At 71.8% G+C, this 57,671-nt stretch carries 42 protein-coding genes (1 of these 42 running past the window's edge); 24 read left to right on the top strand and 18 right to left on the bottom strand.

The annotated features are described in order from the left end of the window. Positions 1 to 233: the 5' portion of a methylated-DNA--[protein]-cysteine S-methyltransferase gene (locus AC3ET4_RS08195; RefSeq protein WP_431947500.1), read on the bottom strand. Its footprint begins 268 nt before the window's first position; only the first 233 of its 501 coding nucleotides appear in the window; the start codon lies at positions 231 to 233; its stop codon lies off the left edge, out of view. 9 nt (positions 234 to 242) lie between these two features. Beyond that, positions 243 to 1,733, bottom strand: a complete 1,491-nt coding sequence (locus AC3ET4_RS08190) for an AlkA N-terminal domain-containing protein (protein ID WP_431947498.1) — start codon at positions 1,731 to 1,733, stop codon at positions 243 to 245. A gap of 271 nt (positions 1,734 to 2,004) precedes the next feature. On the opposite strand from AC3ET4_RS08190, the gene AC3ET4_RS08185 reads away from it, so the two are divergent. From AC3ET4_RS08185 to AC3ET4_RS08130, 12 genes are all read left to right on the top strand, one after another. After that, a complete protein-coding gene (locus AC3ET4_RS08185) occupies positions 2,005 to 2,901 on the top strand; it encodes an aminoglycoside phosphotransferase family protein (RefSeq protein WP_431947496.1) in 897 nt (298 codons plus the stop codon). Positions 2,902 to 3,607: 706 nt separating this feature from the next. Continuing rightward, positions 3,608 to 6,325 (top strand): aconitate hydratase AcnA, encoded by a 2,718-nt coding sequence (gene acnA, locus AC3ET4_RS08180; RefSeq protein ID WP_431947494.1) that lies wholly within the window; start codon positions 3,608 to 3,610, stop codon positions 6,323 to 6,325. Positions 6,326 to 6,590: 265 nt separating this feature from the next. Further along, complete coding sequence (ngcE, locus tag AC3ET4_RS08175; RefSeq protein ID WP_431947583.1) at positions 6,591 to 7,988, top strand: N-acetylglucosamine/diacetylchitobiose ABC transporter substrate-binding protein; 1,398 nt, start codon at positions 6,591 to 6,593, stop codon at positions 7,986 to 7,988. A gap of 101 nt (positions 7,989 to 8,089) precedes the next feature. Further along, on the top strand, positions 8,090 to 9,022 hold the full coding sequence (locus AC3ET4_RS08170) for a carbohydrate ABC transporter permease (protein WP_431947492.1): 933 nt from the start codon (positions 8,090 to 8,092) through the stop codon (positions 9,020 to 9,022). A 16-nt stretch (positions 9,023 to 9,038) separates the two neighbouring features. After that, positions 9,039 to 9,974 carry a carbohydrate ABC transporter permease gene (locus tag AC3ET4_RS08165; protein WP_431947490.1) on the top strand — a complete coding sequence of 312 codons (936 nt, stop codon included), beginning with the start codon at positions 9,039 to 9,041 and terminating at the stop codon, positions 9,972 to 9,974. A 226-nt stretch (positions 9,975 to 10,200) separates the two neighbouring features. Beyond that, on the top strand, positions 10,201 to 11,397 hold the full coding sequence (locus AC3ET4_RS08160) for an ROK family transcriptional regulator (protein WP_431947488.1): 1,197 nt from the start codon (positions 10,201 to 10,203) through the stop codon (positions 11,395 to 11,397). 146 nt (positions 11,398 to 11,543) lie between these two features. After that, positions 11,544 to 12,650, top strand: coding sequence for a sugar ABC transporter substrate-binding protein (locus AC3ET4_RS08155; RefSeq protein ID WP_431947486.1), 1,107 nt, complete (start codon positions 11,544 to 11,546; stop codon positions 12,648 to 12,650). Between the two features lie 185 nt (positions 12,651 to 12,835). Further along, positions 12,836 to 13,624, top strand: a complete 789-nt coding sequence (locus tag AC3ET4_RS08150; protein WP_431947484.1) for an ATP-binding cassette domain-containing protein — start codon at positions 12,836 to 12,838, stop codon at positions 13,622 to 13,624. Continuing rightward, positions 13,621 to 14,919 (top strand): sugar ABC transporter permease, encoded by a 1,299-nt coding sequence (locus AC3ET4_RS08145; protein WP_431947482.1) that lies wholly within the window; start codon positions 13,621 to 13,623, stop codon positions 14,917 to 14,919. The genes AC3ET4_RS08150 and AC3ET4_RS08145 overlap by 4 nt, the downstream gene beginning before the upstream one ends. 261 nt (positions 14,920 to 15,180) lie before the next feature. Continuing rightward, complete coding sequence (dxs, locus tag AC3ET4_RS08140; RefSeq protein ID WP_431947480.1) at positions 15,181 to 17,109, top strand: 1-deoxy-D-xylulose-5-phosphate synthase; 1,929 nt, start codon at positions 15,181 to 15,183, stop codon at positions 17,107 to 17,109. 148 nt (positions 17,110 to 17,257) lie between these two features. After that, positions 17,258 to 18,769 (top strand): amino acid permease, encoded by a 1,512-nt coding sequence (locus AC3ET4_RS08135; RefSeq protein WP_431947478.1) that lies wholly within the window; start codon positions 17,258 to 17,260, stop codon positions 18,767 to 18,769. Between the two features lie 37 nt (positions 18,770 to 18,806). After that, positions 18,807 to 20,351 (top strand): glycosyltransferase family 39 protein, encoded by a 1,545-nt coding sequence (locus tag AC3ET4_RS08130; RefSeq protein ID WP_431947477.1) that lies wholly within the window; start codon positions 18,807 to 18,809, stop codon positions 20,349 to 20,351. Positions 20,352 to 20,439: 88 nt separating this feature from the next. Here the strand turns inward: AC3ET4_RS08130 and AC3ET4_RS08125 are convergent, their stop codons facing one another. Further along, a complete protein-coding gene (locus tag AC3ET4_RS08125) occupies positions 20,440 to 21,756 on the bottom strand; it encodes an MFS transporter (protein ID WP_431947475.1) in 1,317 nt (438 codons plus the stop codon). A 454-nt stretch (positions 21,757 to 22,210) separates the two neighbouring features. Then, complete coding sequence (locus AC3ET4_RS08120) at positions 22,211 to 22,618, bottom strand: NTP pyrophosphohydrolase (RefSeq protein WP_431947473.1); 408 nt, start codon at positions 22,616 to 22,618, stop codon at positions 22,211 to 22,213. A 140-nt stretch (positions 22,619 to 22,758) separates the two neighbouring features. Here AC3ET4_RS08120 and AC3ET4_RS08115 point away from each other — a divergent pair, with 140 nt between their 5' ends. From AC3ET4_RS08115 to AC3ET4_RS08105, 3 genes are all read left to right on the top strand, one after another. Further along, positions 22,759 to 23,496 (top strand): DsbA family protein, encoded by a 738-nt coding sequence (locus tag AC3ET4_RS08115; protein WP_431947471.1) that lies wholly within the window; start codon positions 22,759 to 22,761, stop codon positions 23,494 to 23,496. 89 nt (positions 23,497 to 23,585) lie between these two features. Then, positions 23,586 to 24,857, top strand: a complete 1,272-nt coding sequence (locus AC3ET4_RS08110; protein ID WP_431947469.1) for a peptidoglycan-binding protein — start codon at positions 23,586 to 23,588, stop codon at positions 24,855 to 24,857. Next, positions 24,854 to 25,810: an SPFH domain-containing protein gene (locus tag AC3ET4_RS08105; RefSeq protein ID WP_431947467.1), complete on the top strand. Its 957-nt coding sequence runs from the start codon at positions 24,854 to 24,856 to the stop codon at positions 25,808 to 25,810. Before AC3ET4_RS08110 ends, AC3ET4_RS08105 begins: the two co-directional genes overlap by 4 nt. A 3-nt stretch (positions 25,811 to 25,813) precedes the next feature. On the opposite strand, the gene AC3ET4_RS08100 is transcribed toward AC3ET4_RS08105, so the two are convergent. Beyond that, positions 25,814 to 26,896, bottom strand: a complete 1,083-nt coding sequence (locus tag AC3ET4_RS08100) for an LCP family protein (protein ID WP_431947465.1) — start codon at positions 26,894 to 26,896, stop codon at positions 25,814 to 25,816. A gap of 173 nt (positions 26,897 to 27,069) precedes the next feature. Between AC3ET4_RS08100 and AC3ET4_RS08095 the strand changes: the two genes are divergently transcribed. From AC3ET4_RS08095 to AC3ET4_RS08085, 3 genes are all read left to right on the top strand, one after another. Then, complete coding sequence (locus AC3ET4_RS08095) at positions 27,070 to 28,203, top strand: PLL family lectin (protein WP_431947463.1); 1,134 nt, start codon at positions 27,070 to 27,072, stop codon at positions 28,201 to 28,203. A 293-nt stretch (positions 28,204 to 28,496) separates the two neighbouring features. After that, the gene (locus AC3ET4_RS08090; protein ID WP_431947461.1) at positions 28,497 to 32,201 is read left to right on the top strand and encodes a bifunctional glycosyltransferase/CDP-glycerol:glycerophosphate glycerophosphotransferase; all 3,705 of its coding nucleotides are present in this window, start codon (positions 28,497 to 28,499) and stop codon (positions 32,199 to 32,201) included. A 119-nt stretch (positions 32,202 to 32,320) separates the two neighbouring features. Next, on the top strand, positions 32,321 to 33,520 hold the full coding sequence (locus AC3ET4_RS08085) for a hypothetical protein (RefSeq protein WP_431947459.1): 1,200 nt from the start codon (positions 32,321 to 32,323) through the stop codon (positions 33,518 to 33,520). 81 nt (positions 33,521 to 33,601) lie between these two features. Here AC3ET4_RS08085 and AC3ET4_RS08080 read toward each other — a convergent pair whose 3' ends face one another. Further along, positions 33,602 to 35,731, bottom strand: a complete 2,130-nt coding sequence (locus tag AC3ET4_RS08080) for a 3-hydroxyacyl-CoA dehydrogenase NAD-binding domain-containing protein (protein WP_431947457.1) — start codon at positions 35,729 to 35,731, stop codon at positions 33,602 to 33,604. Continuing rightward, the gene (locus tag AC3ET4_RS08075; RefSeq protein ID WP_431947455.1) at positions 35,728 to 36,948 is read right to left on the bottom strand and encodes a thiolase family protein; all 1,221 of its coding nucleotides are present in this window, start codon (positions 36,946 to 36,948) and stop codon (positions 35,728 to 35,730) included. The genes AC3ET4_RS08080 and AC3ET4_RS08075 overlap by 4 nt, the downstream gene beginning before the upstream one ends. Before the next feature lie 537 nt (positions 36,949 to 37,485). Between AC3ET4_RS08075 and AC3ET4_RS08070 the strand changes: the two genes are divergently transcribed. Continuing rightward, complete coding sequence (locus AC3ET4_RS08070; protein WP_431947453.1) at positions 37,486 to 38,790, top strand: DUF4241 domain-containing protein; 1,305 nt, start codon at positions 37,486 to 37,488, stop codon at positions 38,788 to 38,790. Between the two features lie 636 nt (positions 38,791 to 39,426). Here AC3ET4_RS08070 and AC3ET4_RS08065 read toward each other — a convergent pair. From AC3ET4_RS08065 to AC3ET4_RS08055, 3 genes are all read right to left on the bottom strand, one after another. Continuing rightward, the gene (locus AC3ET4_RS08065) at positions 39,427 to 40,668 is read right to left on the bottom strand and encodes an HRDC domain-containing protein (RefSeq protein WP_431947451.1); all 1,242 of its coding nucleotides are present in this window, start codon (positions 40,666 to 40,668) and stop codon (positions 39,427 to 39,429) included. Positions 40,669 to 40,747: 79 nt separating this feature from the next. Next, positions 40,748 to 41,410, bottom strand: coding sequence for a response regulator transcription factor (locus tag AC3ET4_RS08060; protein WP_018563211.1), 663 nt, complete (start codon positions 41,408 to 41,410; stop codon positions 40,748 to 40,750). A gap of 246 nt (positions 41,411 to 41,656) precedes the next feature. After that, positions 41,657 to 42,304: a DUF3000 domain-containing protein gene (locus AC3ET4_RS08055; protein WP_431947448.1), complete on the bottom strand. Its 648-nt coding sequence runs from the start codon at positions 42,302 to 42,304 to the stop codon at positions 41,657 to 41,659. A gap of 89 nt (positions 42,305 to 42,393) precedes the next feature. On the opposite strand from AC3ET4_RS08055, the gene hemE reads away from it, so the two are divergent. After that, positions 42,394 to 43,437 carry a uroporphyrinogen decarboxylase gene (gene hemE / locus AC3ET4_RS08050; RefSeq protein WP_431947446.1) on the top strand — a complete coding sequence of 348 codons (1,044 nt, stop codon included), beginning with the start codon at positions 42,394 to 42,396 and terminating at the stop codon, positions 43,435 to 43,437. 46 nt (positions 43,438 to 43,483) lie between these two features. On the opposite strand, the gene AC3ET4_RS08045 is transcribed toward hemE, so the two are convergent. Continuing rightward, the gene (locus tag AC3ET4_RS08045; RefSeq protein WP_431947444.1) at positions 43,484 to 44,524 is read right to left on the bottom strand and encodes a DUF4349 domain-containing protein; all 1,041 of its coding nucleotides are present in this window, start codon (positions 44,522 to 44,524) and stop codon (positions 43,484 to 43,486) included. Between the two features lie 438 nt (positions 44,525 to 44,962). Between AC3ET4_RS08045 and hemG the strand changes: the two genes are divergently transcribed. Next, a complete protein-coding gene (gene hemG / locus AC3ET4_RS08040) occupies positions 44,963 to 46,408 on the top strand; it encodes a protoporphyrinogen oxidase (protein WP_431947442.1) in 1,446 nt (481 codons plus the stop codon). 4 nt (positions 46,409 to 46,412) lie between these two features. Next, positions 46,413 to 47,144, top strand: a complete 732-nt coding sequence (gene hemQ / locus AC3ET4_RS08035; RefSeq protein ID WP_431947440.1) for a hydrogen peroxide-dependent heme synthase — start codon at positions 46,413 to 46,415, stop codon at positions 47,142 to 47,144. A 258-nt stretch (positions 47,145 to 47,402) separates the two neighbouring features. Here the strand turns inward: hemQ and AC3ET4_RS08030 are convergent, their stop codons facing one another. Continuing rightward, on the bottom strand, positions 47,403 to 48,788 hold the full coding sequence (locus tag AC3ET4_RS08030; protein WP_431947438.1) for an MbnB/TglH/ChrH family RiPP precursor modification enzyme: 1,386 nt from the start codon (positions 48,786 to 48,788) through the stop codon (positions 47,403 to 47,405). Between the two features lie 173 nt (positions 48,789 to 48,961). Further along, on the bottom strand, positions 48,962 to 49,642 hold the full coding sequence (locus AC3ET4_RS08025; protein ID WP_431947436.1) for an aminoacyl-tRNA hydrolase: 681 nt from the start codon (positions 49,640 to 49,642) through the stop codon (positions 48,962 to 48,964). 68 nt (positions 49,643 to 49,710) lie between these two features. Between AC3ET4_RS08025 and AC3ET4_RS08020 the strand changes: the two genes are divergently transcribed. Further along, positions 49,711 to 50,385: an AIM24 family protein gene (locus AC3ET4_RS08020; RefSeq protein WP_431947434.1), complete on the top strand. Its 675-nt coding sequence runs from the start codon at positions 49,711 to 49,713 to the stop codon at positions 50,383 to 50,385. 498 nt (positions 50,386 to 50,883) lie between these two features. On the opposite strand, the gene AC3ET4_RS08015 is transcribed toward AC3ET4_RS08020, so the two are convergent. From AC3ET4_RS08015 to AC3ET4_RS07995, 5 genes are all read right to left on the bottom strand, one after another. Continuing rightward, on the bottom strand, positions 50,884 to 52,965 hold the full coding sequence (locus AC3ET4_RS08015; protein WP_431947432.1) for a spermidine synthase: 2,082 nt from the start codon (positions 52,963 to 52,965) through the stop codon (positions 50,884 to 50,886). Positions 52,966 to 53,062: 97 nt separating this feature from the next. Next, positions 53,063 to 53,470, bottom strand: a complete 408-nt coding sequence (gene msrB, locus AC3ET4_RS08010; protein ID WP_431947430.1) for a peptide-methionine (R)-S-oxide reductase MsrB — start codon at positions 53,468 to 53,470, stop codon at positions 53,063 to 53,065. Between the two features lie 14 nt (positions 53,471 to 53,484). Continuing rightward, positions 53,485 to 54,876 (bottom strand): UDP-N-acetylmuramate--L-alanine ligase, encoded by a 1,392-nt coding sequence (gene murC, locus AC3ET4_RS08005; protein WP_431947428.1) that lies wholly within the window; start codon positions 54,874 to 54,876, stop codon positions 53,485 to 53,487. Positions 54,877 to 54,956: 80 nt separating this feature from the next. Next, complete coding sequence (locus AC3ET4_RS08000) at positions 54,957 to 55,430, bottom strand: indole-3-glycerol phosphate synthase (protein WP_431947426.1); 474 nt, start codon at positions 55,428 to 55,430, stop codon at positions 54,957 to 54,959. Positions 55,431 to 55,604: 174 nt separating this feature from the next. Continuing rightward, positions 55,605 to 56,363 carry a pyrimidine reductase family protein gene (locus AC3ET4_RS07995; protein WP_431947424.1) on the bottom strand — a complete coding sequence of 253 codons (759 nt, stop codon included), beginning with the start codon at positions 56,361 to 56,363 and terminating at the stop codon, positions 55,605 to 55,607. Between the two features lie 85 nt (positions 56,364 to 56,448). Between AC3ET4_RS07995 and zapE the strand changes: the two genes are divergently transcribed. Continuing rightward, positions 56,449 to 57,540: a cell division protein ZapE gene (zapE, locus tag AC3ET4_RS07990; RefSeq protein WP_431947422.1), complete on the top strand. Its 1,092-nt coding sequence runs from the start codon at positions 56,449 to 56,451 to the stop codon at positions 57,538 to 57,540. Positions 57,541 to 57,671: the final 131 nt, after the last annotated feature.

Genomic DNA, 57,671 nt, shown 5'->3' with positions numbered 1-57,671 from the left:
CGCAGGTCCAGCGGTAGGTCGAAGGCGGTCAACTCGCCCGCGAAGTAGCCCTCCAGCTGTTCGGCGGCCCCGACGAACGGGGACTCGTCGGAGGCGCGGCGCATGCCGAAGGACTCCTCCGGGGGCCGGTGGCGCTGCGCGGTCATGTAGAGACCGGTCAGGACGCCGTCGGTCGCGACCAGGGTCAGCGGTCCGACGGGGCTGTCGATCAGGGTGTGTGTGCGAAGGGACATGATCGTTCCTCAGGCTCGTTCGTCGGGCAGGACGTTGATCGGGTGGTCGCCGGTGGCCCACAGGTGCTGCACGGCGTAGGCGCGCCACGGTCGCCAGGCGGCGGCCCGCCGGACGAGGGCGGCGGGGGTGGCCGGGAGGCCCAGTTTTTCCGCCGCCAGCCGTACGCCCAGATCGGTGACGGGGAAGGCGTCCGGGTCGCCGAGCGCCCGCATCGCGACCGCCTCGACCGACCACGGGCCGAAGCCCGGCAGCTCCGTGAGCTGCCGCCGTGCCTTCTCCCAGTCGCTGCCGACGTCCAGGTCCAGGCCCTCCTCGGTGAGCGCGGCGACCAGGGTCCGCAGGGTGTCACGCCGGGTGCGCGGCATGGCCAGCGACTGCGGGTCCAGGCCGGTCAGCGCCCATGGGGAGGGGAACAGGCGGGTCAGGCCGCCCCCGGGATCGGTGACGGGCTCGCCGTGCGCCGCCGCCAGCCGGCCGGCCAGGGTGCGCGCCGCGGCGGTCGACACCTGCTGCCCGAGCACGGCGCGCACCGCGAACTCCGCCCCGTCCACCGTGCGCGGCACCCGGCGCCCGGGAGCCTCGTCCACGTAAGGGGCGAGCAGGGGGTCCTCCCGCAGCAGCGCGTCGACGGCGACAGGGTCGGCGTCCAGGTCCAGCAGCCACCGGCAGCGGCTGATGGCGTGCGACAAATCCCGCCAGTCGGTGAGGGAGAGCCGGCAGGCGATGTGGTCGGGCTCGGGCCGCAGGGCCACGATCCCATGGCCGTGCGGCAGCCGCAGGGTGCGGCGGTAGGTGCCCTGCCGCCACTCCTCCACGCCCGGCACGGCGGTCGCGGCCAAATGCCCGAAGAGATTGCCGGGGCACAGCGGCGCCCGGAAGGGCAGCCGCAGTGCCAGGGAGCCCGACACGTCGGGAGCGGGTACGGAATGCCGCGCCCGGGCCGCCCGCGTGCGCAGCTCGCTCGGGGTGAGCGCGAAGACCTCGCGCACGGTGTCGTTGAAGGTGCGGATGCTGCTGAAGCCCGCGGCGAAGGCGACGTCGGCCATGGGCAGCGCCGAGGTCTCGATCAGGAGCCGGGCCGTCTGCGCCCGCTGCGCCCGGGCGAGGGCCAGCGGCCCGGCGCCGAGCTCGGCCCGCAGCTGCCTCTCGACCTGCCGGGAGCTGTAGCCCAGACGTGCCGCGAGCCCCGGCACACCGTCCCGGTCGACGACCCCGTCGGCGATCAGGCGCATGGCGCGAGCCACCAGGTCCGCCCGCTCGTTCCACTCCGGGGAACCGGGTGCGGCGTCGGGGCGGCAGCGCTTGCAGGCGCGGAAGCCGGCCTGCTGGGCAGCGGCCGCGCTCGGGTAGAAGCTCATGTTCTCTGGTTTCGGCGGCATCGCGGGGCAGCCGGGCCGGCAGTAGATGCGGGTGGTCAGCACCGCGGTGAAGAACCACCCGTCGAAACGGGCGTCCTTCGACTGCACGGCGCGCACACAGCGCTCGAAGTCCTCATGCACATTCCCCAGCATCCGTGGCCCGGGAGGGCCGGGGCTAGCGAGAATCCGACATGCATGTGGGCGGGGGCCGCCCGGGACGCAGGTCCCGGCGGCGTGATCTCCGGGGCCCCGTGCCGGAGTCACGCCGCCCGGGCATCGGGCGGTGCCTGCCCGAAAACCCGGTTGATCAGGGCTCTGGAGCATGCGAACGTGGCGGTCGTCTCCGTTGATCCGGCCCGCCGGCGGCGCCTCGTACGGCTGTCGGCAGGGATCCGGGGAAGGGCCTGCGAGCATGACCATGCACGACGACCAAGTGGACGTGACCACCGACATCGTCGCGACCCTGATCCGGGAACAGTTCCCCGAGTGGAGCGGCAGGCCGATCCGGCGCCGGCCGTCGACCGGGACGGTCAACGCCGTCTTCCGCGTCGGGGACGACCTCTCCGCGCGTTTCCCGCTGCGTCGGACCGATCCCGCGGAGGCGCTGGCCGTCCTGGAACGCGAAGCCCGGGCGAGCGCGGAGCTGGCACAGGTGTCCCGGTTCCCCGTTCCCGAACCCGTCGCCCTGGGGAAACCCGGAGCGGGTTTCCCCATGCCGTGGTCGGTCCAGACATGGCTGCCGGGAACAGTCGCCTTCGACGCCGACCCGAGCGGGTCGCACGCTTTCGCCGAGGACCTCGCGGCCTTCATCGCAGGGCTGCGGGACGTCGAGACGCGGGGGCGGCGTTTCAGCGGGGACAACCGTGGCGGCGTCCTCGCCGACCACGACGACTGGATGGCGACGTGCTTCGAGGAGAGCGAAGGGCTGCTCGACGTGCCCCGGCTGCGCCACCTGTGGAGCCGTTTCCGGGAGCTGCCGCGCACGGCTCCCGATGTGATGAGCCACGGCGACCTGATTCCCGGCAACGTACTGGTCGCGGGCGCCCGGCTCGGCGGCGTACTCGACACCGGCGGCTTCGGCCCGGCCGACCCGGCGCTGGATCTGGTCGGCGCCTGGCACCTGCTGCGACCGGGCCCACGGGAGGTGCTCCGGCGGGCACTGGCCTGCGACGATCTGGAGTGGGAGCGCGGCAGGGCATGGGCCTTCGAACAGGCGATGGGCCTCGTCTGGTACTACGCCGAGAGCAATCCGACGATGAGCGCGATGGGCCGCCGGACACTCGAGCGCATCCTGGAGCCGACGCGGTGACGCCGCCCCGGTCGTAGAAGGATGTGCCGCGCCGGCAGCGCCCTGACCACCGACCGCACCGGGGCTGCTGAGGACCGCCGGCGGCCGCCGGTTGGGCGTGCCCATGAGCTCGTCCATGAAGTGATCGGCAGGCTGCCCGACATCCGGACCGTCCGTGACCGCTTCCGCGCCATGGCGATCCCGGCCGCGATTTTGCGCCGAGAGCGGGACCCCCGCCGCTGATCTCGGCGGTGCCCGCCCCGGCCCTCGGCACTCCCGGGGTGCCGGCAGCCGCCGGTGGACGGTGGCCGGGCCGGGGCTCCCGGCCCGGCCACCCCGGCTCCCGCCCGCGGCCCGCCCCGTCCGGCGTCGTGCCGGTCAGCGGGCCGGTCACCGCACAGTGGCCCCCATCGGGCACGCGACGCTCCGCGGCGACGCCTACCGCTGGGGAAGCACTCCAGGCCGAGGCGCTGAGCACGGGGTGGCCGCGCGCGCACCGGTTCCCCCTCCGTCTCCCGGGAGAGCCGGCCCGGAACGATCCGGCGGCCCAGCGCATGACCGGGCAGCGGTGATGTACTAGAGTTATCTCGACATCGAGATATCTGCCCAGGCGCACCGCTGCCGCTACAGGTGAGGCTGACCTTACTTAGTCTTACCTGAGCGGATCGGCCAGGGGTCGAAGCGGCAGCATTGCGGTGGTACGCGCAAAGTTACGAAGGAGACTGTCGTGTCGGCGAACAGCTTCGACGCCCGCAGCACCCTGCAGGTGGGCGACGAGTCGTACGAGATCTTCCGGCTGGACAAGGTGGAGGGCTCCGCGCGCCTCCCCTACAGCCTGAAGGTGCTGCTGGAGAACCTGCTCCGCACCGAGGACGGCGCGAACATCACCGCCGACCACATCCGCGCGCTCGGCGGCTGGGACTCCCAGGCGCAGCCGAGCCAGGAGATCCAGTTCACGCCGGCCCGTGTGATCATGCAGGACTTCACCGGTGTGCCGTGCGTGGTCGACCTCGCCACCATGCGCGAGGCCGTCAAGGAGCTGGGCGGCGACCCGTCCCGCATCAACCCGCTGGCCCCGGCCGAGCTGGTCATCGACCACTCCGTGATCGCCGACAAGTTCGGCACCCCGGACTCCTTCGCGCAGAACGTGGAGCTGGAGTACGGCCGCAACAAGGAGCGCTACCAGTTCCTGCGCTGGGGCCAGACCGCGTTCGACGAGTTCAAGGTCGTCCCGCCGGGCACCGGCATCGTCCACCAGGTGAACATCGAGCACCTGGCCCGCACGGTGATGGTCCGAGGCGGCCAGGCGTACCCCGACACCCTGGTCGGCACCGACTCGCACACCACGATGGTCAACGGCCTCGGCGTCCTCGGCTGGGGCGTCGGCGGCATCGAGGCCGAGGCCGCCATGCTCGGCCAGCCGGTCTCCATGCTGATCCCGCGCGTCGTCGGCTTCAAGCTGACGGGCGAGCTGCCCACCGGCACCACCGCCACCGACCTCGTGCTGACCATCACCGAGATGCTGCGCAAGCACGGTGTCGTCGGCAAGTTCGTCGAGTTCTACGGCGAGGGCGTCGCCGCCACCTCGCTGGCCAACCGCGCCACCATCGGCAACATGTCGCCGGAGTTCGGCTCCACCGCGGCGATCTTCCCGATCGATGCGGAGACCATCAACTACCTGAAGCTGACCGGCCGTTCGGAGCAGCAGCTCGCGCTCGTCGAGGCGTACGCCAAGGAGCAGGGCCTGTGGCTGGACCCGGCCGCCGAGCCGGACTTCTCCGAGAAGCTGGAGCTCGACCTCTCCACGGTCGTCCCGTCCATCGCCGGCCCGAAGCGCCCGCAGGACCGCATCGTCCTGGCCAACGCCGCAGAGCAGTTCAAGAGCGACGTGCGCAACTACGTCGAGGACGCCGCCGACGAGGCGGGCAAGGAGTCCTTCCCGGCCTCCGACGCCCCGGCCACCGCCAACGGGGTCCCGACCCGCCCGACCGTGGTCACCGCCCCCGACGGCTCGACCTATGAGATCGACCACGGCGCCGTCACCGTCGCCGCGATCACCTCCTGCACCAACACCTCCAACCCGTACGTCATGGTCGCCGCCGCCCTGGTGGCCAAGAAGGCGGTCGAGAAGGGCCTGACCCGCAAGCCCTGGGTGAAGACCACCCTGGCCCCGGGCTCCAAGGTCGTCATGGACTACTACGACCGCGCCGGCCTCACCCCGTACCTCGACAAGATGGGCTTCAACCTCGTCGGGTACGGCTGCACGACCTGCATCGGCAACTCCGGCCCGCTCCCGGACGAGGTCTCCAAGGCCGTCAACGAGCACGACCTGGCCGTGACCTCGGTGCTGTCGGGCAACCGCAACTTCGAGGGCCGGATCAACCCGGACGTCAAGATGAACTACCTGGCGTCCCCGCCGCTGGTCGTCGCGTACGCCATCGCCGGCTCCATGAAGGTGGACATCACCAAGGACGCCATCGGCGCCGACACCGACGGCAACCCGGTCTTCCTGCGGGACATCTGGCCCTCCGAGCAGGAGGTCAACGAGGTCGTCGCCTCCGCGATCGGCCAGGACATGTTCAGCACCTCCTACCAGGACGTCTTCGCCGGCGACGCCCAGTGGCAGTCGCTGCCGATCCCGACCGGCAACACCTTCGAGTGGGACCCGCAGTCCACCTACGTCCGCAAGCCCCCGTACTTCGAGGGCATGACCATGGAGCCGGACCCGGTCACCGACATCACCGGCGCCCGTGTGCTGGCGAAGCTGGGCGACTCGGTCACCACCGACCACATCTCCCCGGCCGGCGCCATCAAGGCCGACACCCCGGCCGGCACGTACCTCACCGAGCACGGTGTGGAGCGCCGCGACTTCAACTCCTACGGTTCCCGCCGCGGCAACCACGAGGTCATGATCCGCGGCACGTTCGCCAACATCCGCCTGCGCAACCAGATCGCGCCGGGCACCGAGGGCGGCTACACCCGCGACTTCACGCAGGAGGGCGGCCCGGTCTCCTTCATCTACGACGCGTCGCAGAACTACCAGGCCGCCGGCACCCCGCTGGTCGTCCTGGCGGGCAAGGAGTACGGCTCCGGCTCCTCGCGCGACTGGGCCGCGAAGGGCACCGCGCTGCTGGGCGTCAAGGCCGTCATCGCCGAGTCGTACGAGCGCATCCACCGCTCCAACCTGATCGGCATGGGCGTGCTGCCGCTGCAGTTCCCCGAGGGCTCCTCGGCGGACTCGCTGGGCCTGACCGGTGAGGAGACCTTCTCGTTCTCCGGCATCACCGCGCTCAACGACGGCACCACCCCGCGCACCGTCAAGGTGACGACCGACACCGGCGTCGAGTTCGACGCCGTGGTCCGCATCGACACCCCCGGTGAGGCGGACTACTACCGCAACGGCGGCATCATGCAGTACGTCCTGCGCTCCCTGATCCGCAAGTAAGGATCACGTCCGCCGGGTATCGGCGACGGGCCCGCACCCCTTCGGGGGTGCGGGCCCGTCGGCGTTACCGGCAGGTCTCAACTAGGGAAAGCCGGCCGCCAATAGCGCACATGACCTTGCCCAGTTGACGAAGAGTGGACTATACCTGTCGGCGTCCAGGAGGCCCGCTGAACGCGGGCTTGCGCGGGGGGAACGGCGGGTGCGTTGCCCGTGCACAGATTCAACTCCGCACCGCATGGGTCCTGGGGAAGGTGAGGACTTGAGCATGAGATCCGACGTCAACCGGCGTGATCTGATCAAGCGGGCGGCAGCGGTGGGCCTGTTGGCCGCTCCCTCCGCGGGTCTGCTGAGTGCCTGTGCGTCCAGTGGCGGCAACAACGACAAGGGCGGTGCCGCTAAGGGCGAGAAGTCCAAGGACAACCCGTTCGGCGTGGCCAACGACGCCCCCCTGGACGTCGTGATCTTCAAGGGCGGCTACGGCGACGCGTACGCCATCGAGTTCGAGAAGATCTACAAGAAGAGGTTCTCCGGAGCCAAGATCAGCCACCTCGGCACCCAGGAGATCACCGGAAAGCTCCAGCCCCGCTTCAACGCCGGCAACCCCCCGGACGTCGTCGACGACTCCGGCGCCCAGCAGATCAAGCTGGACGTGCTCTACAAGAGCGGCCAGCTCACCGACCTCACCCCCCTTCTCGACGCGCCCTACATCGACGACCCGAGCAAGAAGATCAGGGACGTCCTGCAGCCCGGCACGATCGAGATCGGCAGCTTCGACGACGGCAAGATGTACCAGCTGTCCTACATCTACACCGTCTGGGGTCTGTGGTACTCCGGCAAGCTCTTCAAGGAGAAGGGCTGGACCGCGCCGAAGACGTGGGCCGACTTCATGTCCCTCTCCGAGGAGATCAAGAAGGCGGGCATCGCGCCCTTCTGCCACCAGGGCAAGTACCCGTACTACATCAACATCGTGGTCATGGACCTGATCGCCAAGCACGGCGGACTCGAGCTGGTGAAGCGGATCGACAGCCTCGACCCGACCGTGTGGGACGAGGACGCCGCCAAGGTGGCCGTCGAGTCCGTCTACCAGATCGCCGACAAGGGCTACCTGCTCCCCGGCACCAACGGCATGACCCACATCGAGTCGCAGACCGCCTGGAACGAGGGCAAGGCCGCCTTCATCCCCTGCGGTTCGTGGCTGGAGAACGAGCAGCTCAAGGCCACTCCGTCCGACTTCGAGATGACCTTTCTGCCGATTCCCTCGCTCGAGGGCGACAAGCTGCCCTTCGAGGCGATCCGGGCCGGTGCCGGTGAGCCCTTCATCGTCCCCAAGAAGGCCAAGAACCAGGCCGGCGGCCTGGAGTTCTTGCGGATCATGCTCACCAAGGAAGCCTCGAGCACGTTCGCTCAGACGGCCAACTCGCTGACCGTGCTCAAGGACGGCGTCGGATCCGACGTCCAGCTGCGCCCGGGCACCAAGTCCACGGTCACCGCGCTCAGTGCTGCCGGAAGCAACGTCTTCAACTACAGCTACATCAACACGCAGAGCGCCTTCGACACCGACGTGCAGAACGCCAGCGCCGAGCTGATGGCCAAGCGCATCAAGCCCGCCGACTGGCTGAAGCGGGTCAAGGCGGCCGCCGAGAAGGCCAAGAAGGGCTCTTAGTCCCCGCCGGCCCTCGCGCACCGGGGCCCGGTGCCCCCGGACACGGATCCGGGGGCGTGCGGGCCCCGGTGCGACGGCCCCCCGATGGCAGGAGCAGCGCCATGCGTCACCGCAAGTACCCGTTCATCGCGGGATTCCTCTTCTTCCCGGTCGTGCTCTACGTCGTCTTCGTGATCTGGCCGTATCTCCAGACCTTCGGGTATTCCCTGACGGACTGGTCCGGGCAGTCCCAGGAGATGCACTTCGTCGGTCTGGAGAACTACACGAAGCTCTTCGGGGACCACGTCTTCCTGCAGGCGCTGCGGCACAATGTGCTGCTGCTGGTGTTCCTGCCGGTGATCACGATCCTGCTGGCGCTCTTCTTCGCCTTCATGCTCAATGTGGGGGGCCGCGGCGGCACCACGGGCGTCCGGGGCGTGGCCGGATCCGCCTTCTACAAGATCGTTTTCTTCTTCCCCCAGGTGCTTTCCGTCGCCATTCTCGTGGTGCTCTTCCAGGCGGTCTACCGCAGTGACGGAAGCGGCCTGCTGAACGGCATCCTCATCGCACTGCACCTCGAGGACCCGAGCGCCCCGATCGAATGGCTCAACAGCCCCGACCTCGTCATGTGGTGCCTGCTGGGCGTGCAGATCTGGGCCGGTGTGGGCTTCTATCTGGTGCTCTTCTCGGCGGCCATGCAGTCCATTCCCAAGGACATCTACGAGGCCGCCCTGCTCGACGGCGCCGGCCGCCTGCAGACCTTCTTCAAGGTGACGCTCCCCCTGCTGTGGGACAGCGTGCAGACGGCCTGGGTGTACCTCGCCATCGCCGCGATGGACTTCTTCGTCCTGGCCTCGGTCCTCACACCGGGATCGAATTTCGGCGGCGGCCCCGACCACCACGGCGAGGTCATGGCGACCTACCTGATGCGCAACTTCCTCACCTTCGGCAAGAGCGGCTACGCCTGCGCCATGGGCGTCGTCATCCTCTTCCTCACCCTGATCCTTTCCGCCGTCGCGCTGCGGTTCTCCCGCCGCGACCGCATCGAGTTCTGAGCGGGGAGCGCATCCCATGGCCACTCCCATCAAGCAGCCCACCGCGGCACCGGTCCCCACCGGACGGCCCGCGCGCGCCGGCGGCAGGAAAGCGGACCGGGAACGTTTCGCCGACAGCGGCGCGACGCTCAACGTGTTCTCGCACGGCTTCCTGGTCCTGTGGGGCGTGTTGATCATCCTGCCGCTGGCATGGATCGTCCTCGGCTCCTTCAAGAACAACTCGGAGATCGGCGCGAGCGCCTGGTCCTGGCCATCGCAGTGGTCCTTCGACGCCTTCTCCCGGGCCTGGGAGAAGGGCATCGGCGAGTTCTTCGTGAACACGATGATCGTGCTGGTGTTCTCGGTACCGCTGACCATGCTGCTGGGGTCGATGGCCGCCTACGTTCTGGCGCGCTACGAGTTCCCCGGCAACCGGGCCGTCTTCTACCTGTTCGTCGGCGGGGCGATGTTCCCGGTGTACCTCGCCCTCGTGCCGCTGTTCTTCATGGTCAGCAACCTGGGCATGCTCAACACCTACCAGGGCCTGATCCTGGTCTACGTCGCCTACTCGCTGCCCTTCACCGTCTTCTTCATGCACTCCTTCTTCCGGACCCTGCCCACGGCGGTGCACGAGGCGGCCATGATCGACGGCTGCTCCCACTCCCGGGCGTTCTTCCAGGTGATGCTGCCGATGGCCAAGCCGGGCCTGATCAGCGTGGGCATCTTCAACGTGCTGGGCCAGTGGAACCAGTACATCCTGCCGATGACCCTGATGCAGCAGCAGTCGAGCAGCGACCCGGACCGGTCGATGCTGGCCCAGGGACTGGTCAACCTGGCGCAGCAGCAGGGGTACTCGGGTGACTACCCGGCGCTCTTCGCGGGCATGACGATCGCGATGCTGCCGGTGCTCGTCGTGTACCTCTCCTTCCAGCGGCAGGTGCAGGCCGGTCTGACGGCCGGCACCTTGAAGTGACCGCGGTGTCACTCCACGCGACTGCCGCCGGACGGCCGGTTCGCGCAACGGAAGCGGTCCCGCCGAATGCGGGGCCGCTTCCGGATGTTTCGGGGCATTGCGTCAGCGGTCTGGTTCTTCCCCTTGACTCTAAGCGCGCCTGAAGGCTTGCTTAGAGTTCACATGTTGTAGACGACGGGGTCTCATCGACGTGGCTCCCGTCCGGTTCGGCAGGAGTGGAATGGTCGTGGAGACTCCGGGATCCCAGTCGTCGCTGCACCGGGCCAATCTCGAGCGGGTGGTGCGGGCGGTACGCCTCGCGGGTTCGCTGACGCAGGCCGAGATCGCCCGGACGACGGGCCTTTCCGCCGCGACGGTCTCCAACATCGTCCGCGAGCTGCGCGACAACGGGACCGTCGAGGTCACTCCGACCTCCTCCGGAGGGCGCCGGGCCCGCGCGGTGTCGCTCTCCGGCGACGCGGGCGTCGTCGTGGGCGTCGACTTCGGGCACTCCCACCTGCGGGTCGCGGTCGGCAACCTGGCGCACCAGGTGCTCGCCGAGCAGTCCGAGCCGATCGACGTGGACGCCTCGGCCTCCGAGGGCTTCGACCGCGCCGAACAGCTGGTCGCGCGGCTGATCGAGTCCCGCGGCATCAGCCCCGAGAAGGTGATCGGCGTCGGCCTCGGCGTCCCGGGCCCGATCGACGTGGAGACCGGCGCGCTGGGGTCGACGACGATCCTGCCGGGCTGGGGCGGCATCAACCCGCGCCAGGAACTCGCCGAGCGGCTGCGCATGCCGGTCCAGGTGGACAACGACGCCAATCTCGGCGCCCTCGGCGAGCTGGTCTGGGGCAGCGGCCGAGGGGTGCGGGACCTTGCGTACATCAAGGTGGCCAGCGGTGTGGGCGCCGGGCTGGTGATCGAGGGCCGCATCTACCGCGGTCCCGGCGGCACCGCGGGTGAGATCGGCCACATCACGCTGGACGAGTCCGGTCCGGTCTGCCGCTGCGGCAACCGCGGCTGCCTGGAGACCTTCACCGCCGCCCGCTACGTGCTGGACCTGCTGCGCGGCAGCCACGGCCCGGACCTCACCCTGGCGCGCATGGTCCAGCTGGGCCGCGAGGGCGACCCCGGCTGCCGCCGCGTCATCGGGGACGTCGGCCGGCACGTCGGCATGGGGGTGGCCAGCCTCGCCAATATCCTGAACCCCAGCCGGGTGGTGCTCGGCGGCGACCTCGCGGAGGCCGGGGAACTGGTGCTGGCCCCCCTGCGGGAGTCCGTTGCGCGGTACGCGATCCCCAGCGCCGCGCGCCGCCTGTCGGTCGTCTCCGGAGCCTTGGGGGCCCGCGCGGAGGTGCTGGGCGCGCTGGCGCTGGCGCTGAGCGAGGTGGGGGACTCGGCCCTGCTGAATGCCGGTGCGCCGACGGCGGTTGGGGCGCGGTGAAGATCACTGAGCGTTCATCTAGATAACGAAACGCACCGTTGCCATCTCGTTAAGTATTTACTTCTTGACGCCAAGCCTGTAGGCGAGTTGACTCTCGCTCACCTCGGTCGCAGTCTCTTGCGGCCCTGTCAGGGAGGCAACCCCACATGAACGCAATGATGCGTCGCGTCGTGATCGGCACCGCGGCCGTCACCATGGCCCTTTCCGTCGCCGCCTGCGGCAAGGCGGGCGACGACAAGGCTGAAGGCGGCAGCAGCAGCGCCGGCAGCAGCAAGAACCAGTCCATCGGCCTGCTGCTTCCCGACAGCGTCACCGCGCGCTACGAGAAGTTCGACAAGCCGCTGTTCGAGGCCAAGGTCAAGGAGCTGTGCGCGGGCTGCACGGTGGAGTACGCGAACGCCGCCGGTGACTCCGCCAAGCAGGCCCAGCAGGTCAGCACCATGATCACCAAGGGTGTCAAGGTGATCGTGATCAGCGCCAAGGACGCCAAGGCCATCAAGACCTCCGTCCAGGCCGCGGTCGACAAGGGCATCAAGGTCGTCGCCTACGACCGCCTCGCCGAGGGCCCGGTCTCCGCCTACGTCTCCTTCGACAACAAGAAGGTCGGCGAGCTGCAGGGCCAGGCGCTCCTCGACGCGCTCGGCGACAAGGCCAAGCCGTCGACGAACGTCGTCATGATCAACGGCGACGACGCCGACCCGAACGCCGCCGACTTCAAGGCGGGCGCCCACTCCGCCCTCGACGGCAAGGTGAAGATCGCCTACGAGCAGAGCGGTCTGTGGGACGACAACGTCGCCAACCAGAAGATGACGGCGGCCATCACCCAGCTCAAGGCCAAGAACATCGCGGGCGTCTACTCGGCCAACGACGCCATGGCCAGCGGTATCGCCACCGCCCTCAAGGGCGCCGGCATCAGCGGCATTCCGGTGACCGGCCAGGACGCCGAACTCGCGGGCATCCAGCGGATCATCGCGGGCACGCAGTCCAGCACGGTCTACAAGGCCTTCAAGCCCGAGGCCGACGCCGCCGCCCAGCTCGCGGTCAACCTGCTCGAGGGCAAGAGCATCGACTCGCTGGCCACCACCACGCTGACCAGCGGTTCCGGTGACAAGGTCCCGTCCCAGCTGCTGACCCCGGTCTCGGTGACCAAGGCCAACGTCAAGGACACGGTCATCGCGGACAAGCTGTACTCCGTCTCCGAGATCTGCACGGCCGAGTTCGCCAAGGCCTGCAAGGCCGCCGGCATCGAGTAAACCGGCTGGTCCTCCCTCCGGAGGCCGCTACACGGACCCGTCCGGAGCCACGCCCCGTCCGACAACCCCGCTGACGGGGCGGGCTCCGGACGGACGATCCGTTCGTTCATGTAAAGCTGTGCCTCGCGCACACCCCCTCCGCGCATCTCAAGCGCGGCATCCCCGCCGGTCAGGCGGCGAAGGAGATGGTTCACGTGTCCGCTACGCCCGTGCTGGCGTTGCGCGGAGTCTCCAAGCGATTCGGTGCGGTCCAGGCCCTCACCGATGTCGATCTGGAGATCCACGCCGGTGAGGTCGTCGCGCTCGTCGGCGACAACGGCGCAGGTAAGTCGACGTTGGTCAAGACGATCGCCGGCGTCCACCCCATCGATGAAGGCGTCATCGAGTGGGAGGGCAAGCCGGTCAGCATCGACAAGCCGCAGGACGCCCAGGGCTTGGGAATCGCGACGGTCTACCAGGACCTCGCGCTCTGCGACAACCTCGACGTCGTCGCCAACCTCTACCTCGGCCGGGAGCTCAAGCGCGCCGGAGTGATCGACGAGGTCGCCATGGAGGCGAAGTCCAGGGAGCTGCTGAGCACCCTGTCGATCCGCATCCCCAGCGTCCGGATCCCGATCGCCAGCCTGTCGGGTGGTCAGCGGCAGGTCGTCGCCATCGCCCGCGCCCTGATCGGCGAGCCCAAGCTGGTCATCCTCGACGAGCCCACCGCCGCCCTCGGCGTGGAGCAGACGGCCCAGGTGCTCGACCTGGTGGAGCGGCTGCGCCAGCGCGGCCTCGCCGTCATCCTCATCAGCCACAACATGGTGGACGTCAAGGCCGTCGCGGACCGCGTCGCTGTGCTGCGGCTCGGCCGCAACAACGGCGTGTTCGACGTCAAGACCACGTCCCACGAAGAAATCATCTCCGCGATCACCGGCGCCACGGACAACGCCGTGACCCGCCGTCAGGCGCGGCGCACGGAGGCTGCAAAGTGAGCGACACGTCGAAGACCGTAGAGCAGGACGCGGCGGCAGCGGTCGAGGAGGCGCCCGCGGCGGCGGTTCCCCTGGTCGACCCGCGCCTGCTCGTCCGTGAAGAGGGCCTCAAGGGCTACATCACGGAGTTCAAGCGCAAGGTACGCGGCGGTGAGCTGGGCTCGCTGCCGGTCGTCATCGGCCTGATCATCATCTGGACCGTCTTCCAGACCCAGTCGAGCAACTTCCTGACCGCGGGCAACCTCGCCGACATCGGCTTCTTCCTGACCTCCACGGGCATGCTCGCCATCGGTCTGGTCTTCGTGCTGCTGCTCGGCGAGATCGACCTGTCGGTGGGCTCGGTCAGCGGTCTGGCGTCCTCGCTCTTCGCGATCATGGCGACCACCCACGGGATGAACCCGTGGCTCGCGCTGATCCTGACGATCCTGACCGGCATCGTCATCGGCGCCCTGCACGGCTGGTTCTTCGCCAAGATCGGCGTGCCGGCGTTCGTCGTCACCCTCGCCGGCTTCCTCGGCTGGAACGGCCTGATGCTGCAGCTGCTCGGCGACACCGGAAGCCTCTCGATCGCGGACGGCGGCCCGCTGCACATCCTGGGCAAGCAGTCCTTCTTCCTCGACCAGGACATCGCCGGCGCCTACCTGCTGGCGGGTCTCGGCACGGTGGCCATGCTCGCCGGGTCGGTCATCGACCAGCGCCGCCGCCGCGCGGCCGGGGTGCCCTTCCGTCCCACGAGCGAGATCGCGCTGCGCGTCGGCGCCCTCGCGGTGGTCTCCTTCGTCGCCGCCTACGTGCTGAACCAGGCGAGCGGCGTGCCGAACGCACTGGTCATCTTCCTGGCGGCGCTGGTGATCACCGACTTCGTGCTCCGCCGCACCTCCTACGGCCGGAAGATCTTCGCGGTCGGTGGCGGCATCGAGGCCGCCCGCCGGGCCGGTATCAACGTCGCCCTGATCCGTATCTCCGTGTTCGCCATCTCCGGTATGTTCGCGGCGATCGGCGGTCTGTTCTTCGCCGCCCAGACCTACACCGCCTCGCTCGGCGCGGGCGGCGGCAACTACCTGATGCTGGCCATCGCGGCCGCGGTCATCGGCGGCACCAGCCTCTTCGGCGGTCGCGGCAACGTCTGGTCCGCCCTGCTGGGCATGCTGGTCATCCAGTCCATCCAGACCGGCCTGAACCTGCTCAACATGAACACCGCGCTGCAGTACATGATCACCGCCGCGGTGCTCCTCGCCGCCGTGGTCATCGACTCGGTTTCGCGCAAGAGCCAGAAGGCCGCCGGCCGCGGCTGAGACCCGGCTTCGTACGCACCGGTAGTGTGACGTGCCCGGCGCGGGGAGGAGGTTCCTCCCGGCGCCGGGCACAGGCGTATGCGCCCGGTGTCCCGCGGGAGCCGGAAGGCCGCCGGCCGCGGCTGAGGCCCCGTACGCACCGGTAGTGTGTCGTGCCCGGCGCGGGGAAGATCATCCCAGCGCCGGGCACAGGCGTGTGCGGTGCTGAAAACGCGAACACATACACTCGGGTAACCGGTAAGCGACAACAAGGAGGCACGGGTGGCGCTGCTGACCCGTATCAAGGGACCGCGCGACCTCGACCGGCTCACCCCGGAGCAGCTGGTCGAGCTGGCAGGCGAGATCCGTACCTTCCTGGTCGACGAGGTCTCCAAGACGGGCGGGCACCTGGGGCCGAACCTCGGTGTCGTCGAACTGACCATCGCCCTCCACCGCGTCTTCGACTCGCCGAAGGACAAGGTGCTGTGGGACACCGGACACCAGTCCTACGTCCACAAGCTGCTCACCGGACGGCAGGACTTCACCAAGCTCAAGAGCAAGGGCGGCCTGTCCGGCTACCCTTCGCGCGCCGAGTCCGAACACGACGTCATCGAGAACAGCCACGCCTCCACGGTGCTCGGCTGGGCCGACGGCCTGGCCAAGGCCAACGAGCTGCTGGGCAAGCGCGACCACACCGTCGCCGTCATCGGTGACGGCGCCCTGACCGGCGGCATGGCCTGGGAGGCGCTGAACAACATCGCCGCCGCAAAGGACCGCCCACTGGTCATCGTCGTCAACGACAACGAGCGTTCCTACGCCCCGACCATCGGCGGGCTCGCCAACCACCTCGCCACGCTGCGCACCACCGACGGCTACGAACGCTTCCTCAGCCGCACCAAGGAGCTGCTGGAGCGTACCCCCGTCATCGGCCAGCCGCTGTACGAGACCCTGCACGGCGCCAAGAAGGGCTTCAAGGACTTCATCGCCCCGCAGGGCATGTTCGAGGACCTGGGCCTGAAGTACGTCGGCCCGATCGACGGCCATGACATCGCCGCGCTGGAGTCCGCGCTGCAGCGCGCGAAGCGCTTCGGCGGCCCGGTCATCGTGCACTGCCTCACCGAGAAGGGCCGCGGCTACACCCCGGCCCTGCAGGACGAGGCGGACCGCTTCCACGCCGTCGGCAAGATCCACCCCGACACCGGCCTGCCCATCGCCGCCTCGGGCGCGGACTGGACCTCGGTCTTCGCCGAGGAGATGGTCGAGCTCGGCAAGGAGCGCGAGGACATCGTCGCCATCACCGCGGCGATGCTCCAGCCCGTCGGCCTGGACAAGTTCGCCAAGGCCTTCCCCGAGCGCGTCTACGACGTCGGCATCGCCGAGCAGCACGCCGCCGTCTCGGCGGCGGGCCTGGCGACCGGCGGACTGCACCCGGTGGTCGCCGTCTACGCGACCTTCCTCAACCGCGCCTTCGACCAGGTCCTGATGGACGTCGCGCTGCACAAGTGCGGTGTGACCTTCGTCCTGGACCGCGCCGGCATCACCGGCACCGACGGCGCCTCGCACAACGGGATGTGGGACCTGTCGATCCTCCAGGTCGTCCCCGGTCTGCGGATCGCCGCCCCGCGCGACGCCGACCAGGTGCGGGCCCAACTGCGCGAGGCCGTGGCGGTCGAGGACGCGCCGACCGTGGTCCGCTACTCCAAGGGCGCGGTCGGCCCCGCGGTCAAGGCGGTCGGCACGGTCGGCGGCATGGACGTACTGCGCGAGGCCAAGACCCAGAGCGACGGCGGCACACCGGACGTCCTGCTGGTCTCCGTCGGCGCGCTCGCCCCGATGTGCCTGGAGATCGCCGACCTGCTCGACGCCCAGGGCATCACCACCACCGTCGTCGACCCCCGCTGGGTCAAGCCCGTCGACGAGGCCCTGCCCGGCCTCGCCGCCGGCCACAAGGTCGTCGTCACGGTCGAGGACAACGGACGCGTCGGGGGAGTCGGCTCCGCCGTCGCCCAGGCCCTGCGCGACGCGAACGTGGACGTGCCGCTGCGCGACTTCGGCATTCCGCAGCAGTTCCTGGACCACGCGAACCGCAGGGAGGTCATGGCCGAGATCGGCCTGACCGCCCCGGACATCGCACGCCAGGTGACCGGCCTGGTCAGCCGGCTGCAGGGGCGCTACGCCGACGAGCCCGCGCCGCAGGTCGCGAGCGACTGACGCCGCTCCCCGTCCCTCCTGTGACACCGGGCCGGGCGACACCCTTACGGGTGATCGCCCGGCCCTTCTGCCGAGGTGTAGGCGCGCCAGATCCGGTCACACGCATCCGCGAGTGCTGTGATGCAGGAACAACTGTGGAGGTGCGCCGGTGGACGTGGGCGGTAACGCTGCAAAGGGTCGAAGCGGGTTCTTTCGGGCCAAATCAGTCGAAGACTCCCTGAAGGACACCGAGGAGCCGGAGCACGCGCTCAAGAAGTCGCTGTCCGCTCTCGACCTCACCGTCTTCGGTGTCGGTGTCATCATCGGCACCGGCATCTTCGTCCTCACGGGCAAGGTGGCGAAGGAGAGCGCGGGCCCGGCGGTCGCCCTGTCCTTCGTCGCCGCCGGCGTGGTCTGCGCGCTCGCCGCCCTGTGCTACGCGGAGTTCGCCTCCACCGTGCCGGTGGCCGGGTCCGCGTACACCTTCTCCTTCGCGACCCTCGGCGAACTGCCCGCCTGGATCATCGGGTGGGACCTCGTGCTCGAACTGGCGCTGGGCTGCGCCGTGGTCGCCGTCGGATGGTCCGGGTACATGCGCTCGATCCTGGACAACTGGGGCTGGCACCTGCCGTCCGCGCTGTCCGGCGGCACGCAGGACGGCTTCCACTTCGACCTGCTGGCCTTCCTGCTGGTGGCCGCGCTCACCGCCATCCTGGTCGCCGGGATGAAGCTCTCGGCCCGCGTCACCTCCGTGGTCGTCGCCATCAAGCTGGCCGTGGTGCTGATCGTGATCATCGTGGGCTCCTTCTTCATCAAGGGCAGCAACTACGCGCCGTTCGTCCCGCCCGCCGTCTCGTCCGAGGGCGCGGCGGCCGGCATCGACGCCCCGCTCATCCAGCTGATCTCCGGCTTCACGCCCTCCCAGTTCGGCGTCATGGGCATCTTCACCGCGGCGGCCGTGGTCTTCTTCGCCTACATCGGCTTCGACATCGTCGCCACCGCCGCGGAGGAGACCAGGAACCCGCAGCGGGACGTGCCGCGCGGCATCCTCGGCTCGCTGCTGATCTGCACCGTGCTGTACGTCGCCGTCTCCATCGTCGTCACCGGCATGCAGCACTACAGCCGGCTGTCGGTGGACGCGCCGCTGGCCGACGCCTTCAAGGCAGTCGGCCACCCCTTCTGGGCGGGCCTGATCGCCTTCGGCGCGGTGGTGGGCCTGACGACGGTCTGCATGATCCTGCTGCTCGGGCAGAGCCGGGTCTTCTTCGCGATGAGCCGCGACGGTCTGCTGCCGCGCTTCTTCTCCCGGGTCCACCCCACGCGGGGCACGCCGTACCGCTCGACCATCCTGCTCGGCGGCATCGTCGCGATCGTCGCGGGCTTCACCTCCATCGAGGAACTGGCCGAGCTGGTGAACATCGGCACCCTGTTCGCCTTCGTCGTCGTCGCCATCGGCGTCGTGGTGCTGCGCCGCACCCGTCCCGATCTGCCGCGCTCCTTCCGTACCCCGTTCGTGCCATGGCTCCCCGCGGTGTCGGTGCTCGCCACGCTGTGGCTGATGCTCAACCTGCCGGCCGAGACCTGGCTGCGGTTCGCCGTCTGGATGGTCCTCGGCTTCATCCTCTACTTCCTGTACGGCTACCGGCACAGCAGGCTCCAGGGGCCGGCCCGGCAGGGGTGAGCTGACGCACGCCGAGGGCGCCCGGTACGTTGGGCGCGTGCCGACCCGCCCCGAGACCGCCCGCGCCGCCGTGCCCGCGTTCCCGGGACGGCGGGCGAGCGCGGCCCCGTCCCCGGCGCCCTCGGGACCCCGCTGGTCCTCGTGGACCGTGCTGCTCCCGCTGCTGACCCTCGTGGCGGCTCTGGTGCATCTGCCCTCCTTCCTCCGCCCGGTCTGGAACCCCGACGAGGGGTTCCTGGCGACCCAGGCGCGGGTGCTGGCCTCCGGCGGTGTGCTCTACGAGACGGTCGTGGACCGCAAGCCACCGTTCGTGCCCTGGCTCTACCAGGGGGCCTTCGCCCTCTTCGGCGACGGCTCGCTGTGGCCCCTGCGGGTGGCGGCGGTCGCCGCGCACGTGGTGACGGCAGCGCTCCTCGTCGCCCTCGCCCGGCGCCGCTGGGGCGACCGGTGGGGCGCCGCCGCAGGCTTCGGCTATCTGCTGCTGTCGGTGGGTCTGGCGCCCGAGGACACCCAGGCGGCCATCTTCGAGGTCTTCACCCTGCCGTGGACGGTCGCCGCCGTGCTCTGCGCCGACCGCGGGCGCTGGGGCGCCGCCGGGGTGGCGGTGGCGGGGGCGGCGCTGACCAAGCAGACCGGCGCCGCGGTGCTCCTCCCGGTGCTGTGGATGCTGTGGCAGGCCCGGCGGGGGAGTGCGGCAGCGCCCGCCCGGGCGCCGGCGGGCGCCGGTGCGTGGGCCCGGCTGGCGGCGGGATGCGCGCTGCCCGTGACGGCCGTGGCCCTGGCGACCGGTGCGGGGCGCTTCGTCTTCTGGACCGTCACCGGCTCCGGCGCCTACCTCTCGCCCGAGGGCGCGTGGCTGCTCGCGGCCGGGCGGGGGCTCGGCAACGCCGCGATCCTCGCGGCGGCCGGGGCGGGGCTCGTGCTGCCGGCCGCCTGGCTCGCCGCGCGCCGGCGGTCCGGCGCCGGGGCCGAGCTGTGGCTCTGGCTCGCCGCGTCCGCCGTCGCCGTTTTGGCGGGCTTCCAGTTCTACGGGCACTACTACCTGCAGGCGCTGCCCCCGCTCACACTCGTCGGGGTGGCGGCGCTGCGCCGGCTGCCCGCGCGCGGCATGGCCCGCAGGGCCGCTGTGGCCTGGACGGTGCTGGCGGCAGCCGTCTTCACCGGCTGGGGCTTCGCCGCGCCGCGCGCCGAACTCGACCATGCCCGCGCGGTCGCGGAAGCGGTCCGCGCCCGCACCGGCGCCGGGGAGACCGTCCTGGTCTGGGGCATGCACCCGGAGCAGTACTGGCTCTCCGGGCGCGCACCGGCCGGCCGTTTCCTCACCGCGGGGTTCCTCACCAATTTCAGCGGCGGCCGCGGTGGGACCCGGGTCGGCGAGGAGTACGCCGTGCCGGGCGCCTGGGCGGACTTCCGCAGGGAGTTCTCCGCCGCGCCGCCGACCGTCGTCGTCGACGATTCCCGGGGCGCCCCCTACGGCGCGGCGTATGTGCCGGGCCTGCGCCGTCTGCTGGACCGGGGCGGTTACGAGCCCGTGGCCACCGTCGACGGCGCGGTGCTGTACGCGCGGCCGGAGCAGCGGTAGTCAGGCGCGCGCCGACCGCGGTCGGGGGTCGGCGGCGCGGTTCGTCGCCGCATCGGTGCGTACGATCCGCATCTCCGGAGGGATGCGGTCAGGCCGTCACCTCGGTGGTCCCGACGTCCGCGCGGGGCGGTGGGTCCAAGGCCCCGCTGCCCCGGGCCACCCTGGTGAATGCGAGAACCACGCATGGTGCCGCGACCAGGGCCGACAGCAGGAAGATCCCGCGCGGGCTCCACCACAGGACGGCCAGCGAGGCGGTGACGAAGCCGAGGACGTTGGCGAAGCTGTCCACCATCGTGTCGATGCCTTCGACCTGCCCGAGGTAGGCGGCCGGGATCCTGCTCATGTAGAGCGAGCTGACGGCGACGTTGTAGGGCGCGTTGGACAGGGCGCTGACGGCGACGCCGACGCCCAGTACGTAGACGTTCGGAGCGATGCCCATGACCACCTGGGCCACACAGAGCCCCAGCATGGACAGGGCCATGATCCTGCCGAGGTGGGTGGATCGGGCCAGCACGGTCACCGCGAGGGCCGCCACCACGGCGACGGCGCCGTTGAGCGAGTAGAGGTAGCCGAGCGAGGACGGGCCCAGGGCCAGGCTCCGGGTGATCAGGAAGATCAGCCCGTAGTTGGTGCAGGCGGTCAGGAAGGCCACGCCGTACGAGGCGAGCAGCAGGGAGCGGATCGGCGGGCTCCGCAGGATGATCCGGGTGCCGTCGACGAAGGCCGCCCAGGGCTTCGTGTCCGGCGTCCCGTCTCCATCGCCGTCGTCGACGGCGCCGTCCCCATCGGCGCCCGCGGCGGCCCCGGCCGGGGCGGCGGTCAGCTTCCGGCGCAGGACCCACAGGATGACTGCCGACACGGCGAAGGTGGCACTGTCGATGAGGAAGGCGCGACCGGCCCCGCCGAACGCCAGCGTCACCGCGGCCAGCGAGGGCCCGGCGATCTGCATCACCCACTGGCCGGTCTCCATCAGGCCGTTGGCGCGCGGCAGCCGGTCCTGCGGTACGAGCCTGGGCAGGAGCGCGAAGGAGGACGAGGAGAAGAACACCCCGATGCCGTTGCCCGACGCGACCAGCACGAGCGCCCACGCGGCGTTCCCCGTGGCGGCGCACCCGGCAAGGCCGAGGCCGACGGCGATGCGGACGAGATCCGCCACCACGAGCACGGAGTACTTGTCGTAGCGGTCCGCGATGACACCGGACACCCCGCCGAGCAGCATCCCGGGCAGAGTGGCGAGCAGTACGACGAGCAGCCGGGCACCGATCGAGCCGGAGGTCGTTTCGAACAGCCAGACGTTGACGGCCAGAAGCCGGAAGGAGTCGCCGAGCATCGAGACGGCGAAGGACGCGTAGAACAGCCCGAAGGCGCGGGGCATCCGTGTCGCGCCGGGAGCTTCCGTCGTCATGTTCTCTCTCGCTGCCTTCGGCCGATCCTCTTCTGTTCCGGAGCCGCGCCGCGAGCGGCGCATCCGGCGGGCCATTGCTCGGGGTCAGGGGCCCAGGCGACGTCGCCGACGTCGGACGGGCGGCCGGGGCATGGGCGGTACCGCGACCCGGTCCGCGACTGCGGCGACCACGGCACGGTCCGTCCGCCGATCCCCCGTTTCGTGAGACTCACCGATCAACTCCTGAACCCGGCGTGTCAGTTCTACCTCCCCGCTGTCCGCCGGCGACAGCGAATAAGAGGCCGCGCGGACAGGCGGGGTGGAGCAAGGAGCGGGTCGAGGGCCGAGTCCGGCACGGCGGAGAAGGAGGACGCGGAGCTGCGGCGACCGACAACGCGGCCAGGAGAGAGCCATCGACCCGCGACGCCGGCCCGCCTGTCCGCGCGGCCTCCGAGAGCGGCTGGGGCGGGGTGCGTCAGGCGCGTACCGAGCGAGGCCCGGTGACTGCCGCGCCGTGGGCGGTGACCCTGCGGCGCAGTTCGCGGTCGGCCGTCACGACCAGGCACAGCCGCTGCGGATCGCGGTCCGCGACGAGCTGCGCGATCAGGTCGTCGCCGCTGCCCGCCGCCGCCTCGACCCGCACTCCGGGGGCGGGCGCCACGCCCCGGGCCGCGCCCTCCACCACGAGAACGATGTCGAGCGGCGCGCGCCGGGCCCACTCGGGCACGTCCGCCCGCTCGGGCAGCCCGGTCCGCGCCAGCGCTGCCAGGGCGTCCCGCACACGCTCCGTCGCCCCCTGCCGGTCCCGCCACCATCCGTCGGGCACGGACCCCACGGTGTTGGCGGCGTCGACCACCACCAGGGGCGCTGTCCCACCGTCCATCGGCGCACCGTCCACCGGCCCACCCTCCCACAACGGCCCTCGGGCGGCTCGGGCGACCGGCGAGGGGACTGCTGCCCCGCTCCCGCCGGTGATCCGTACCCCCCACGGGGCGTGCGTGTACGCGATGGTAGAAAGTCCCGGTGAAACAGACGAAGTCCAAGCGCTGGCGGTCCTATGCCGGGACGGTGATCGTCCTGGGCGTGGTGTTCGGGGGTTCCGCCGTCCTCGGGGCCCATGTACGCAGTGAGAAGCAGCACGAGGTCAAGGCACCGGCCGGGGCCTCCGGCGAGGAACAGCTGGCGGTGCCGGTGCGGCCGACGAAGCTGCCGGTGACCCTGACCGTGTACGAGGACCTGCGCAGCCCGGAGTCGAAGGCCTTCGCCTCCGAGTACGCGGACACCCTCGCCAAGCTGGTCGCCACCGGGCAGGTGCAGATCGACTACCGTCTGGTGACGCCCACCGACGCCGCCGACGGCGGCGCCGGCTCCCTGGCCGCGGCCAACGCTGCCGCCTGTGCGCAGGACGTGGGCCGGTTCCAGGAGTTCGTCGCGCAGGTGTGGGACGCGCAGCCCGCCGACCCCCAGGACGACCCCTTCACCAGGGTCACGTTCCTCAAGGACCTGGCGAAGAAGGCGGGGGACGTGGACGAGACGCACTTCGTCCCCTGCGTCCAGGGCGGGGACCACGACGGTTGGGTGCGGCGCTCCCAGGAGGAGTTCGCCGCGGCCGGATTCACCTCCGTGCCGGTCGTGCAGGTGAACGGCGAGACGGTCACCGACCCCGCGGGCGGTGCGCCGGATCTCACGCCCGAGCAGCTGACGCGGCTGGTCGACAAGGCTGTCGCCGAGGTCGTGGAGAACACCACCGCGACCGGCTGACCACACCACCCGCTGTCATTCCGTCAGATTGACTGGAAAATCGGGTAATAAGGGCATGTGGCACTCGATCGCGAGGAGTGGTGGTGCACATGTCCACGCCGGTGTTCGACGAGGTCGGGCCGCAGCCGGGCTGCGTCTGTGAGGACTGCGCACGGCGGCGGCTGATCCGGGCGGCGACCCGCGCCACGTCCCCGTGCGCGCCACCGGCCGCGGTCCCCGCCGCGCTGGTCCTCCTGGCCACGGGGGGTGCCGCCGTCATGGCGCCCGCCGCGGTGGCCGCCCCGGCGCAGGACGCCGGCCAGGCCGCGCCCGCCGGTCGGACCCAACAGGCGCGGCCGGACCTGGCCGGCGCCACGGCCCCGCTGCGGCTGACCCGCGACCAGGTCATCCAGCGGGCCCGGCGCTGGGTCGACGCGGGCGTCCCGTACGACATGGGCCGCCGCTGGCGGGACGGCTACCGGCAGGACTGCTCGGGATTCGTCTCCATGGCCTGGGGCCTGGGCAGCAGCCAGTGGACCGGTACCCTGCCGCGCTACGCCGAACGGATCGGCCGCGACGAGCTCGAACCGGGCGACATCCTGCTCTTCCACAACCCCCGCGACCCCGTGGACGGCTCCCACGTCACGATCTTCGGGGGCTGGGCGAACGCCGCGCACACCCGCTACGTGGCCTACGAGCAGACCCGGCCGCGGGCCCGCGTGCGCACGACGCCGTACGCCTACTGGGACCACTCCAAGCGCTATGTCCCCTACCGCTACAAGTACCTGCGCGGCGAGGGCCCAGGCGACCTCTACGACGACCTCTACGGGGAGCTCGCCGGCGACCTCGGCCTCGGCGACCTGGCCTCCGGGGGCTACCCGGGCAGCTGGTCCTTCGGGCCCGGCGCCACCAACGGCTATGTCACCCGGCTCGGCACGATGCTGCGGCAGCGCGGCGCGGGCGCCTACTACGCCGACGGTCCCGGGCCCCGCTGGAGCGACGCCGACCGCCGCGCCACCCGGGCCTTCCAGCGCGCCCAGGGCTGGGAGGGCGACCAGGCCGACGGCTTCCCGGGTCCCCTGACGTGGCGTTACCTGATCCAGGGCGCGGGGTCCGACATCGGCGGCAGCCGCCCGGCGGCGCCCCCGGCCTACCCGGGCATCGACGCCTTCAGGCCCGGCCGGTCGAGCCCGCATGTGCTCGCGCTGGGACGGCGGCTGGCTGCTAAGGGCTTCGGCCGGTTCTACGCGATGGGCCCCGGTCCCCGCTGGGGTGAGGCCGACCGGCGCGCGGTGGAGGCCTTCCAGCGGTCACTGGGCTGGTCGGGAAGCCAGGCGGACGGCTACCCGGGCCCCGGGACGTGGAGGCGGCTGTTCTCGTGACGATCACCGCTCAGGGGAGCCCGGCCGAACTCCCCGCCCCCGCCCAGGCCCCCGCCGTGGACGCGGCCCCCGGCCCGGCCGCCGCGGCGCCGCTGCCCGAGATCGCCGAGCGTCCGGGGCGCTGCCTGCCCGGCGGCGTCGCCGTGCTCACGGCCCTGGCGGTCGCCGCCGGCACGGCCGCGCTCCTGCTGGGCCCCGCCGGGTCGTCGCCCGTCCTGCGCGGCAGCGCCGCGGCCTTCCTCGCGGCGGTCGCCGCCCTGACCGCGCTCGGCCTGGTCCGAGGCCGTCCCGGCGCCGTCTGGCTGCTGTCCCGGCACGGCGCCTACCGCGGCACCGTCCGCCGCACCGGGCTGCTGTGGATCAGCCCGCTGCTCCTCCGCCGGCGGGTCGACACCAGCCTGCGCCACTGGCGCAGCAGCCCCATCGAGGCCACCGACGCCAAGGGCATCCCGCTCCGGACGACGGTCCTGGTGGTGTGGCGGGTCCGGGACACCGCCCGGGCCGCCTTCACCGTCCACGACCATGTCCGCTACCTGCGCGAGCAGGTCGAGGCCGCGGTCGCGCGGTGTGTGTCCCGGCTGCCCGCCGACGACTTCCACGGCCCGGGTCCCACGCTGCGCGACGCCGACCGCCTCGCCGACGACCTCACCCGGAGCCTCGTCGAGGACCTGCGGCCGGTCGGGGTCGAGGTGTTCTCCGCCCGGCCCGTCCGCGTCGACTACGCCCCCGCCGTGGCCGCGGCCATGCGCCGCGCCCAACTCGCCGCACTGGACGCCCGTCACCGCCGGGCCGCCCTGGACGACGCCCTCACCGCCGTCGGCGAGACCGTGCGGGGTCTCCTCGACCGCGGCCTGGTCGACCTCGAAGACTACGAACGCAAGGCGCTGGTACGGGATCTGACGGTCGCCTACTGCACCGCGCGGGCCGTGGAGGGGCCGCCGCCCGCCGGGTGAGCCTCAGTTGGAGGTCGTGGACTCCAGCACCGACCGGGGGACAGCGGTGTCCTCCCGGATCGCCTTCCACAGCCGGGACGCCTGCGGCTCGGCGGCCACCACGCGGTTGGGGTCGACCTTGTCGTAGGCCACCGGCAGCATGACCGTGCGCAGGTGGTCCGGGTCGAGCCCCTGCAGGCTGCGCCCGAAGTCGGCCAGCTTCCGCAGGGAGCCCAGACCGGAGTCGGTCGTCAGGGAGCGGGTGGCCGAGTCGGCGACGCGGTAGGCCTTGGCGGGGCTGCCGAGCAGGTTCTGCCGCTTGACCTCGTCGAGGGTAGCCAGCAGGAACTGCTGCTGCAGCCCGATGCGGCCGAGGTCGCTGCCGTCGCCGATGCCGTGGCGGGTGCGGACGAAGGCGAGCGACTCGGTGCCGTCGAGGCGGTGCGTGCCGGCCTCCAGGTCCAGGCCGCTGGACGTGTCGTGGATGGTCTTGTCGAGGGTGATTGTGACCCCGCCGAGGGAGTCCACGAGATCCTGGAAGCCGGCGAAGTCCACCTCGACGTAGTGGTCGATCCTGACGCCCGAGATCCGCTCGACGGTCTTCACCACGCAGGCCGGGCCGGCCAAGGTGTAGACCGAGTTGAACATCACGCGCCTCGCGGACGGCAGCGGGCTCCCGTCGCGGGCGGTGCACTCGGGACGTGTGATCAGGGTGTCCCGCGGGATGCTCACCGCGACGGCGCTCGTGCGGCCCTCGGGGATGTGGAGGACCATGGCCGTGTCCGAGCGGGCGGTGCCGCCGGTGTCGCCGCCCGCCAGGCCCTTGTTGGCGCCCGAGCGGGAGTCGGAGCCGAGCACCAGGATGTCCATGGCGCCGGTGGCGAGCTTCTCGGGGCGGTCCGGCCCGAGTTCCTGTTCCAGGTCGATGCTGCTGAGGTTGGAGTCCAGGCGCTGGTAGGCCCACCAGGCGCCGCCCCCGGTGAGCAGGATCAGGGCCAGGAGCGTCCATATGACGACCCTGCGGATCCGCCGGCCGCGGGACCCGCCCGCCTTCGCGGCCGGGGCGGCCGGGACGGTCTCGTGAACGGTGTCGGTGGCGTGCGGCATTGCGTGCGAAGTCCTCCGTGGTGCGCGGTCCCGGGAACCGGTCGCGACGCCGGGCGCCGCAGCCCTCCCTCTCGTGGCCGAGATCCGCGGAAGTGTAGCCCGCGTGCATATCATGAGAAGAATCGGGTGTTCTGATGGCGAACAACCAACGGGGCCGAGGGGGGCCGCACGTCATGAGGGGTGGAGCGGCACGCGCCGCGCGACGTCGGCCGGCGGCCCGGCGGGCGGCCGGCCCCTCGGGCGCCGCGGACACCGGGGAAGCGGCGACCGGCGCGGCCGCCGGAACCTGGCTGGTGCGCGGCGCCGACGGCAGGCTCACCGCCTACGCCCCCGGCCGGGACGGCCTGCTCCGGTGGACGCAGACCGCACCGGGCGGCGACGAGTGGACGGGTCCGCGCTTCTTCCCGGCCGCCGGTCTCACGGATCTGTCGGTGGTTCGGGGCCCCCAGGGATTCGTGCACTTCGTGGGCCGCCGCGAACGTCCGCTGCCCGACGGCGGGGTGACGGTGGACGTGGCCTACGCGCTGCAGTACCAGACGGGGCGCCCACTGACGGAGTGGGTGTCGGTGGGCAACCCGCACAAGGACCCGGGGCTGGCCGTGCGGCTGGGCGCGCCGGCGGCCGCCGTCGACGCCGCGGGCACGGTGCACGTCTTCGTGCGTACCGCTGACGGCGGCGTCATGCTCCGGCGCGAGGGCAGGGGCGGCGCCTGGGAACCCTGGCGGGACCTGCGCGGTCACGGTGTCCGTGACGGGCTCTGTCCCGTCGTCTCGCCGGACGGCCGCATCGAGTTGCTGGCGCCCACCGCCACCTCGGCCCTGTATTGGACCCAGTCGGAGGCCGGCGGGGCACTGCGGCGCTCCCTCGACATGATCCCGGCACCGGCGCCGGGATCGCTCACCGCGCTCGTGACCGCTCCGGACAGGCTCACCTACCTCTGGACCGATGCGGCGGGCTCCGGCCTCGTCGCCCACCGACTGGGGGGCTGGGTCGTCCCGCTGGGCGGCAGCCCGGCCGCCGACACGGGCAACGCGGTGCTGCGTACGGTGCTGGACGGCCAGGACTGCATGGTGGTGGCCCACCGGGGACGGGACGGGAGCGCGATGGTCGCGGTCTGCCGTACGGAGGCCGAGGCCTCCGGGACGTGGTGGGTCGACACCGGCGTGCCCTGTCTCGGGACGCCTTCCCTGGCCACCGACGCCCAGGGACGTGTCGTGCTCGCCCTGCTGGGTCCCGACGGAGGGCTCCGGGTGGCACGGCAACGCGAGGAACCCGGCCTCACTCTGGCCGCGTGGGCGCGCGTCTGAGGCGGCGGTCGAGCCCGGGGGCGCCAACACGGCCCGCCCCCATGTCGGACATACCGCCTGGAATCGCAGGTCAAGCCTTGACCGTATCCAGGACATGAGATTGTGTTCACCCCGTGAGGGTTTCCTGTTAAACCATCGCGATGCCACGGGGGAGACCCGCGGACCCGCTCGCTCATCAGGCGTGGACGCGGCATTCGGGGCGGGGTTCGGCACGTCCGGCGTCTGGTGCCGGACCGTGCGAGTTGCTTGAGTGGGAGTGATGGGTGCCTGTGCGCCGGCGGCTGAGTGTTGTCGTGCCCTTCCAGGACGTCGAGATCTATCTCGAGGAATGCCTGGAGTCGATCGCCCGGCAGACTTTCGGGGATCTCGAAGTGATCCTCGTCGACGACGGATCGACTGACGCGTCGACGGAGATCGCCCGGGACTTCTGTGCCCGTGACTCCCGCTTCCGGCTGATTCGCCAGGAGCCGCACGGTCCCGGTCACGCCCGGAACGTCGGCATCCGCGCCACCCACCCAGGCGCCGAGTTCCTCGCTTTCGTCGACGGGGACGACGTCATCCCCGAGCACGCCTACGAAGTGCTGGTGCGCACGCTCGAGAAGTCCGGTTCGGACTTCGTGTCGGGAAACGTGCAGATGATGAACTCCAGCACGAAATGGCAGTCCCCGCTGCACCGAGGGCCGATGCAGGCCAATCGCCGCGGCACGCACATCACGAAGTTCGACGCCCTCATCTACGACCGCACGGTGTGGAACAAGGTGTTCCGGCGGTCGTTCTGGGACCACCACCGCATCGCGTTCCCCGAGGGCGTCCTGTACGAGGACTCCTGGGTCAACATGTTCGCCCACTTCAGGGCGGAGAAGGTCGATGTCGTCACGGACGTCGTGTACTTCTGGCGTCGGCGGGAAGGCGGGGCGGCCCCGTCGATCACGCAGCGCCATACGGAGATCGGCAACCTCCGGGACCGTGTGTCCGCGGTGCAGTCGGTGAGCCGATTCCTTGCCGGGCACCAGTCGCGGGAGTTCGATCTCCACAAGCGCACGTACGACCTCGCCTGCCTCAAGTCCGACCTGATGCTGCACCTCAAGGTGCTGCCCGACGCCGATGAGGAGTACAGGGACGCCTTCGTCAACTGGGCCAACCTGTTCCTGGACGAGGCCGATCCGACCATCATCCAGGAACTGCCGGCCGACGCGCGGGTCAAGTGGCTGCTGGTGCGCGAGCGAAAGCTCGACGAGCTCCTCGACGTCATCGAGTTCGAGCGCAAGGGCGGCCCGATGCCGGTGCGCCGCCGCGTCCACCGCTATCTGAACTACCCGTACCTGGGCGACCGTTCGGTGGGGCTCGACAAGAGCGCCTACCGCCTGGACAAGGAGCTGTCGCTGCACGGTTCCGTCCGCGGCGTGCGCTGGGACGAAGACGACCTCGTCATCGACGGCTCCGCCTACATACGCTTCATCAACGTGCACAAACGGCATATGTCGGTCAAGGTCATAGCGCTCCGCCACAAGAAGCAGGGCCGCCTGCTGGTCACGGCCGCGAAGACCACGTTCGATCCGCAGGCCACCGAGCAGTCCAACCAGAGCCGCTACTGCTACGACTGGTCGGGCTTCGAGGCACGGATCGACACCACCCGGCTGAAGAAGAAGGGGAAGTGGGTCGAGGGCACCTGGGACGTGGCCGCCGGGGTCCTCAGCCGCGGTCTGTTCCGCTACCGGGGCCTCACGCGCGGCACCGCCGGTACCGCCGCCAACCCGCCGTACCGCTATGTCGACAAGAACGTCCGGCTGGTCCCCGTCTTCCTGCAGGACAAGCTGAAGCTCCGGGTGGAGATCGTCCGCTGCCGCATCACCCGGCACCGGGTCGACGGCGACCACCTGGTGATCGGCGGCGTGTACCTGGGGCCCCGGGTACCGGACTGGGGCCTGTTCGGAGTGACCAGCATGGGCGGCTCGGGGCACCACGAGTCGCGGGTGGTCTTCACCCCGGGAGGCGAGGGCTGGTGCAGCTTCGTCACCCGCATCCCGCTGGACAGCCTCGTGCCCCGCTCCCGCTCGCAGGACGACAGCGCGATCCCGCAGAGCTGGAGCATGGGCAGCAACGGGTGGAAGACCACCCTGCGGGTGGAAGGCCGGAACGCGACCCTCTACCCCGTCATGGCCGAGGGCGTCGAGGACGGGCGCCACCCGATGCCGCACCGCCTGCAGACCCCGGAGGGTGACCGGGAGGTCTTCGTCCACCGCAACGGAGCCGGATACCTGGTGCTCTTCGAGCGCGCCATGCTCCCGACGGTCACGGACGTCAACTGGTGGGCGGACGGATCGCTGGAGATCGTCGGCCGGTACCCGGCGGTGGACCGCCTCTCCTCCATCGAGTTCGCCTCCGCGCACCTGGTGGCCCGCTCCCGAGCCCACGGTGCCGAGCGCGTCGTCCCGCTCGTCTGGAGCGGTCACGGGTTCCGTTCCGTCCTCACCCCGGCAGCGATGCGCACCCTGGCGGGCGACATACCGCTCGCCTCCGGACGCTGGGACTTCTTCCTCAGACGGCAGGACCCCTCCGTCGTCCCGGCGGAGGAGCGCTCCGAGGACCTCATGGTGAAGATCGAACAGGGGCTCATCGGCGGGCTCCCCCGCTCGCACACCGAGAACGACCGGACGTACGAACTGCAGGCGGAGGGGTACGACCGGCTGTCGCTGCTGGTGCACTCGGCGATGCCGGACGCTGCCCGCGGCCCGTACCGGCAGAAGCTCCTGCGCACCAGGACCTATCCCGCCGCCCGGCGCAAACCCGTCCGTCCGGCCGTGCTGTTCGACGCCTTCAAGGGGACCCAGTACTCGGACAGCCCCCGTGCCGTGCACGAGGAGATGGTGCGGCGCGGCGTCGGCCTCGAGGCCCTGTGGGCGGTCCGCGACGACCAGGTCGCGCTGCCGTCCACGGCCCGCCCGGTCCGGATGTGGTCGCCCGAGTGGTACGAGGCGCTGGCCACCTGCCGGTACATCGTCGCCAACAACCACCTTCCCGACTGGTTCGAGAAGCGCGACGGCCAGGTGGTCGTCCAGACCTGGCACGGCACCCCGCTCAAGCGCATCGGCCACGACATCGAGGCCGTCCACTTCGCGGACCGCCGCTACCTGGAGCGGGTGGAGAAGGAGGTGCGCAACTGGGACATGCTGGTGTCGCCCAACAGCTTCAGCACGCCCATCCTCCAGCGCGCCTTCCGTTTCCCCGGGGAGATGGTCGAGTCCGGGTACCCGCGCAACGACGTCCTGCGCCGATCCGATTCCGGAGAGCGCGCGGCCGCGGTGCGCCGGCGGATCGGGCTGCCCGACGGCAAGCGCGTCATCCTGTACGCGCCGACCTGGCGCGACGACCAGTTCTACGCACCCGGGAAGTACAAGTTCGACTTCCGCGTCGACCTGGACGACGCCCGTGCGCGACTCGGCCACGACCACGTCCTGCTGGTGCGCCGCCACCCCAACGTCGTGGACCCGGTGCCGCGGGCGGGGGACGGCTTCGTGTTCGACGTGTCCGACTACCCGGACATGGCGGACCTCTCTCTGATCACCGACGTGATGATCACCGATTACTCGTCGCTGATGTTCGACTTCGTGAACACCGGCCGGCCGATCCTCTTCTTCACCTACGACCTCGAGCACTACCGTGACACGCTGCGCGGTTTCTACTTCGACTTCGAGCAGTGCGCTCCCGGACCGCTGGTCTACACCTCCCGGGAACTGATCGACGCGATCAGCGACATCGACCTGGTCCAGAAGGCCTACACCGAGCGGTACCGCTGGTTCCAGGAGGAGTTCTGCGACCTGGACGACGGATACGCCTCGGTGCGGCTCACGGACCGCATCCTCGCGGCAGGCGGTGACTCCCCGCAGTCTCCGGCCCCTTGGGCGCCACCGGCCCCGGCGCGTCGCATGGGGACGCAGGGCGTCGGGAACAAGGCGCCCGAAGGCGCCGCAGGAAGCGAATACGAAGTCACGACCTGACCCCGCCGAACGACGGACGGAACCCCCGAGGGGCGTGCCCCCCGGCACGGTTCCGCCTCACCGACCGTGCGCGGGACGTCTCGTGTCGCGTCGTTGATCCAGGGAGAATGATCTCGCGCATGGCGAAGGAAGCATCGGGAGGACGTCCTACGTTCAGAGGCATCGAAGCCTCCGGGGCGTTCCCCGTCGAGTACCGGTTCGCTCACGCGAAGAACGGGAACCGCCACCTGGTGGTGGTGTTCGCGAACTTCTCGGCACCGCTCGACTACGGCTGGTCCAACGGGGTCTTCGACGGGCTGCGCGCGAACATCCTGTGGATTCGCGACCGGTTCGAGGGGATGAACAGCTACTACCTCTGCAAGGGCATGGATTTCGGGCTGGAGCAGTCCGTGGCCACCCTGGTGTGGAAGGTGATGGAGGCACTTGACCTGACACCGGACCAGTGCACCTTGTGGGGTGGCTCGAAGGGCGGGAGCGCGGCCCTCTACTTCGGTCTGAAATACGGATTCCGGAACGTCGTGTCCATGGTGCCGCAGTTCCTGGTCGGCTCCTACGTGGAGCGGTACCACCCGAAGGTCGCCCGGTTCATGATGGGTGAGGTGTCGGAGCAGAACGTGCGGATCCTCGACTCCGCCCTTCCCAACCTCGTTCGCGCCGGCGCCAACCGCGGTGCCAACCTCTACCTGCTCTCCTCCCGGCAGGACGCGCAGTACGAGGAGCAGATCGCCCCCTTCCTCGACCTGTTCCAGGACTACGAGAACGTCAACTTCATCTACAGCGACTCCCCGCTCATCGCCGATCACACGGAAGTGACCAGGCGGAACGTCCCTCCTCTCATGGGAATCGCCCACCTCCTGGTCGACGGGATCGCCCCGCGCATCGGATTCGTGCAGAACGGATTCGAGGAGCCCCGCCGCGACAGGTCCGCGATCGACTCCTACCTCGAGGCCACATCGGTTCGGCAGGGCCAGGCGATCGCGGCGCCGGTCGTCGTGACTCCGGTCGACGGCCGGCAGGTGCCCGCAGGCGCCGTGCGGATCTCGGGGACCGCCCCCGGCGCCGTCCGTGTCAGCCTGTGGGAGAACGGCCGGTACCTGGGCTCGGGTGCGGTCGGCACCGAGGGCACGTGGTCGTGGGAACCCGACCGGCCGTGGAGCGAGGGCACGCACCTGGTCAAGGTCTTCGCCGTGGACGCCCGGGGCTACGAGTCCGCACGGACCCAGGTCGCCATCTCCGTCACGCAGGAGCCGGCGGCGTCCGTGTTCCCAGCGCCCACGGACCGTGAGCTGCACGACGGAGTCGCCCGCTTCACGGGGTGACGCACCCTGAACGCCAGCGAGGGCCGTACGGGATCACTTCCTCCGTACGGCCCTCCCTTCACAGCACTGCGGCAGTCGGCGTCACGCCGGCACGCTCGCCATGCCCGGAGGCAGGAACCGCTTGCCGTTCACCCGCTCCGAGACGCCCTCGCGGTCCAGGTACGGCGTGATGCCGCCCAGGTGGAAGGGCCAGCCCGCACCGGTGATCAGGCTGAGGTCGATGTCCTGCGCCTCGGCGACGACGCCGTCCTCCAGCATGATGCCGATCTCCCGCGTCACCGCGTCCAGGACGCGGTCGCGCACCTGCTGCTCCGTCAGGACGGTGTCGCCCTGCACCAGGAGCGCGGCGACCTCGGGGTCCAGTTCCGGTGTGCCGGAATCGTAGACGTAGAAGCCGCGCTTGCCCGCCTCGACGACGGCCGCGAGGTTCGGGGAGACCGTGAAGCGGTCCGGGAAGGCGGCGTGCAGCGTCTGGGAGACGTGCAGACCGATCGCCGGGCCGACCAGTTCCAGCAGCACCAGCGGGGACATCGGCAGGCCGAGCGGCTCGATGGCCTTCTCGGCGGTCTCGATCGGGGTGCCGTCGTCGATGATGTTCTGGATCTCGCCCATGAAGCGGGTGAGGATGCGGTTGACCACGAACGCGGGGGCGTCCTTGGTCAGCACCGCGGTCTTCTTCAACTTCTTCGCCACGGCGAACGCGGTGGCCAGCGCCGCGTCGTCGGTCTCCGCGCCGCGCACGATCTCCAGCAGCGGCAGCACCGCCACCGGGTTGAAGAAGTGGAAGCCGACGACCCGCTCCGGGTGCTCCAGCTTGGAGGCCATCTCGCTGACCGAGAGGGAGGAGGTGTTGGTGGCCAGGATCGTCTCCGGCTTCACCACCGCCTCGACTTCGGCGAAGACCTGCTGCTTGACGCCGATCTCCTCGAAGACCGCCTCGATGACGAAGTCCGCGTCGCCGAAGGCGGCGTCCTTGTCGAGCGAGCCGGAGACCAGGCCCTTCAGACGGTTCGCCTTGTCGCGGTTGACGCGGCCCTTGAGGAGCAGCTTGTCGATCTCGCCGTGGACATAGCCGACGCCCTTGTCCACCCGCTCCTGGTCGATGTCGGTGAGCACCACCGGCACCTCCAGACGGCGCGCGAAGAGCAGCGCGAGCTGCGAGGCCATCAGACCGGCGCCGACCACGCCCACCTTCGTGACCGGACGCGCCAGGCTCTTGTCCGGCGCGCCGGCCGGGCGCTTGGCGCGCTTCTGCACCAGGTTGAAGGCGTAGACACCGGCGCGCAGCTCACCGCCCATCATGAGGTCCGCCAGCGCCTCGTCCTCGGCGGCGAAGCCGGCCGACAGGTCGCCGTCCTTGGCGGCGGCGATGATGTCCAGCGCCCGGTACGCCGCCGGAGCGGCGCGGTGCACCTTGGAGTCGGCGAAGGCGCGGCCCTTGGCGACGGCCTCGTCCCACGCCGCCCCGCGGTCCATGTCGGGGCGGACGACCTGGATCTGGCCCTTGAGGACGGCTGCGGTCCACGAGAGCGACTGCTCGAGGAAGTCCGCGCCGTCGAACAGGGCGTCGGCGATCCCGAGGTCGTAGACCTGGCCGCCCTTCAACTGCCTGTTCTGGTTGAGCGAGTTCTCGATGATGACGCTCACCGCGCGCTCGGCGCCGATGAGGTTCGGCAGCAGGGTGCAGCCGCCCCAGCCGGGGACCAGGCCCAGGAAGACCTCGGGAAGCGAGAACGCCGGGATCGCCGACGAGACGGTGCGGTACGTGCAGTGCAGCCCGACCTCGACGCCGCCGCCCATGGCCGCGCCGTTGTAGTACGCGAAGGTCGGGACCCCGAGCGACCGCAGACGGCGGAAGACGTCGTGGCCGCCCCTGCCGATGGCCAGCGCGTCGTCACGGCGCTTCAGCAGCTCGATGCCCTTGAGGTCGGCGCCGACCGCGAAGATGAACGGCTTGCCGGTGATGCCGACGCCGACGACGGCGCCGTCCGCGGCCTCCTTCTCGACCTGGTCGAGGGCGGTGTTGAGGTTCGCCAGCGACTGCGGGCCGAAGGTGGTCGGCTTGGTGTGGTCCAGGCCGTTGTCCAGGGTGATGAGCGCGAAGCGCCCGGCGCCCAGCGGAAGGTCGAGGTGGCGCACGTGCGCCTGCGTCACGACCTCGTCCGGGAAGAGCTCGGCCGCTCCCTTGAGGAGCTCGGCGGTGGTGGTCACTTGCTGCCTCCGTCGAAGTGCGGGTTCTCCCAGATCACGGTGCCGCCCATACCGAAGCCGACGCACATGGTGGTCAGGCCGTAGCGGACGTGCGGCTGCTGCTCGAACTGACGGGCCAGCTGCGTCATCAGGCGCACGCCGGAGGATGCCAGCGGGTGGCCGAAGGCGATGGCGCCGCCGTACTGGTTCACGCGCGGGTCGTCGTCGGCGATGCCGTAGTGGTCCAGGAAGGCCAGCACCTGCACGGCGAAGGCCTCGTTGATCTCGAACAGGCCGACGTCGGAGATGGACAGGCCCGCCTTGGCGAGCGCCTTCTCGGTCGCCGGGATGGGGCCGAAGCCCATGACCTCGGGTTCGACGCCCACGAAGGAGTACGAGACCAGCCGCATCCGCACCGGCAGGCCCAGCTCCTCGGCGACGTCCTCGGCCGCGATGAGGGAGGCGGTGGCGCCGTCGTTGAGGCCCGCCGAGTTGCCCGCGGTGACCCGCCCGTGGGCGCGGAACGGGGTCTTGAGGGCCGCCAGGCCCTCCAGCGTGGTACCCGGGCGCATCGGCTCGTCCGCGGTGGCCAGGCCCCAGCCGGTCTCTCCGGCCTCGGGGGAGGTGCGGCGCACCGAGACGGGCACCAGGTCCTGCTGGATCGTGCCGTCGGCGTACGCCTTCGCCGCCTTCTCCTGGCTGCGGACGGCGTACTCGTCGGCCCGCCGCCTGGTCAGGTGCGGGAAGCGGTCGTGCAGGTTCTCCGCCGTCATCCCCATGAACAGGGCGGACTCGTCGACCAGTTTCTCGGACACGAAGCGCGGGTTCGGGTCCACGCCCTCGCCCATCGGGTGCCGGCCCATGTGCTCCACGCCGCCCGCGAGCGCCAGGTCGTACGCGCCGAAGGCGATGCCGCCGGCGACGCTGGTGACCGCGGTCATCGCGCCCGCGCACATGCGGTCGATGGAGAAACCGGGCACCGACGTGGGAAGTCCCGCCAGGATCGCGGCCGTACGGCCCAGGGTCAGCCCCTGGTCGCCGATCTGGGTGGTGGCGGCGACGGCGACCTCGTCGATGCGCTCCGGGGGGAGCGACGGGTTGCGCCGCAGCAGCTCCCGGATGGACTTGATGACCAGGTCGTCGGCACGGGTCTCGTGGTAGATGCCCTTCGGGCCCGCCTTGCCGAACGGGGTGCGGACGCCGTCGACGAAGACGACGTCCCTAGCGGTACGAGGCACGTTGGCTCTCCTCAAGGTGCGGGTTCGCTTGCCGCGGGCAGGAAATGGCGGCTCCGCGCACCATGCTACTCGTGGGTAACCGATGTGCCCAGTGCGGGTGCGCGGCGTCACACGTTCGGTCGCCCCCGGGGTTCTCGCGTGCGGCCGTTCGTGCTGTTGGATGTGTTCCCCGCTCTTCCGCCTCACCCCCTACCCCGGCCTCCGGCCGGGGCGCCCCCTACCCGGCCCCGGTCTCCTGTCCCGGATCCACGGTGCGAAGCAGCCGCCACGCTCTGACGGTGACCCCGTTGCTTCGCACCTGGCCATTTCGTTAGGCCGAACGCCCGTGTCTGAGCCGTCCATGACAGAGTGGTGCTGGCGGCTCAACGGATCACGCTGGCAAGCCACTCGCTGAGCGGGTCATGGACCGGATCACCGGCACGACCGTCTGGGCGCCGGAGCTGGCCCGCCGCCCGCCCAGTGGGGCCGTTCTCACAGGCAGCGGCTACCTTGCAGCTCGGCACAGAACCAAGGCAGGTTGCAGGAAGCGGAGCGGCAATGGTCGTCGAGGTGGGGTACGCGCAGGCGTGGAACCTGGAGGCTTGTGCGCCCTGGCGGCCGATATCCGCCGAGGAGGCCCGGGAGCGGGATGCCGCCGGGCTTCCGTACGTGGTGGTGTACCGGGAGCCGGACCGGGAGGTTCCGCTGGAAGTCCGGCTCGTCTCCTGGCGGGACCACTACGTCGGGCTGTGGGTCTACGACGCCCAGGGCCGCCGCACCTACGACCTGGACATGCGGCTGCTGGACGATCCGTCGCGGCTGCTGCGCCGGTACTCTGTCGGCTGGTACTACACAGGCCCAGAGATGGCGGAGTTCGACAACGCGTGCCCACGCATCGCCGTGGACCTCTTCCCGGACGGGAGGGGCCGACGGACGGAGGAGCGGCAGGGGCAGGGCGGGGGCTCCTCCGCCACCTCGCCCGGACTCCTGGACGCCGAGCGCTGGATGGACCGCCCCGCCTTCGGGGAGTGGCCGCTGCTCTCGGCCCAGGTACACGGGCTCATTGAGCCGCCGGCCTTCGAGGCGGCTGAGGTGGCCGAGGCAGCCGAGCCAGGTGGCGGAGACGCCCCCGCTACCTGCTGGCGTCCGCCACGCCCCGCGCAGCCCGGGCCGATCAACGAGTTGTTCCGGCCCGGGGTGCGCGTGACCGACGGGTACCACCCCGAGATGACCGTCGTGGAGCCGCGCCGGGTCGGCACCCTGCGCGTACCCAGCGGGCTGCTGGCCGTCTCCGGCCCGGACCTCGACCACGGCGACGGGCCGCGCATTACGGTCCCCGTCCCGCCCGGGGAGTACGTACTCGACGAGGCGCGGGTCCGCTTCAGCTACCACTGCGAGTGGCGGGACGCCGAGGTCACGACTACGGATCCCACGGCCGTCCGCCTGCTCGTCAGCGAGACCCCCGCAGCGACCTGGGAGATGGCCCTCGGCCCGGATGACGATCCGCGGCTGTTCATCGAGCAGCAGATAGTCGGCTTCGACACCGACGGCGCCACCGGCTGCTTCGCCGACGCCGGGGCCTGGGAGCCGCTCATCGCACTCTTCGAGCGGGGGCTGATCCGGGGGGAGTCGGACCTGGACGGGTACGAGGACATCGACGACGGCTCCATGTTCACGCTGCGCACCTGGGACGAGGCTTCCGGCGGCGAGCTCATGTCCTTCGCGACGACCGGGGACGGTACCTACCCGGTGTGGGTCGGCCGTTCCGAGGCCGGTGAGGTAATCGGTGTCGTGGTGCTGGTGGAGGGGATGCCCGAGCTGCTCCCGGAGCGGGACGGAACCCCCACCGATGCGGCCGTGTAGGCAGGGGCCCGCCTGCGGCCGCAGTCGCCAGCCTGGTTGTAGCTGGTGACGATCTCGGCAGCACGGTTCACAACGCTCGGCGCCTGGAGTCCGGGGTACATGTACCCATCAGGTCAGCGGCGGGTGCCTCCCGAATTGGTGAGCATCGACTGGCCGCCTTCGGGGTGCCTCCCGCGCTCATCGACAGACAACTCCCGTTCTCGTGGACAAAGCCAAGAAACCCGTCGCTAGCCGGAGATCGCCGGGCAGGGCCGCCGTAAGGGCCCCGAGCCTTCGAAAACGCCTTCAGAGACCCGGCTGGTCGACAACCTGCGACCACCGTTTCCACACCCCTCCCGTTGTGTGGTCGCATGATGGCCGGTAGAGAGTCGGCAAGGCACTTCGGGCGACCCCGGACCGTCTCCGAACCCCCATGGCACGAGGGGGTGTGGCGGGTGGTGCCCCGGCAGGCGACGAGCGGTCGGGTGCCGGGGCCGAACGTCGTGGGGCGGCGCCGCCGGCGCGCCGAGGTGGGGGCGCCCCGGCCGAAGGCCCGGGGCGTACCCCGGCGCGGCCCCGACCCGCAACGACCGCGCGAGGCGGTCACTGACCGCCCGGGTGGGGGGGCAGCCCCGGCCGCAGGGGGCACCCTCCGGGTTACGCGGAGGGCGCCGCCGCCAGTGCCGCCGTGAGGATCGGCGTCGTGAGCTCGACCTGCCACGGACGCGCGCCGGCCTCCTGGAGGAAGGCCGCGACGGACTCGGGGCCGTGATCGCGCGGGGGCGCCCAGCACAGGCGGCGGACCGTGTCCGGGGTGACCAGGTTCTCCTGAGGGAGGTTCAGCTGCTCCGCCAGTGCCGAGACCGCCGCCCGTGCCGCGGAGAGCCGTGCGGCCGCGGCCGGGTCCTTGTCGGCCCAGGCGCGCGGCGGCGGCGGGCCGGCGTAGGCGGGGCCGGGCTGCGGCAGGTCCCGCTCGGGGAGGCTCCGGGCGTGGTCGATCGCGGCCTGCCACTGCTCCAGCTGGCGCCGCCCCATGCGGTGCCCGAACCCGGGGAGCGCGGCGAGCGCGTGCGCGTTGGGGGTGGCCTCCAGCGACGCGGTGACGATCGCCGCGTCGGTGAGGACCCGGCCCGGGGAGACGTCCCGCTCGCGGGCGATGCGGTCCCGTAGGTTCCACAGCTCGCGCACGACCGCCAACTGGCGGCGCCGGCGCACCTTGTGCATGCCGGAGGTGCGGCGCCAGGGGTCGACCCGGGGCGGGGGCGGCGGCGCCGCGGCGATGGCCGCGAACTCCTGCAACGCCCATTCCAGCTTGCCTTGCGCGCGCAGTTCCTCCTCCAGCGCGTCGCGCAGGTCCACCAGGAGCTCGACGTCGAGCGCCGCGTAGCGCAGCCACGGCTCGGGCAGCGGGCGGGTGGACCAGTCGACGGCGGAGTGCCCCTTCTCCAAGGCGTAGCCGAGGACGTTCTCCACCATCGCCCCCAGCCCGACCCGGGCGAAGCCGGCGAGGCGGCCGGCCAGCTCGGTGTCGAACAGACTGGTGGGGCGCATGCCCGCCTCGTCGAGGCACGGAAGGTCCTGGGTGGCGGCGTGCAGCACCCACTCCGTGCCGTCGAGCGCGGCGCTCAGCGCCGACAGATCCGGACAGGCGACGGGGTCGATCAGCGCGGTCCCTGCCCCGGCGCGGCGCAGCTGGACCAGATAGGCCCGCTGGCCGTAGCGGTAGCCGGATGCGCGCTCGGCGTCGACGGCGACAGGTCCGGAGCCCGCGGCGAAAGCCGCGACGACGTCGGCGAGGGCCTCCGGGCTTGCGGTCACCGGCGGGATTCCCTCGCGCGGGTCCAGCAGCGGGACCGGCGCCGGCAGTGCTTCTGTTGCGGTCTCTCGGGCGTCGGTCACCAGTCAAGAGTATCCGTGTGCGGAAGGAGCCCGCCGACGGAACGTTCCGTCGGCGGGTGCACCCGGGATATGGCGCCGCTCAGTGGATGATGCCGGTACGCAGCGCGACGGCGACCATGCCCGCGCGGTCACCGGTGCCCAGCTTGCGGGCGATCCGGGCGAGGTGGCTCTTCACGGTCAGCGCGGACAGCCCCATGGAGACGCCGATCGCCTTGTTCGACTGGCCCTCGGCGACCAGCCGGAGCACCTCCACCTCGCGGCCCGACAGCTCGCGGTACCCGCCGCCGTGGCCGGGGGCGCCCGGCGGGCGGCGCTGCAGCCGCTGCCCGGCCGGACCGAGGGGAACGGCGCCGGGCCGGCCGGGGATGCCGAGGTTGGTGCGGGTGCCGGTGACGACGTAGCCCTTCACACCGCCGGCGAGGGCGTTGCGCACGGCGCCGATGTCGTCGGCGGCGGAGAGGGCCAGGCCGTTGGGCCAGCCCGCGGCACGGGTCTCGGCGAGCAGGGTGAGCCCGGAACCGTCGGGGAGGTGTACGTCGGCGACGCAGATGTCTCGGGGGGTGCCCACCCGGGGCCTGGCCTCGGCGATGGAAGACGCCTCGATCACATCGCGCACCCCGAGCGCCCACAGGTGGCGCGTGACGGTGGAACGTACGCGGGGATCGGCGACCACCACCATCGCCGTCGGCTTGTTGGGGCGGTAGGCGACCAGGCTTGTGGGGTGCTCGAGAAGAACCGACACCGGGCCTCCTGGGACATTGGCTGGAAGGGTCACAGGTTCCTTCGGCAGCAACTTCGCCCGGCTTTAGAGAATGATCACGACTTGTTTAGTAACAATTCCGGCAATTCGGACGCGCTGTCGAGCAGCGTCGATCGAAGGTGTGAAGATCGCGGTCATCGCGTGTCAGAGCTTGTTGACGACGGTAAAGCGGCCGGCCGGCGGGCGCGGCCGTCCTCAGTGCGGCTGTGTGCGCGGCTGCGGCCGTCCTCAGCGCGGCTGCTGCGGACCGCGCCGCTTCGGCAGCGGCACCACCGAGGGGCCGCCTGCCGGGGGGCAGGAGGGCTCGGAGGGCGCGGGCGGCAGGCCCGCGCAGGTGCAGATCAGGTCGCACCAGGCCGCGATGTGGGCGGCCATGTCGGGCACCCCGCCGTTCACCGCGAGCGGCGTCCACGAGGCGCGGATCTCGATGCGGGTGGAGTCCTCCCGGCCGGCCAGCGCGCCGAAGTGGTGCGAGGAACTGCGCGAGACCGTGCCGCCCGCCTCGGTGAAGGCCGCGCCGCGGCCCTCCAGGGCGCCGGTCAGCCATGACCAGCTCACCTCGGGCAGCAGCGGGTCCGCCGCGATCTCCGGCTCCAGTTCCGCCTGGGCGAGGGTGACCAGACGGAACGCACCGTGCCAGCCCTCCTGCCCGTCGGGGTCGTAGAGCAGCACCAGGCGCCCGTCGCCGAGGTCCTCCTCGTCGACGACGACCGCTGCCTCCAGGGCGTACGCGTGCGGTGCCAGGCGCTTGGGCGGGGGAACCGGATCGAGCTCCACCTCGTGCCGTACCCGGGCGCGCAGCAGTGCGTCTACCGCGTGCTGGAACGGGAGGGGGGCGTCGTCCCCGTCCGAGAGGTGCCCATGAGCCGCTGCCATGCCCGGAAGCGTAGGCCGAAGGATGCTTGCGGTGAGGGAGGACACCCGGTCGGGCGGGTCGCCCACTTGGCGCATGCGAAGATTCGGGGGTGAGTGCGCACCAGCAGACCGCTGCTTCCCCCTTCATCCTGGCGTGCCGGCGCATGCCCGTGCCGCACACCCCCGTGTGGTTCATGCGCCAGGCCGGGCGTTCCCTCCCCGAGTACCTCAAGGTCCGCGAGGGGATCCCCATGCTCGAGTCGTGCATGCGGCCCGAGCTCGTCACCGAGATCACGCTGCAGCCCGTGCGTCGGCACAAGGTCGACGCGGCGATCTACTACAGCGACATCGTGGTGCCGCTCAAGGCCATCGGACTCGACCTCGACATCAAGCCGGGCGTCGGCCCCGTCGTCGGGCAGCCCATCCGCACCCGTGAGGATCTGCGGCGGCTGCGGCCCCTCGAGCCGGACGACGTCGCCTATGTCACCGAGGCGGTCGGCATGCTCACGGGTGAACTCGGCACGACCCCGCTGATCGGCTTCGCGGGCGCGCCCTTCACCCTGGCGAGCTACCTCGTCGAGGGCGGCCCGTCGCGCAACCACGAGCGCACCAAGGCCCTGATGTACGGCGAGCCCGAGTTGTGGGCGGAGCTCCTGGACCGCCTCGCCGACATCACCTCGGCCTTCCTGAAGGTGCAGATCGAGGCCGGCGCCAGCGCGGTGCAGCTCTTCGACTCCTGGGTCGGCGCGCTCGCCCCCGAGGACTACCGGCGCTACGTCATGCCCGCCTCGGCCAAGGTCTTCCGCGCCGTCGAGGACCACGGTGTGCCCCGCATCCACTTCGGCGTCGGCACCGGCGAGCTGCTGGGGCTCATGGGCGAGGCCGGCGCGGACGTCGTCGGCGTCGACTGGCGGGTCCCGCTGGACGAGGCCGCCCGCAGGGTGGGTCCCGGCAAGGCGCTCCAGGGCAACCTGGACCCCGCGGTCCTCTTCGCCCCGCGTGAGGCGGTCGAGAGGAAGACCCGCGAGGTCCTCGCCTCGGCGGAGGCCGCTCCCGGCCACATCTTCAACCTGGGCCACGGCGTCCTGCCCACCACGGACCCCGACGCCCTGACCCGCCTCGCGGACTTCGTCCACACCGAGACGGCCCGCTGACGCCGGTGGCCCCGCGCCGGCCGGCGCGGGGCCACCGTGTACGCCGCTACGCCCGAGGCGGAGCCTCGCCGGTGCCGTCGCCGGCGCCCGCCGGCGCGGGCACGGACACCGGCTCCAGGGGTGCGGCGGCGGTGCGCCGCGTGGGCAGCACACGGCGCAGCAGGCCGTAGCCCAGGTACCCGAGGACGGTCAGCGCGGCGAACGGCGCCACCATGGCGAGCACGACGAGAATCGCCCGCAGCGTCACGTAGAAGGCGTGCCAGCCGCTGCCGAGGGCGTCACCGACCGAGGACCAGAAGCCGTCGTCCTTCTCCGGCGCCTTCGTGACGGCCGGCTCCTGCACCTCCAGCGTGATCGTCGCCATCCCGGTACGGGCCTTGAGCGACGCCTGCTGGGCCTCGAGCGCCTCCAGGTCGGCCTGCCGGGAGCTGAGTTCGCTCTCCAGGGCGACGATGTCGCTCAACTTGGTCGCCCGGTTCATCAGCTCCCGCACCCGCGCCACGCTCGCCCGCTGCGTCTTGAGCCGGCTCTCGACGTCCACGACCTGGCCGGTGACGTCCTCGGCGGCCACCTTGCGGTTGCGCAGTGTGCCCAGCTCGGAGAGGTCCCGCAGCACGCGGTCGTAGCCGTCGGGCGGAACACGGAAGGTAAGGGTGGAGTACTCGCGGCCGTCGTCGTCCAGGCTGGTGCTCTCGTTGCCGACGTAGCCGCCCGTGCCCTCCACGAGGGTGCGCGCCTTGGCCGCGGCGCCGGGGACGTTCCTGGCCTCGACCGTCAGCGTCGCCGTGCGCACGATGTACGAGGGCGCGAGGGTCGGGTTCCTCGCCGTCCCCGCGCCGGCTCCGGCGCCGGGGTTCTTGCCGGTGGCGTTCTGCGCGTCGCCCTCAGGCGCCCGCGCGCCATCCTCCGCCGTCTGCGCGTCGGCCCGCTCGGCCGCGCCGGGAGCGGCGGCTCCGGCCTTGCTCTCCGCCGCGCTGTCGGCGCTGTCGCCCGCGCCGCAGCCGGTCAGGGTGAGGGCGGCTGCGAGGGCGAGCGCGCCCAGGGCGGCGGCGAGCGGTCTGCGACGGGCGGTGGTCGGTGTGCTCACAGGGCATCCCCCCGAAGTCCGTTGTGGCTGTCGCCGGTTCGACGGGGGAGGCGCGGGGCTGGTTTCAGCTCCGGGGTCCCGAAAAGGTCACGATCACCTCTCGGAGGATCCCCCGTCCGCACCTGCACCGCGTGCGGAGCCGTATGCGACAGGGACACGAACTCCGCACGCGCGTTGCCGGTTCACGCTGGTCGGCGGTCAGGGCCAGGAGAAGTGGGGCCTGGCAGCAGCATCCAGGGCAGTACCCCGGCGGGGTCAGCGGATGTCGCCCTCCGCAGGCGCCGCCGCCGACGCCGCGCCCGGCACCGTGCCTGCTGCAGGAGCGCTCGAAGACCAGTCGGTCCCCCTTGCCGCCGCCGCAGCTACTCGTCGCCGCGGGTGGAGGCGGGGGAGGATGTCAAGGCCAGGGCTGGTTCCGGCGTCTGAGACAGTGGAGGCATGAGCAATTCGCAGCCCCGGACCGGGCACGTGGTGGTCGTGGGCGGCGGGGTCTCGGGACTCGCCGCGGCGCGTTTCCTGCTGGAGGGCGGGGCGGCACGGGTGACCGTGCTGGAGTCGTCCGGGCGCCTGGGCGGGAAGCTGTACGCGGACGAGATCGCGGGCGTCCCGGTCGACCTGGGCGCCGAGTCGATCCTGGCCCGCCGCCCCGAGGCCGTCGACCTGGCCCGCGCGGTCGGCCTCGGCGACGACCTGGAGTCGCCCGCCACGACGAGCGCCGGCCTGTGGACGCGCGGCCGGCTGCGCCCCATGCCCAAGGGCGGCGTCATGGGCGTGCCCGGCGACCTCGGCTCGCTCGCCGCCTCCGGTGTGCTGTCGCCGGCCGGCCTCGCGCGGCTGCCGCTCGACCACCTCATGCCGCGCACCAAGGTGGGCGACGACGTGGCGGTGGGCACCTTCGTCGCCTCCCGGCTGGGCCACGAGGTCGTCGACCGGCTCGTCGACCCGCTGCTCGGCGGGGTGTACGCGGGCAACGCCTACGAGATCTCGCTGCGCGCCGCCATTCCCCAGCTCTACGAGGCCGCCCGCGGCGGGCGTTCCCTGATCGAGGCAGTCCGTGAGAGCGTGCGCAAGGCCGCCGCCGCGCGGCAGGACGGCCCGGTCTTCGCCGGCATCCGCGGCGGCGTCGGGCGTCTCCCGCTCGCCGTCGCCGAGGCCTGCCGCGCCGCCGGGGCCCGCATCGAGACCGGCGCCCCGGTCCGGACGCTGCGCCGTACCCCGGACGGCTGGCAGGTCGCCTTCGACCACGACGGCGCCCGCGAGACGCTGGCCGCGGACGCGGTCGTGCTCGCCGTGCCCGCCCCGGTGGCGGCCAAGCTGCTGGCCGCCGAGTCACCGGGGGCCGCCGCGGAGCTGTCGGCCGTGGAGTACGCCGGCGTCGCCCTGGTCACCATGGCCTTCCGGCGCCGTGACGTCGCCCACACGCTGCCCGGCAGCGGTTTCCTCGTCCCCCCGGTGGACGGGCGCACCATCAAGGCGTCCACGTTCTCCAGCCAGAAGTGGCGTTGGAGCGGCGGTTCCGACTCCGACGTCTACGTCCTGCGCACCTCGATCGGCCGGCACGGCCAGGAGGCCGACCTCGCCTGGGACGACACCGACCTCGTCCGCCTGTCCCGCGAGGACCTGGGCGAGGCCGTCGGGCTCACGGCGGCCCCCGTCGCGGCCCGGGTCACCCGCTGGGAGGGCGGTCTGCCGCAGTACCCGGTCGGCCACCTGGCCCGGGTCGCCCGGCTGCGCGAGCACGTCGCGAAACTGCCCGGCCTGGAGATGTGCGGCGCCTTCACCGAGGGCGTGGGCATCCCCGCCTGTGTCGCGAGCGCGCGCGGCGCGGCGGCGCAGGTCCTGGGCACCCTGCGGCAGGCCGTGGAACCGGACGCGGGACAATAGCCCCATGACCGACTCCACTGCTTCCGCCGTCCCCGCCAAGGCCCCCAACGTCGGCAAGAGGGCCAAGGACCTCAACGAGGTCGTCCGCTACACCCTCTGGTCGGTGTTCCGGCTGCGCGAGGTCCTCCCCGACGACCGCACCCGGTACGCGCAGGAGGTGGAGGAGCTCTTCGCACAGCTCGCCGAGAAGGACGTCACGATCCGCGGCACGTACGACCTGTCGGGGCTGCGCGCCGACGCGGACGTGATGATCTGGTGGCACTCGGAGACCTCCGACGCCCTCCAGGACGCCTACAACCGTTTCCGCCGCACCGAGCTGGGGCGCCGGCTGGAGCCCGTGTGGTCGAACATGGCCCTGCACCGCCCGGCGGAGTTCAACAAGAGCCACATCCCCGCCTTCCTCGCCGACGAGAGGCCCCGCGACTACGTCTCGGTCTACCCCTTCGTCCGGTCCTACGACTGGTACCTCCTCCCCGACGAGGACCGCCGCCGCATGCTGGCCGACCACGGCAAGATGGCGCGCGACTACCCGGACGTGCGGGCGAACACCGTGGCGTCGTTCTCGCTGGGCGACTACGAGTGGATCCTGGCGTTCGAGGCCGACGAGCTGCACCGCATCGTGGACCTGATGCGCCATCTGCGGGGTTCCGAGGCGCGTATGCACGTCCGCGAGGAGGTGCCGTTCTTCACCGGCCGCCGCAAGTCCGTGGCGGATCTGGTGGCGGGTCTGGCCTGAGCGGACGGGGGTCGCGCCCCCGTCGCGGCTGCCGTGTCGCACCGCCGTGGTGACCGCCTCCCGCACACCCGTGTACGGGAGGCGGCCCCGGCCGCAGCAGCGCGCCAGCTGCAGGCGCGGCGGGTCGTGACGCAGCTGACGACCTGACTCCGGGGCAGGACCCACGAGTTGGTGGCCTGGGCACGCCGTGCTCCCCTATCTCCCCCCGGGGCGGCCACCGCGACCGCCGCCGCGGGCAGGGAGGTGCAGGGGAGAGGTTCACAGCCGCTTCGAACGGAGCGTTTCCCGGATGCGGATCAATGCGGGTGCGGGCTGTCGTGGCGCCGGGAGGACCCGTCCGCCCAGCCAGGAGCGCCAGGCGGGGAGCGGCGCCGGACCCGACCGCTCCCGCCACCACGCGGCCAGCCGCCGGGCGGCCACGGGGTCATGGGCACCGCCCCGGCCGTCGAGGACGTACGCGGCGAAGTCCAGGGCATCGCGGCGGTAGCCGCCGGTGAGCGGCTGTACCGCGGCGTAGCGCAGGAACGCCGGCCGGTACGCGGCCCCCAGGATCTCCGGCAGCTCCGGAGCCGCCTTGGCCACGATGCCGGCGCGCTTCGCGGCCAGCGCGCGGCGCTGCACGCCGATCCGGACCCGGTCGAAGCCCTCCGGCACCGGTGTCCCGGCCACGAGTGCGGACAGCAGCGCGGTCTGCTCCAGCGCGAGGCGCTGGCGGGCCGCTTCGGACGCCGCAGGGCCCCGGGGTCCCCCGGGCTCCCCGGACACGGCCGGCGTTTCGTCCGTGAGCCCGCCCGCGCGCCCGCCCGTTCCGGCGTCCACCACGCGGCGTATCGCGCTCAGTTCGGCGTCCAACTCCGCGCCCGCGGGGAAGTCGTCGTCGCGCTCCAGCAGCACACCGGGCGGGCAGGCCCGCTCGTACAGCGCCGCCAGCACGTCCAGCACGGCCCCGGGGACGGGGTGCGCGTGGCTGTCGTGCCACACACCGTCCTTCTCGACGCCGCCCGCCACGTGGACGTAGGCGATGGCGTGCACCGGCAGCGCGTCGAGCGCCGCGAGGGGATCCTCGCCGCGGTTGACGTGGTTGGTGTGCAGATTGGCGACGTCGACGAGCAGACGCACCCCGGTCCGCTCGACGAGTTCGGCGAGGAAGGCGCCCTCGCTCATCTCCTCGTCCGGCCAGGCCAGCAGCGCCGCGATGTTCTCCAGCGCCAGCGGCACCGGCAGCGCCTCCTGCGCGATGCGCACGTTCTCGCACAGCACGTCCAGCGCGTCCCGGGTCCGCGGCACGGGCAGCAGGTGTCCCGCCTCCAGGCGCGCCGAGCCGGTGAGCTCCCCGCCGCCGCGCACGAAGGCGATGTGCTCGGTGACCAGCGGAGCGCCCAGGGCCTCCGCGCGCCGCGCGAGCGCGGCCAGCCGGTCCGGGCCGGGCCGCTCGGCGCCCCCGAGGCCGAGCGAGACACCGTGCGGGACGACCGTGACACCCCGCTCGCGCAGCCGCAGCAGGGAGTCCGGGAGGTGGCCGGGGCACACGTTCTCGGCGACCGCCTCGACCCAGTCGACGCGACCGGCCTCCGCGAGCGCCTCGACCGCCGCCGCGATCTCCGGCCGCCAGCCGATGCCCGTCCCCAGACGCGCGTGCTCCATGGGGCCCCCTTCCTCCTGCCGGGGTTCTCGCCCGGCGCGGAGCCGCTCAACCGCCGAGAAGCACCTTTCAGAGCTCGATCTGAGCTTGGGCAGCCCGGACGCGGTGAGCGCCTCCCGGTCGGCCGGCGACGCGGTGCGCACCGCCGGTGCGCCGCGTCGGGGCCCGGTGGTGCTCAGCGGCGCAGCGCGGGGTGGTCCGCGACGACGGTGGACGAGCCAGGTGCGATCTCGGTGAACCCGGCGTCCCGCACCACGGGCAGCCCGGACGCGGTGAGCGCCTCCCACTCGGCCGGCGACGCCGTGCGCACCGCCAGCGGGAAGCCCGCGTCACGCCAGTGCCCGCGCTCGGCGGGGGACAGCGCGAGCCAGGCGAGCTGGGCTCCGTGCCCGGCCTGGGCCATGGCCTTGCCGGCCGACATCGCCACCCCGGGGTTGAGCCAGAGCACCGGCGTCCCGCGGTCCGCCGCGGCGGGGGCCTCCGGGTCCTCCAGCTCCGTGCCGGACACCTGCAGGCGCGCCAGATCCTTGGGCCAGCCGTCCAGCGGCACCGGCGGGAAGACCCGGACCTCGGCGGACTTGCCGGTGACGGTGATGCCGGGCAGCGCCTCGGCCCGCCGCCACTCGGCGCCGCGCGCCCGCCGCACGACCTTGCGGATGCGGGCGTCCTCCCAACCCCGTACCGCCTCGGCCCACTCCCCGCCGACGGCGGTGACGCGCTCGTCGGAGCGCAGCAGGAGCACGGCCCGTGCGGCCGTCTCCAACGCGTCGGTGCGCGCCGGCGGGGCGGCCCGCTCGATGCGGACGACCAGGGGCAGGACGAACTGGGGTGCGGCGTCGCGAGGATCGGTTGTCACCTCGACAGTCTGCCACCCGCCGCCCGGAGGGCTTGTCGGAGCCGATCCTTCCGGGCCAGGATGCCGGGATGCGCAGCGACCTCTTCGCGACCGAGAACACGGCGCAGCCGGCCACCTCGCCCGGCATGACCCTTCAGAATGCCAAGTCGATCAAGTACGCGGTCAACGGCGAGTGCCTGGCCCGCCAGGGCTCGATGATCGCCTTCCGCGGCAACCTGCAGTTCGAGGTGAAGGGCCAGGGCGTCGGCACGTTCCTCAAGCGGGCCTTCACCGGTGAAGGCCTGCCCCTGATGGCGGTCCGCGGCCAGGGCGAGGCCTGGTTCGCGCACGAGGCCGCCAACTGCTTCGTCATCGACATCGACCCCGGCGACAGCCTCACCATCAACGGCCGCAACGTGCTGGTCTTCGACTCGACCCTCTCCTACGACATAAGGGTCGTGAAGGGCGCGGGCATGGCCGGCGGCGGCCTGTTCAACAGCGTCTTCACCGGGCACGGCCGCCTCGGCGTCATGTGCGAGGGCAACCCGATCGTCATCCCGGTCACCCCGCAGGCCCCGGTGTACGTCGACACCGACGCCGTCGTGGGCTGGAGCGCTCAGCTGCAGACCTCGCTGCACCGCTCGCAGAGCTTCGGCTCGATGCTGCGCGGCGGGTCGGGCGAGGCCGTGCAGCTGATGCTGCAGGGGGAGGGCTTCGTCATCGTCCGGCCGAGCGAGTCCAGGCCCCACCAGCCGTCCAACTGACGTGCGCCTGGAGGAGGTCGGCCGCCGGTACGGGGGCGCGGGCGGCGGGCGCTGCGCGGTGTCGACCTCCGCAGGCGAAGTGCCACAAGCCCCGCCCGAGACCGCCTCCGGGCGGCGCCGCGCCGCGACACGGTCGAACACGGCTCTCCGACGGTCGACGAACCGGACACAGCCGCCGTAGTAGCCGACCTCGAAGACCGCCCACGGCGCGGCGAGCCCCGCCATCGCGGGCAGCGCGGCCGCGCCGGGGGCACGAACTACCGCAGGAACGACATCGCGAACACCGCCGCCTTCGGGTCGGCCGGATTCATGCCGAGACCCGCGCGGCAGGCCGCCCACAGGGTCACCGCCCCGCCCGCACCCGCCGCGGCCCGCTCGGGGTCCGGGCCGCGGCGGGTGGCTGCGTGGACGCCGAGCCGGTCTCCTCGCCGCGCACGGTGGCGAAGCCGGCGCGGCGGCTGCCGAGGGAGTGCCTGATGAGCAGCGCCCCGCCATCCGTCATGGTGCGGTGGCGGGACGCTCGCGCACCAGCCGTTTTCCGCTCGCCGCCGCGTCCTGTCCGGTCTTCCCCGCGCCGTCGGCGCCGTCCGCTCCGTCCCCGGGGCCCCCGCCGCCCGTCAGGCGCATCACCACGCAGGCCCCTGCGTACAGCACGGCCACCAGGACCAGCAGCGCCCGGTAGCCGGTGAGCAGCGCCAGGTACTCCAGGGTGCCGCCGGTCAGGGCGCCCAGGAGGTTGGCGCCGAAGGCGGAGGTCGGGTCGGGCGCCTGGGCGAGGCGGTCGGAGAAGATCAGGTTGGCGCAGAAGATCGGTGCGAAGGCGAGTGCGACGGCCGCCGCCAGCCGTGCCGCGAAGGGCAGTGACAGCACGGCCTGCGCGGGGACGAGCCAGCCGACGGCGAGGGTGACGAAGAGCAGGATCTGCAGCGCCGTCTGGTTGACCCGGCGCATGCGGCGCCGTACCTCCACGGCGGCCAGCACCGCCAGCAGCACCCCGATGAAGACCAGCGCGTTCACCAGCCAGGTGGTGCCGAAGTACAGCGCGAAGCCGATGACGTTCTTCGTCTCCAGCAGCATGAAGGCCGCGCCCAGCAGGAACATGTCGGCGTAGCGCAGCGTCCCGCGCAGCCGTACCCCGGTCAGCCGCACCGAGATCACGGTGACCAGCAGGATCAGGCCGAGCGCGCCGAGGTAGAGGCTCGGCACGGTGCGGTTCAGGAGATACGGGAAGGGGTGGTCGTCGTCGGCCGGCGGAGGCACCGCCCCGCTCGCCCGCCAGACCGTCCCGCAGCTCTGGTCCGCCGGCGTCAGCCCCGCCACGAGCACCGCGGCGCGCTTGCTGTACTCCGTCATGCACGGCGCGTGCCCGAAGACCTGGTCCAGGCTTCCGGCGAAGCGGTCGATCAGCCATTGCTGCCGGTAGTAGTTGTACATGGCGAACGCGCCGCCGGGCGCGAGGTGGTCGCGGGCCGACTCGAAGGCCTGCTTGGTGAACAGGTAGCTCTCCAGTCGCAGGTTGCTCGCCCCCGACACCAGCGTCAGCGAGTCCGGCAGCGCGAGCACGATCAGGTCGTACTTCGCGTTCGTCCGCTCCAGGAAGGCCCGGCCGTCGTTGATGTGGACGTGCACCCGCGGATCGTCGTACGGCCGCGCGGGGTGCAGTTTCGCCCCGATCTCCTGCAGCCTCGGGTCGATCTCGACGGCGTCCACGTACTGCGCCCCGTTGGCCAGCGCGACGGCGACGTCGTTGCCGTTGCCCGCGCCGATGACCAGCACCTTGCCGTGCGGGTTGTCCGGGGTCTCCCGGTAGGCCTGCTCGTACGGCGAACCGGGCTTCTGGAGCACGCTCAGCGGCGCGATGCTCTGGTGCGGGACCCCGTTGGCGGCGATCTTGTACGTCCGCGAGCTGGTACCCGGTTCGGGCCGGGTCAGCTCGATCTTGTAGTACGGGGACCAGGAGACCCCTGGCGCCAGCGACTCGAAGAGCAGCGCCGTGACCATGGCCGCCAGCGGCAGCGCGTAGCGCGTCGTGTTCCGTCGGCCGCCGAGGACCAGCAGCGCCGCCGCGGCGATCAGCCCCCACGCCACGGACGGCGCGCGCAGCCACGACAGCCCGGCGAAGGCCGCCGAACCGGTCAGCGAACCGAGCAGGTCCCAGCGGTACGCCTCCAGCGAGGGCAGTTGCCGGAACAGATCAGCGGTGATCTTGCCGATCGCCGTCATGGCGACCGCCACCAGCAGGAAGATCACCGGCAGCGTCACCCACTGCGGCAGCCCGGTGGTCTTCACCGCCGTGAAGTAGATGATGTCGCCGCTGCTCTGCCGCACCTGGACGGGGAACTCCCGCACCAGCACCACGAGCACGGCGAGCGGCAGCGGCGCCCACCGCTTGAGCCACCGGCCGCGGTCCTTGGGGATCAGGAAGCCCAACCCGATCCCCAGGAACGAGCCGAGCAGGATGAAGTTGGAGAAGTAGCTCAGATGGACGACGTTCGCGCCCGCCCACCGGATCAGCGCCAGTTCGACGAAGAGCATGGTGGCGCTGGCCAGCAGCAACCTGGCCCGTACGTGGTGTTCCATGCCCGGCCACGTTGCCACCCGGCGGGCGGGGAGTCGACGGACGCGCCCCGCGCGGCGCGCGAGCCCACGCGAGGGGCGTATCCGTCGGATTTCGTGATCAGTCCGCCACGGGAGCCAGCCGCAGCGAGATCGAGTTGATGCAGTAGCGCTGGTCGGTCGGGGTGTCGTACCCCTCGCCCTCGAAGACGTGGCCCAGATGGGAACCGCACCGCGAGCAGCGGACCTCGGTGCGGACCATGCCCATCGAGCGGTCCTCGATCAGTTCGACGGCCTTGCTGTCCTTCGGGTCGTAGAAGGACGGCCAGCCGCAGTGCGACTCGAACTTCGTGTCCGAGGTGAACAGTTCGGCACCACAGGCACGGCACGCGTAGACACCTCGGGTCGTGGTGTCGGTGTACTCACCCGTGAAGGGACGCTCCGTGCCCGCCTGGCGCAGGACGGCGTACTCCTGCGGCGTCAGCTCCTGGCGCCACTGCTCCTCGGACTTGTCGACTTCGTACCCCATGGTCCTCCCTCTCCTCAGTTCTCCAGGCGCGCGAGAATGCGCGGACCGAGATCGGTCACGTCGCCCGCGCCCATGGTGAGAACAAGGTCGCCTGGCTTGGCCATTCCGGCGACGACCTCGGGGATCGCGTCCTTGTCGTGCTCCGCGGCGACGTCGGCGCCCGCGGCGCCGGCCGCCGCGATGATGAGGTCGCTGGTGATGCCGGGGATCGGGTCCTCGCGGGCCGGGTAGATGTCCAGCACCACGGAGGCGTCGGCCAGCGCGAGGGCCCGGCCCATCTCGGAGCCCAGCTCCTGCGTGCGGCTGAACAGGTGCGGCTGGAAGACCACGATGATGCGCCGGTCGCCCACCGCCTCGCGCAGGGCCTGCAGGTCGGCGGTCATCTCGGTGGGGTGGTGGGCGTAGGAGTCGATGACCTGGACGCCGCCGGCGGTCCCCTTGGTCTGCAGCCGGCGCTTCACCCCGGTGTATGTGCCGAGCGCCTTGGCCAGGCCGCTCGCCGGGACGCCCAGCGCGACGGCCGCGGCGAGGGCGGCGACCGCGTTGTGGGCGTAGTGCCGGCCGGGCACGGAGACGGTGAAGGTGTGCTCCTCGCCGCCGAGGCGGACGGTGACCTCGCTGGCCATCCCGTGCGGCGCGACCCGCAGGATGCGCACGTCGGCCTCCTCGTCCTCGCCGACGCGCACGACGGTCAGCCCCTCCCGGCCCGCCACGCGGGCGGCCAGCTCGCGCGCTCCGGCGTGCTCGCCGACGACCAGGGTGCCGCCGGGGACGATCTTGCCGACGAAGACCTCGAAGGACTCGTGGATCTCCTCCATCGACGCGTAGTTCGCGTGGTGGTCGAGTTCCACGTTCAGCACGATCGCGACCTCGGGGTCGTACTTCTGGAAGCTACGGTCGCTCTCGTCCGCCTCCGCCACGAAGATCTCGCCGGTGCCGTGGTGGGCGTTGGAGCCCGGTGCGTCCAGGTCCCCGCCGATGGCGTACGACGGGTCCAGACCCAGCGCCGCCAGGCTGACCGCGAGCATGGAGGTGGTGGTGGTCTTGCCGTGCGTGCCCGCCACCGCGATCGGACGTGAGCCCCGCATCAGCGCCGCCAGCGCGTCCGAGCGGTGCACCACCGGGACGCCGCGCTCGCGGGCCGCCACCAGCTCCGGGTTGTCGTCGCGGATGGCGCTGGAGACGACGACGCAGGTCGCGTCGGGCGCGAGGTGGGCCGCGAGGTGCCCGATGTGGACGGCCGCGCCCAGCTCGCGCAGCGCACGCGCGGTGTCGGAGTCCTTCGCGTCGCTGCCCGCGACGGCGGCGCCGCGCTGGGTCAGGATCTTCGCGATCCCCGACATCCCGGCCCCGCCGATCCCGATGAAGTGCGGGCGGTCCATGCCGGGGGGAAGGGTGGGGCTCATGCGCGGTGCTCCCTGCAGATCATGGGGTCGGTGGTCGGCCGTGCCCGATTCTTCCACCAGTCGCGGCCGTCCCGGTCCGCTCAGTCCTCCGCGTTGTGCGCGAACAGCTTCAGCACCGGCACGCCGACCCTGTGCCGGGCCCGGGACGTCCAGTCGCGGTGGAAGAACTCCTCCACCAGGTGCGGGGCGGTCAGCACGATCACCTCGTCGGCGTGGGTCTGCTCGACCACCGAGGCGAGCAACTCGATGGGGTGCCGCTCGACCACCTCGCCGACGGCCTCACAGCCCGCCTCGCGCAGCGCGGCCAGGCTGTGGTTCAGCGCGCGCTCGGCCGGCAGCAGCGCCTCGTCGCCCTCCGGGCGGTCGGGCTCGTGGACGGCCTTGTCCAGTTCGCCCAGGGCGACGTCGTCGATGGCCCGCAGCAGCCGGTCCTGGTCGCCTCGGGGCTGCATGAGGACGACGAAGGAGACGGGCTCGTCGCCGTGGAGCGAGGTGACCAGTTCCACGTCGGCGGGTACGAGGGGCTGCTCGATCATGAGTACGGTCGTGAACACGGACGCTTCCTTCTCTCTCGCGGGCCGTCGGGCCTGCCACGGAAACCATCCTGCCCCGTAGGACGCGGGGCACGTGGGGACATTGTTCCCGCACCCCGGCACGCGGCGTCCGCGCGGCGCGGGCACCGCGCCATCCGGGTGAGGCGGGCGCGCCCCGGTCGGTCCTCGGGGCGGTCAGTCGCGTACGTAGCGGGTGAACAGGAAGCCGTCCTCCTCCAGGACCGACAGCGGGCGGTACCGGGCGGGGTCGGGGATGCCGGGGCCGTTCATGATGCGCATGGCGTTCCCCGCGGTCAACAGCGGCGCGAGCGTCAGACACAGCTCGTCGACCACCCCGGCCGCGGCGAACTGGGCGAGCAGCCGCGGCCCGCCCTCGGTCAGCATCCGGCGCAGCCCGAGTGCGGTCAGCTCGCGCACCACGCGGGCCGGCTCCACGCCCGTGCCGGAGCCGGCCCGCACGACCCGCGCCCCCGCGGCCTCGGCCGCCGCCACCCGGTCGGCCGGGGCGTCCTCGCCGGTCAGCAGGAGCGTCGGCACCAGCGGCTCGGTGAACAGGGGCAGCGAGAAGTCCAGGTCGAGCCGGGCGCTCACCACGGCGATCGCGGCGGCCGGACCCTGCCCCGCCGCGGCCCGGCGGCCGGCGAAGGCCTCCCGGGCGCGGGCCGGGCGGTAGCCCTCCTGCCGCACCGTCTCCGCGCCGACGACCACGACGTCGGCCAGGGCCCGCAGCACTCCGAAGACCCGCATGTCGGCGTCCGAGGACAGCGGCTGGGAGCGGCCGTCGTGCCGTGCCGCGCCGTCCAGCGACGACACCATGTTCGCTCGCAGCCAGGGCGCCCCGCCGGCAGGCTCGGGGTACGCGTACGCGTCGGCCAGTGCCTCGGGCGTGTCGAGGGTCTCGGCGGGTGCGGGTGCGGGGAAGAGGCGGCGCATGGCTGCAGTCTTCCACGGCCCCGCGCGGTGGGGGCGGCCACACCTCGGCGGGGAAAGCCCGGGTGAGGCACTAGGCTGGAGTGCTGTGTCCTCGTCCTTCGCCGCCGCGCAAGAATCCAGTCCGATACCCGGCGGGACGCCGCCCGTGTCGCTGAGCGGACGCGAGCCGCACGTCCCCGCGGACCGGCTGGTGGCGGAGATGGTGCCGCCGCCGCGCTTCGACTCCGTACGCTTCGACAACTACCTCCCGGACCCGAAGCAGCCCAGCCAGTCCGAGGCCGTCGGGGCGCTGCGGGCCTTCGCGGAGGGGCTCGGCGCCGCCGACGGCGGCGGCCGCAAGAGATGGTTCCGGCGGCAGGCCGCGCCGTCCGCCCCGGCCGGCCCCGGCGGCGTCTACCTCGACGGCGGCTACGGCGTGGGCAAGACCCATCTGCTCGCCTCGCTGTGGCACGCCGCGCCCGCGCCGCGCGAGCAGAAGGCCTTCGGCACCTTCGTGGAGCTGACCAACCTCGTCGGCGCCCTCGGTTTCCAGCAGGCCGTTCAGGCGCTCAGCGGCCACCGGCTGGTCTGCATCGACGAGTTCGAACTCGACGACCCCGGCGACACCGTGCTCGTCTCGACCCTGCTGGGCAGGCTGGCCGACGCCGGAGTCAGACTGGCCGCGACCTCCAACACCCTGCCCGGCAAGCTCGGCGAGGGCCGTTTCGCGGCCGCCGACTTCATGCGCGAGATCCAGGGCCTGTCCGCCCGCTTCCGCTCCCTGCGCATCGACGGTGAGGACTACCGCCACCGGGGCCTGCCGAAGGCCACGCAGCCGTACACCGCCGACGAGGTGACCGCCGCCGCGGGCCGCACCCCAGGCGCCTCCCTGGACGACTTCGACGCCCTCCTCGCCCACCTCGCCCGGGTCCACCCCAGCCGCTACGGGGCGCTCTGCGACGGCGTCGAGGCGGTCTTCCTGCGCGGCGTCCGCCCGGTGGAGGACCAGGCCACCGCCCTGCGCCTGGTCGTCCTCGCCGACCGGCTCTACGACCGGGAGGTCCCCGTCATGGCCTCCGGCGAGCCCTTCGACCGCGTCTTCAGCGAGGAGATGCTCGCAGGCGGCTACCGCAAGAAGTACTTCCGGGCCATCTCCCGCCTCACCGCCCTGGCCCGCGACGCCGGGCGCGCCGCCTGACCCCCGGCCCCGAGGCCCTGGTGAGCCCGGGGCGCTCGGGCCGAGCGGGCCGCTGGTGGCCGGTGGGGCCGGCGGTCTCCGCGGGCCGGAAGCGACGCGCCGTGTTCCCCCGTGCGCGCGGCCGTGCTAGA

This window comes from Actinacidiphila sp. bgisy167, assembly GCF_057707665.1.
Note: the sequence above shows the minus strand (reverse complement) of the source record. Positions and strands in the feature narration are given on the sequence as shown.

What these genes read in the sequence shown, in the direction of transcription:
- AC3ET4_RS08185 (WP_431947496.1), top strand. Translation starts at nt 2,005, where the DNA reads ATGACCATGCACGACGACCAAGTGGACGTGACCACCGACATCGTCGCG.
- ngcE (WP_431947583.1), top strand. Translation starts at nt 6,591, where the DNA reads ATGAGATCCGACGTCAACCGGCGTGATCTGATCAAGCGGGCGGCAGCG.
- AC3ET4_RS08170 (WP_431947492.1), top strand. Translation starts at nt 8,090, where the DNA reads ATGCGTCACCGCAAGTACCCGTTCATCGCGGGATTCCTCTTCTTCCCG.
- AC3ET4_RS08165 (WP_431947490.1), top strand. Translation starts at nt 9,039, where the DNA reads ATGGCCACTCCCATCAAGCAGCCCACCGCGGCACCGGTCCCCACCGGA.
- AC3ET4_RS08155 (WP_431947486.1), top strand. Translation starts at nt 11,544, where the DNA reads ATGAACGCAATGATGCGTCGCGTCGTGATCGGCACCGCGGCCGTCACC.
- AC3ET4_RS08150 (WP_431947484.1), top strand. Translation starts at nt 12,836, where the DNA reads ATGGTTCACGTGTCCGCTACGCCCGTGCTGGCGTTGCGCGGAGTCTCC.
- AC3ET4_RS08125 (WP_431947475.1), bottom strand. Translation starts at nt 21,756, where the DNA reads ATGACGACGGAAGCTCCCGGCGCGACACGGATGCCCCGCGCCTTCGGG.
- AC3ET4_RS08120 (WP_431947473.1), bottom strand. Translation starts at nt 22,618, where the DNA reads ATGGACGGTGGGACAGCGCCCCTGGTGGTGGTCGACGCCGCCAACACC.
- AC3ET4_RS08110 (WP_431947469.1), top strand. Translation starts at nt 23,586, where the DNA reads ATGTCCACGCCGGTGTTCGACGAGGTCGGGCCGCAGCCGGGCTGCGTC.
- AC3ET4_RS08100 (WP_431947465.1), bottom strand. Translation starts at nt 26,896, where the DNA reads ATGCCGCACGCCACCGACACCGTTCACGAGACCGTCCCGGCCGCCCCG.
- AC3ET4_RS08095 (WP_431947463.1), top strand. Translation starts at nt 27,070, where the DNA reads ATGAGGGGTGGAGCGGCACGCGCCGCGCGACGTCGGCCGGCGGCCCGG.
- AC3ET4_RS08085 (WP_431947459.1), top strand. Translation starts at nt 32,321, where the DNA reads ATGGCGAAGGAAGCATCGGGAGGACGTCCTACGTTCAGAGGCATCGAA.
- AC3ET4_RS08070 (WP_431947453.1), top strand. Translation starts at nt 37,486, where the DNA reads ATGGTCGTCGAGGTGGGGTACGCGCAGGCGTGGAACCTGGAGGCTTGT.
- AC3ET4_RS08055 (WP_431947448.1), bottom strand. Translation starts at nt 42,304, where the DNA reads ATGGCAGCGGCTCATGGGCACCTCTCGGACGGGGACGACGCCCCCCTC.
- hemG (WP_431947442.1), top strand. Translation starts at nt 44,963, where the DNA reads ATGAGCAATTCGCAGCCCCGGACCGGGCACGTGGTGGTCGTGGGCGGC.
- hemQ (WP_431947440.1), top strand. Translation starts at nt 46,413, where the DNA reads ATGACCGACTCCACTGCTTCCGCCGTCCCCGCCAAGGCCCCCAACGTC.
- AC3ET4_RS08030 (WP_431947438.1), bottom strand. Translation starts at nt 48,788, where the DNA reads ATGGAGCACGCGCGTCTGGGGACGGGCATCGGCTGGCGGCCGGAGATC.
- AC3ET4_RS08020 (WP_431947434.1), top strand. Translation starts at nt 49,711, where the DNA reads ATGCGCAGCGACCTCTTCGCGACCGAGAACACGGCGCAGCCGGCCACC.
- AC3ET4_RS08015 (WP_431947432.1), bottom strand. Translation starts at nt 52,965, where the DNA reads ATGGAACACCACGTACGGGCCAGGTTGCTGCTGGCCAGCGCCACCATG.
- msrB (WP_431947430.1), bottom strand. Translation starts at nt 53,470, where the DNA reads ATGGGGTACGAAGTCGACAAGTCCGAGGAGCAGTGGCGCCAGGAGCTG.
- murC (WP_431947428.1), bottom strand. Translation starts at nt 54,876, where the DNA reads ATGAGCCCCACCCTTCCCCCCGGCATGGACCGCCCGCACTTCATCGGG.
- AC3ET4_RS07995 (WP_431947424.1), bottom strand. Translation starts at nt 56,363, where the DNA reads ATGCGCCGCCTCTTCCCCGCACCCGCACCCGCCGAGACCCTCGACACG.